Origin of the sequence: Sphingobium sp. LSP13-1-1.1 (assembly GCF_040676415.1) — a bacterium.
GTDB lineage: Bacteria > Pseudomonadota > Alphaproteobacteria > Sphingomonadales > Sphingomonadaceae > Sphingobium.
The window spans coordinates 1-54,354 of sequence record NZ_JBEGHU010000009.1; the positions used below are offsets into that span (position 1 = coordinate 1).

Consider the following 54,354-nt stretch of genomic DNA (forward strand, 5'->3'; position numbering starts at 1 on the left):
CGGCGGGTCCACGACCAACTATGTGCCAGAAGGCCAGTTCAAGGGTTTTGTCTCTGCACTGATCGAAGCCGCAGAGGCCGGTGAGTTCGATGGGGCACTCAAAGCAATCCAGACAGCCCCTCAGGCTCCTCGGAAAGCATCATCGTCCAAAGGCGCTAACTCGGATCAAGGATCGCTCAACATCGGCGTAGCGGGCAAGCGCAGGGGCAAGAATCCGATGTCGTTCCCTGACATCAAGAAGCACTATCTCGCAGAGGGTAAGGATGCTGACATGATCGACATTGCGATCAAGAAGCGTCAGGAAGCCGAAAAGGCTGCGAAGTAAGCTGACATAAGAAAAGCCGCTGTTTACCGGCAGCGGCTTTTCCCTGTAGTAAGAGAGCAACCAAGAAGCCCAATTACGCAAAGGCTTCTCGATTGCCGTCTATTTAGCCTCAAAGGCTTTTCAGCAGTTCCTCCTGCTGCTTTTCAATTTCGGCCAGCATACGGTCGCCTTCTTCCCTTACGCGGCGCACTTCCTCGGCAGCAGCTTTGATCTGCTCGTCATTGTGCTTACGAACTAGCTTCTGCTCCTCGATGGCTTCGCGCACATTCGTTGCGCTGTTCCACTCCTTAGGACCGGCTTCGATCAGGCCAAGCCTGACATTGTTCTTCCTGATGAAGTAGCCACGCAGCAGGGTTTTATCCTGAGCATCAACGTCGCTGATAATGTCATTGATTGAGGCTTCATCCTCGATGTCTGGCAGCGCCTTGTCATAGACATTGCCACAGGCCGAAAGCAGCGCACAGGCTGCAACTAAGGGGAAGAGTAAACGTCGCATTGTAGAAACTCCCTGTTAAGTTCTTGCTTTGTTGTAATGTCAAGAACGATCTGCGTCATTAAAAGAAAAAGAAAGCTAGGACCGTTGCCGATCCTAGCTTCTTTCCAATGCCTAACTCTACTTAGTTAGATGGCTCGTCCTGCCTTCGCGTCTTCCATGTATTTGGATATTGGCTTTGTTGGCGTCCAATGCAGGTCTTCTTCTATCTGTAGTCCTGCTGGTAAGCGCAGTTCGGCAAGTTCCCAGAGTGCGACGTAGCCGAGTTCAGGATAGCCCACATCGCAGATGCCGAACGCCAGCCCGTCATTGCTGCATTCGCTGAGTATCCAAGTTCCGATACCGATGGGGTTGAACAAGCGAACAACCGGCATGAGGTCTTTTTCGCCCTTTGTGCCTCGCAGGGGCACTTGCTCCTCATGATTGATAATCAGCTGCTGTAGCTGCTTTGGACGCATCAACTTCATCCACGGGTCCATGTAGGCACTCCCTTTCTTCAATGTGCCTCAGGACAACAAGCGCCAGTTGACTTGAAAATCAACCTAAGAAGTGGTTCGCGGAGAAGAGTTTTATCTAAGTCATAAAGTGGATGACGCAGAAGTCACCTGAACACATACGATGTGGGAAGGAGACAAACGATGCAGTTGAACACTCAGGAACTTGCTGCGCTGGCCGATTACCTGCTTTGTGAGATTGATTGTTCTTCGGATTACGAAGAAGACGAGTTCAGCGTCGAGTGGCGCGGTCATCGGCTCTATGTAGAGCGTTACATGAGCCATTTCCGGGTCGAAGTTGACCATGAAGATGATGTCATCGAGCTACCGCGTCACTGATCCCCGCAGACGACCTTACAAAAGGAAAAGCGCCCGCAAGCAATGCGAGGCGCTTTCACTCTGAGTGGTGTTTCTAGGGGCTTACAGGGCAGCGATTAAGCTGCCCGTTCCATATAGCGGTTGAGAGCAATCGGGCTATCATTGTGGGCACCGGGCAGCATTGCGCTTGTGGCTATTGCTTGCTGTAGCAGATTACCGAGGCCGTCGAACCTGAAAGCATGGACGCCAGCAACAAGGACATGAGCCTCGCGAGTGCCAGGATACAGGAAGACGCTGGTTATGATCTCCGATAGTGCAGCGTGGACCTGGCGACGAGCATCTTCATCATCGTGCAGGCTGTCCCTAAGTCGGGCAATTTCCTGAGCCAGTTCGACGCTTGGCTTTTTGTTGGCCTGTTGCTCAGCAGCTAGCGCCAGCGTTCGAATGCCCTCTTTGCGCTCTTCAATGTCCTGTTCGGCGCGCTGGATGCCTCTCAACATAGCCGGGCTAGGGTTAGCCGCATAAGCATCAACTAGATTGTCTAGGCGTTGCTCGGCGGTCTTGAGTTCCAATTGCGCGACAGCAAGGCCGTTGTCCTGTGCTTGTTCCTCAGGTGCCGGGATGGCCATATGAAGGACGTTATCGAGGATACCGTTGAGGAGGTGATAGTAGTGGAATGACGCGCTGGATGAGCAACCAGCAGCCCTGTGGTTTCTCGCGCAACGCAATCTAGCTTTGCGGGGGACGTTCACATCGGTTTGCGAAATTATCATCCGGCTACCACAAACCTCACCGTTGTTCCGATGAGCGCAGTATGTGAAACCCTGAAGCAAATTAACCATACCTCGGCGCTTACCGCCTGAACTGCGGCGACGGTCGAGTGCTTCTTGTGCACGGTGCCATGTCTCTGCTGAGATTACCGCATCGCAGACTTTGAACCATTCTCCTGCTTTGTGCTTGTAAGCGCCGGGCTCCTTGACGCGGCAATACTCGCCTAATGCGCCCCGACCTCGCAGAATTTCCCTGACGTTGGCTTGTGTCCAATCGCCTTTTTGCCAGCGCGTATTCTCAAGATCGGCGTTGAGTTCGGCACAAATCTGACGAAGCCCTTTGCCTTCAAGGCAGCGGTCAAAGATCATCCTGACCACAGCAGCGCGCTTCTCATTAACCATATATTTGTCGCCATCGCGGTCGATCCAGCTAGGCACGAAACGCAAGTCGGCCAGACCATCTTTCGTTTTGAAGCCGCGTTCGATGGTGCCTTCGAACGCTTTGGCAATTCGGCCACCTTTCTTTTTGCTTTCCTCGTGTCCTAGACCAGCGCGCAGGAACGGCGTCAGCAGCGTTTGCCAGTTGTGCTTGATTTCCTCTGCTGTGTAGGTCTGACCAGTATCGCTTTCGACCAGCGTTATACCGGCGTTTACGAGGCCGTGGATGAGGTTCAGACCGACAAGAGGCTCCTGACGGCTTAGTCGATCGATGTTCTCAATGATGAGTGCTTTGCCGCGCAGCAAACCCTTTGCGGCGCGTTCCTCAATCTCAGCTAGCTTGCCACCCTTCGCGCGGTTCCTGCCCTTGTAAGCAGACTTACCGCGCTCGATGATCGTCTCAGTTAGCGTCCATCCCCTTGTGCGGCAGATGTTCTGCGCTAAGTCGGTCTGACGGCGCTCACTATCGCCCTCTGTTTGATCGTCGGTTGACCAGCGAATGTATGCGATTGCTTCCAATGTCATTGCCCCTAGCTGCTTTGTCCGCGTTAAGATCGCGTAACCTCACAACTGTATGGGTGAATTAACATGGTCCATATCAGCCCCTGGGAAGCGACGCTGGGGTTGATGAAGGGGGCGGGGGCCGTACTGCCGCCGGGTGGCTTGCTCTACGTCTATGGGCCCTATCTGCGGGAAAATGTCGAAACAGCGCCGAGCAATCTTGCCTTCGATGCATCCCTCAAGGCTCGTGATCCGCAATGGGGGCTGCGCCGGGTGGAGGATGTGATTGCCGCGGCGGAGGGCGAGGGGCTGGTGCTTCGCCGATTGCTCGAAATGCCCGCGAACAATCTGTCGTTGATATTCCGGCGGCGGGATTGAAAGACTGCGGCGCTCCTGCGAAGGGAGGAGCCTGATCTTGGCCGTTTGACCCGCGCTCCTGCTGACCGCTCGTTCGAGTGTTTTTGCGGGAGCATGCTGTACCCGTAGCAGGACCGATGCCTCATTCTCTCCTCTCCCTCGTCACCGCCGAACTGGCCGCGCCCGCCGATCCGCGCGCGGCGGCGATGGCGGGCGCGCTGGCTGCGCAATATCCCGATGCCTCGCGGGCGGTGCTCTTCTACGGTTCCTGCCTGCGGGAGAAGAATCTCGACGGCTTGATGCTGGATTTCTACCTGATCGTCTCCGACTATCGCGCCGCTTATGGAAAGCGCTGGCTTGCGGCCGCAAACCGGCTGATCCCGCCCAATGTCTTTCCCTTCGAACATAATGGCCTGATCGCCAAATATGCCGTGCTGTCGGAAGGTGACTTTGCCCGCCTCAACAGCCCTGCCGCCGACAATGTGTCGGTCTGGGCCCGCTTCGCCCAGCCTGCGCGGCTGCTCTGGGCGGCGGATGACCTTGCCCGCCAGCGCGCCATCACAGCCGTTGCCGGTGCTGCCCCGACGCTGCTCTCGCTTGCTCGCCCAATGGCGCAGGCCCAGGATGCGCTGTCGCTGTGGAGGACCGGCTTCACCCTGACCTATGGCGCGGAATTGCGGGCCGAACGGAAGGGGCGATCGCTTTCCATCGTCGATGCCGATCCGGAGCGCTACGCGCGCTTTGGCGAGGCCGCGCTGGACCAGGGCCTGCCGCCATCGCCGGAGCAGGCGGCTGCCCGCTGGCGGCGGTTGCAAAGGCGCGGCAAATGGCTGTCCGTCATCCGCCTGGCCAAGGCAAGCTTCACCTATGCTGGCGGCATCGATTATCTGGCGTGGAAGATCAATCGCCATGCGGGCACCACGATCCAGATCAGGCCCTGGCAGCGCCGCTGGCCGCTGATCGGCGCGCTTACTCTGCTGCCGCGGCTGTTCCGGGGTGGTGCGATCCGCTGAGCGCATTGGACAGCGCCTGTGCCAGCCCGGTGAGAGTGTAGGGCTTGCGCAACACTTCATGGCCCCCGAAATCGGTGCTTTCCGCTATATCGCCGGCATAGCCGGTGACGAACAGCACTGGCAGATGCGCATAGAGGGGCGGCAGGGTGCGTATCATCTCTGGCCCGGTCATGTCCGGCATCAGCACGTCGCTGACGATCAGGCCGATGTCGCGATGGCTGGTGAGCAGCTTCGCCGCCCTGGACGGATGATCGCAGGCGACCGGCAGGTGGCCCAGTTCCGCCAGCGCCGCCATCGTCTGGTTGAGGACGCGGGGATCATCCTCCACCACCAGGATACGCATCGGGGGATGGAGCACAGGCTCCCGGTCCGGCATAGGCGCGTCCATCGCACCTTCGCCTCCCGCCGCGACATGGCGGGGCAGGTAGAGATGGACGCTCGTGCCCTTGCCGGGCTCCGATTCTATGCGGATCTCGCCCTCGCACTGGTGCACGAAGCCGAAGATCTGGCTGAGGCCCAGCCCGGTGCCCTTGCCGACCGGCTTGGTGGTGAAGAAGGGTTCGAACACGCGCGACAGGATTTCGGGCGTCATGCCGCACCCGTCGTCAGTGACGCTGAGCATCACATATTCGCCGGCGGCGCATTCCCCGATCTCGTGCTGCGCCAGTTGGGCCTGTCCTGTCCTGATGACCAGTCGGCCCCGTCCGTCCATGGCGTCGCGGGCGTTGACGCACAGGTTCAATATCGCATTTTCCATCTGATGCTGGTCGACGAAGATCCGCCAGCCCTTCGCCTCATTTTCAAAGGCCATGGTGATCTGGTCGCCGATGGACCGATCGATCAATTCGGACAGTCCGGCGACCAGCGCATCAGGATCGACGGCGTTGGGCAGCAGCGGTTCCGACCGGGCGAAGGCCAACAGGCGGCGGGTCAGCGCGGCGGCGCGATTGGCACCCTCCATCGCATTGTCGAGATGACGGTTCGCCTCCTGCGGTTTCAGCCGCAGCTTGCGCTTGGCCAGTTCCAGGCCGCCGACCACCACGGCCAGCATGTTGTTGAAATCATGGGCGATGCCGCCCGTCAACTGGCCCACGGCATCCATCTTCTGCATCTGGCGCAGATTTTCCTCCGCGACGGCGCGTTCGGCGGTCTCCTTCTTGAGCCGTTCATAGGCATCCGACAATTCGGCGGTGCGGGCGGTGACGGCCTCCTCCAGCCGGTCGGCGCGCTCCGCCTCGTCATCCGCCTGCCTGCGCGCATTGCGGCGCTCGCTATAGGCGGCATTGGCGAACCAGAGCGCGAACAGCACGCAGACCAGTAGCACCAGTCCGAAAAGCTGGGATGTCTTTCCGAACCAGGCGTTGCGATCCCCTGCCAGCGACACGGCCTCGCTGCGCTCCTGCAGCCGGGCGTTTTCCGCCTGGATGACCCGATCCAGCAATGCCGTGATGCGCATCAGGTCGCGGGACTTGCCCGCCTGATGGAACTGGGCAAGCGCTGCCATCTTCTGGTCGTAGGTGGTGCGCAGGCCGATCTCGCTCAGCGTCTTGCCGCGCTGGTCGAAGGCGGCCTGCAACGCCATCACATTGCCGCGCTGCCAGTCGGAATGGCGGGTGGTGTAATTGAGCACCTTGAGCTGGCTCCCGGCGGTGCGCCACTGGTCCTGGAACAGGCGGCCGGTATCGGGATCAAGGCTGATGACATAGCGGGCCAGCGTCACTTCCGCGCGGGCGGTCTTCGCCTCGAACGCGCGGGCGAGGGCGATGATCTCGAAACTGCGCCGCTGTTCCTGCAGCGCGCGCTCATGGTCATGCGCGGCATGGCTGGCGCTGTAGAGCAGCGTGCCGAGCGATCCGAACAGCAGGATGACAAGCACCAGCGGCAGGAAGCGTGCCACGAACGCTCGCCAACCGGTCGCATGTTCATCCATGAAAAACCCGTCCGTCATCGACAGTTACACTAGATGAACAATGTTAAGCGAGAAATGCCGCAGGTGAAAGGTTCCGTTTTTGCGGCGGATTCCGTCTCGTTAATCGGCCGTCCGGTCGTAAAGCCGATGACAGGACGCGTTCAGCCGATCGCCCCGGTCGCCTTGCCTGCCGCCTCGAACATGCCGATGATCTGCCCAACCTGTTCATCGCTATGTTCAGCGCAGAGCGAACAGCGCAGCAGAAAAGTTCCAGCAGGTGTCGCCGGAGGGCGCGCCATGTTGACGTAGAGGCCGAGCTCCAGCAGCGTCTGCCACATGGCGACGGCCTGCGTCTGGTCGGTCAGGATGACGGCGATGATCGCGGATTGCGGGGTTTCCGTGCCCAGCTTGAAGCCAAGGTCGGAGAGGCCCTTGTGCAGCCGCTGGCTGTTCTTCCAGAGATGGGCGCGCTTCTCGCTCGCGTGCATCAGCTTGCGGATCGATGTCGCTGCGGTCGCGACGACGCTCGGCGGCAGGGATGCGGTGAAGACATAGGGACGGCAGACGAGGCGCAGCACTTCGAACTTCGGGTGGTTGGACACGCAGAAGCCGCCGACCGTGCCGACCGACTTGGAGAAGGTGCCGACCACGAAATCGACGTCCTTCTCGACACCCTGCTCCTCATAGACGCCCCGGCCATTGGGGCCGAAAAAGCCCATGCCATGGGCTTCGTCCACCAGAATCATGCAATTGGGATGCTTGCGCACCGCGGCGACCATGTCGGGCAGGGGGGCGACGTCGCCCAGCATCGAATAGACGCCCTCCAGCACCACCAGCTTCAGGGCGTCGGCGGGCAGGCGGCCCAGGCGCTTGTCCAGATCCTCCACGCTGTTGTGGCGGAAGCGGACGATCTCCGCATCGCCCAGGAAGCAGCCGTCATAGATGGACGCATGGCTGTCGGCATCCAGCACGACATAGTCGCCCTTGCCCGCCAGCGTCGAGATCATGCCCAGATTGGCCTGATAGCCGGTGGAGAAGACCATCGCGCCGCTGGTGCCGTAGAAGTCCCGGAGGGCGTCCTCGACCTGCCGGTGGCCCTGATAGGTGCCGTTCAGCAAGCGGCTGCCGGTGGTGCCCGCGCCGAAATCGTCCAGCGCCTTCTTGCCCGCGGCGATCACCTCCGGGTCGAAGGTCATGCCCATATAGTTATAGGTGCCGAGCAGGATCGTGTCCTTGCCCTTGATCACGGCCAGGGTGGGCGATTTCACTTCATCCATGACGATGGCGAAGGGATCGCGCACGCCGGTCGCCAGCAGCGCCTCCCGTTCTGCGATCAGGGAATCGAACTTGGAGAAGAGGTCGCGGGTATTGGTCGTCATATGTAGTCCCTTAACCCGTTCGTCCTGAGTTCGGACCGGGCGCAGCCAAAGCCCCTCTCGAAGCCCGTCATGCTGTTCCCCGCTCCCTAGATCCGCCATTTCGACACGCTTGATGGCTACTCGGCACGAACGGCAAATAATCACTGGAGCGACTTTTGATCTGATTGGATCAGATCGGCCACTCTATTCCTTTATTTTACCGCGATTTCCTGACCGTCGGATGACGCCATCCGACCGGAAATCGCTCCAGGGCGGCCTTTAGCCCTTCAGCTTCGCCACGGCATCCACAAGCTGGCCCACCGTCTCGATCTCGGCCTGCATGTTCATGGTGATGATGATGTCGAATTCATCCTCGATCGCGGCGACGAAATCCATCACCGTCAGGCTGTCCCACTCCAGATCCCCTGCGAAGGTGGTCGCCTCGGTCAGTGCGACGCCCTTTTTGTTGAAAGGTGCGATCTGGCCCAGAACGCTGTCGAAAATTTGCTGGCGATCCGTCATTATCCCTGGTGCTTTCCGTGAAAGAGCGGCTTTTGCCCTCAAGCGTCGCTCTTTGGCAAGGGAATAAGGCGGCAATCGGGCATGAGTGTCGCGAAAAAAGGGGAGGGGATGATGACCCAGGCGACAGATGCGCCGGTGCCCAATGCGATCCACCTGCTGCGCACCGCGGTCCAGACCAACATGCAACTCAGCCAGATGGCCGATCAGAAGGCGAACATGCTGATCGGCGCGTCGATGGTGGTCTTCACCCTCTGCGTTGGTCAATTGCGGTCGGGTGCGCTGGTCTGGCCGGTGGCGGTGCTGGCGCTCGGCGTGTTTCTGGCCGCGACCTGTGCGATCCTGGCGGTGTTGCCGAATGTCGGCCGGTCGCGCAGCGGTGTGACGGAGGATGACAATCTGCTGTTTTTCGGCGTCTTCACCAGCCTCAGCGAAACCGAGTTCAGTGCGCGGATGATGCGGCTGGTGGCGGATGACGACGCGCTGTGCCGGGCGATGCTGCGCGACATGTATCAGAATGGTCAGGTGCTCCAGCGGCGCAAATATCGCTGGCTGGGCTATGCCTATCGGCTGTTCCTGGCCGGGGTGGTGATCAGTTTCGCCACGCTGGTGGCCGACCTGGCCTGGGGATGGCGATAAGGAAGCCAGCGATCGGTCCCGGCCGCCTGGAAATCGCTCCCGGCGCCTTACCGGAAATTATCGGCGTAGGCCTGGATCTTCAACGTCTTGGGCGCGGTCGGAATGACCGTATAGGCGATCCCCTCCCGCTCCGCATAGGCGCGGGCGGCTTCCTCGGAAGAGAAGGTCAGCCTGATCTGCTGCCTGGTGTCGCCGGAACCCGCCCAGCCGGTCAGGGGGTCGGGCTTCTTCGCTTCCGCCGCCACATATTCCAGCACCCATTTGCGGGTCAGCGCCTTGCCGGACTGCAGGGCGTTCTTCTGGATCTGATAGATGCGCGCGCTCATCGCGATGGAGACTCCTGAGGGAAGATCGGGTTGCGTTGCACCAGCGAATGGACCCAAGTCAAGGCTTCCCCTTGGCATCGGCCCGTTTCGTGCGCAGCGTGGCGCTGGCTGCCGCCGGATCGTCCGGCCAGGGATGCTTGGGGTAGCGGCCGCGCATTTCCTTGGCGATGGCGCGCCAACTGCCCGCCCAGAAGCCGGGCAGGTCCTGCGTCGTCTGGATCGGCCGGCCGGCCGGGGAGGTGAGGGAAAGGACCAGTGGAATGCGCCCGCTGCCGACGACCGGATGTTGGTCGAGGCCGAACAGGGCCTGGACGCGCAACTCGACGCGGGGGCCGCCCTCAGCGGCATAGTCGATTTCATGGCCGCTGCCGGCGGGGGAACGGAATTCAGGCGGGGCGAGCCGGTCGACCTGCTGCTTGCCGTCCCAGCCGATCAGCCCTTCCAGCACGCCGGAAAGTTGCGATCGGTCGATGTCGGAGAGCCGCCGCCTGCCCTGCAACAGCGGCGGGAGCCAGTCGTCCAGCATCTCCATCAGCGCGGCGTCCGAGAGCGCCTCCACCCCGGCAAAGGCGGCCCGCATCCTGAGCGACCGCGCGGCGTCGGACCAGGGAAGCAGCTCCAGCCCGCCCTGCCGCACGCCCTCGACCAGGGCGGCGACGACCGCGTCGGGATCGGGCCGGTCGTCGGAGCCGGAGGAAAGCCGCACCGCGCCCAGCCGCCTTTCACGCAGCGCCTCTATGCCGCCATTGGCGGGCCGGAACCGCACGGTGCGATGCTCCGCGATCCGGCCGGCGAACAGGGCGATCACTTCCGCCTCGCTGATCGGCGCGGCGGAAAGGATGCGGGCGCCGGCCGCACTGCCCTGCACTTCGCCCACCGCCAGCCATTCCCCCCTTGCCAGCGGGCTGAGCGGGTCGAGCCGGAAGCCGCGTCCGCCGATGCTTGCCCAATCGGCCCCGTCCGCGGAGCGGCGTTTGGCAACCCTGTCCGGGAAAGCAAGGGCGAGGCAGAGGCCGGCTTCATGGCCCCCTTCCGCAACCAGAGGCGAAGTCCTGGCTGCGTCCGCCGGGGCCAGCTTCGCCCACCGCTTCGCCATCGCCCGCGCTGCGTCGGCCCGCTTCCCGCTCTCGCGTCGCCAGCGGATTCGCCGCTGCGAAAGGTCTGTATCCTGCCCGCCGATGCCCCGTTCGCCAAGCAGGACGGCGATTTCTGCGGCGACCGTTGCCAGTCCCATCTCGCCAGCCCGCACCAGCATATGGCCGATGCGCGGCTCCAGCGGCAGGGTGGCGAGCATCTTGCCATGCGCGGTGATGCGGCCGTCGGCATCCAGCGCCTCCAGCGCCATGAGCCGCTTGCGCGCCTCCGCCACGGCGGCAGCCGGCGGCACGTCCAGCCAGCGCAGGCGAGCCGGATCGTCCACGCCCCAGAGCGCGCAATCCAGGATCAGGCCCGACAGATCGCTTTCCAATATCGCCGGCGGGTCGAAGGGCGGCATGCCCGCCGTCGCTGCTGCTTCCCAGAGGCGATAGGCCACGCCCGGCCGCTGTCGCGCCGCACGGCCGGCCCGCTGGGTTGCGGCCGCCTGGCTCGCCCGCTCCGTCACCAGCCGCGTCACCCCCGCCGCTCGGTCGTAGCGGGGCCGTCGCGCCAGCCCGCTGTCGACCACGATGCGCACGCCCTCGATGGTCAGGCTGGTTTCCGCGATGGAGGTGGCCAGGATCACTTTCCGCCGTCCCTCCCGCGAGGGGCGGATCGCAGCCCGTTGCGCCGCGGGTTCCAGCGAGCCGTGCAGCTTGTGGACCTCTGCCCCAGCACCTTCCAGCCGCTCCGCCGTCCGTTCGATTTCCGCCACGCCCGGCAGGAAGGCGAGCAGGTCGCCTTCCGCTTCATCGCTGAGCGCCTGGCGAATGGTGGCTGCCATCGCATCTTCTATCCGCCTTTCCGCGGCGCGCCCGACATGGCGCAGTTCCAGCGGCTGGATGCGGCCCTCGCTTTCCACCACCGGCGCGTCATTCCCTTCATGGGCCAGCAGCGTGGCGAAGCGCGCGCCGTCCAGGGTAGCGGACATGGGCACGATCCGCAGGTCGGGTCGCAAGGCGCCCTGGGCGTCGAGAGCCAGTGCCAGTCCGAAATCGCTGTCCAGGCTGCGCTCATGCACTTCGTCGAAGAGGACGGCGGAGATGCCCGAAAGCTCCGGATCGTCCTGGATCCGCCGCACGAAAATCCCTTCGGTCAGGACAAGCAGGCGGGTTCGGGCGGAAAGCCGCGAGTCCATGCGTGTCGCATAGCCGACCGTGCCGCCAGGCTCCTCGCCGATCAGTTCGGCAATCCGCTCCGCCGCTGCGCGTGCCGCAAGCCGGCGGGGGGAGAGCAGCAGCACCTGCCCTGTGCACCAGGGCTCGTTCAGCAGGGCCGGGGCGACCGCGGTCGTCTTGCCCGCTCCCGGCGGCGCCACCAGCACGGCATTGCTGCCTTCGCGCAGGACGGCGAGCAGGTCGGGCAGCACGGCATGGATGGGCAGGGCGGTCATGCCTGTCCCTCTCGCGTCATTCCGGGCCGAGCGCAAGGATCAGCCGAACAGCAGCGCGTGGATGGGGTTTTTTGGATCGATCAGCATCTTTGCCGTCAGCGCCAGCGACATGATGATCAGCAGCGGGCGGATCAGCCGGCTGCCGAAGCGCATGGCGAGCCGGGATCCGATCTGCCCGCCGGTAATGCTGCCCACAGCCATGGCAAGGCCGACGATCCAGAGGACATGGCCGCCCGCCATCATGGTGAGCAGGCCGGCAAGGTTGCTGGCGAGATTGGCCGCCTTGGCCTGCGCAGTAGCCCTGACAAGGCCGAGGCCGCCCAGCACAATGAAAATCGTGGTGTAGAAAGTGCCCGCACCCGGCCCGAAGAAGCCGTCGTAAAAGCCGATGACGCCGATCAGCAGGCTGAGCAGCCCCAGCCCGACGCGCTGACGCCGGTCCATCTCGCCCACCTTCGGCGAGAAGGTGAAATAGGCGGCGAGCGCGATCAGCAGCGCGGGCATCAGCCCCGCCAGGATCGAGGAATCGACCCGCTGCAACAGCCACGCTCCGCCAGCCGATCCCGCAAAGGCGGCGCATATGGGCCAGCGATAGGCCTTCAGGTCCATATGCCCCGCGCGGGCATAAGCGAGGCAGGCGCCGAAAGTGCCGAGCGCCGATTGCAGCTTGTTGGTCGCCACCGCCGGAACAGGCGGGATTCCGGCAGCGAGCAAGGCGGGCAGCGCGATCAGCCCGCCGCCTCCCGCCATCGCGTCGATGCACCCCGCCATCAGGGCAGCCGCCATGAGGAAAGCGATGGTTTCCGGGGAAAGGATCATGGGCGACAGGTCCTGGCGGAACGAAGCGCTATGTGCTCCTGCCACCACAGGAACAGCATGGTCGAAACGAACCGGCCTGCCAAACCCTCAATAAGCCCGCGCGATGGCGAATTCGACCGCTTCGGTCAGCGCGGCCTTTGCCTTGCCATTGTCGAACATGCCGAGCGCGTCGATGGCCCGTTGTCCATAATGCCGCGCCCGCGCCAGCGTGTCCGCGATCGCGCCTGTCCCGCGCAGCAGAGCCGTGGCATGCGCCAGATCCTCGTCGCTCACCCGGTTGCCGGCGATGGCCTGCTTCCAGAAGGCGCGATCCTCTTCCGACCCGCGCGCATAGGCGAGGATGACCGGTAGCGTCACCTTGCCGTCGCGGAAATCGTCGCCCGCATCCTTGCCCATGGTCGCGCCGTCGGATTCATAGTCGATCGCGTCGTCGATAAGCTGGAAGGCGATGCCAAGATTCCGGCCATAGACGTCCAGGGCCTGCTCTTCCGCCTCCGTCCGGTCGGCGACCACGGCGGAGATGCGGCAGGCGGCGGCGAACAGGGCGGCGGTCTTCGCGCCGATAATGTCGAGATATTGCTCTTCGCTGGTGTCGATCTTGCGCTGGGCGGTCAGCTGGTTGACTTCCCCCTCCGCGATCACGGCGGACGCGTTGGAGAGAATCTTCAGTACCTTCAGCGATTCCGCCTCGACCATCAGTTCGAAGGAGCGGGAGAAGAGAAAGTCGCCCACCAGCACGCTCGCGCTGTTGCCCCAGATGATGTTGGCGGTCTTGCGTCCCCGGCGCAGCCCCGATCCATCGACCACGTCGTCATGCAGCAGCGTCGCGGTATGGATGAACTCCACGGCCGCGGCCAGCTTGTAGTGGCGCGATCCGGCATAGCCCACCAGATCGGCGCAGGCGAGCGTCAGCATCGGCCGCATCCGCTTGCCCCCGCCGGCGATCAGATGGCCGGCGAGTTCCGGGATCAGTGGGATGCGCGACTGCATCCGGTCCAGTATGACGGCGTTCACCTGGTTCATGCCCTCGGCGACAAGCGCCATCATGGAGGCGAGCGAAGGCGCGCTGCTGGCGCGGCCGATGGGGTGGACGTTGCCGGTGGCGGATGCTGTCATGACAAGGGCCATGTGGCGGCGCAAAATGCTAAAGGCAAGCGGGAATAGCTTGCGCGGGCGTCTGGAAACGGCAAAAAGCGCCGATATTTTGATCGATGCATCGTTCGGGCGCAAAGCCGCCGCCATGGCGATGCCTTGCGGAGGATGAAAGTGGACGAAACGCTGAAGCGCTATCGCGAGAGCATCGATAATATCGACGCGGCGCTCGTCTTCATGCTGGCGGAGCGGTTCAAGATCACGCAGGCCGTCGGCGAGCACAAGGCGACCCACGACTTGCCCCCCGCCGATCCGGGGCGGGAGGAGCGCCAGATTGCCCGCCTGCGCCAGTTGGCCACCGATGCCAATCTGGATCCCGATTTCACCGAGAAATTCCTGCGCTTCATCATCGATGAGGTGATCCGGCATCATGAAAGGCTGCGGGAAGCCCAGGGCTGAATGCCCTCCCTACGGGCAGCGTCGTGACGGCGGCTGTCAATCCCGCTTCAATATGGTCATCGCCAGCACGGTCATGGCCTCGCTGGCTGTGGCGATGACCTTGTCAGCCTGGGGCGCCCAATAGGGGCTGTGCAGCGAGGGCAGGCTGATCGCGCCGGTCCTGGCCTTCTCCATCTGCTCCGCCGGCACGCCGCCGACCCAGAAGATGAAGCTCTCGATGCTCTTGTCCGCGCGGTAATAGCGGCCAAAGTCCTCCCCAGCCATGGAGGCCTTGGTCTCGCCGACCGTTCCCGCGGGAAAATGGGCCTTCAGCACATCTGCCATGCGGTTGGCGAAAGCGGGGGGATTGTAGGTGGAAGGGGTGAATTCGTCCTTCACGGAGATCACCGGCATCCTGTCGTCCGGCACGCCGGCCGCGATCGCCTCCCCCCTCGCGATGCGTTCTATGCCCCGGATCAGCTTTTCCCGCGTTTCGTCCGAATAGCTGCGCACGGTGAGCAGCATCTTCGCCTCGTCGGGGATGATGTTATGCTTGGTGCCGCCCATGAAGCTGCCGACGGTGACGACGGCCGGGTCGAACGGGTCCTGTTCCCGGCTGACCAGCGTTTGCAGGGAGGTAACGATCCGTGCGCCCAGCACGATCGGATCGCGCGTCGTCTGCGGATAGGCGCCATGGCCCCCCGAACCCCGTACCAGCAGGTCGATGCTGTCCACATTGGCGAGCGCAAAGCCCGGCGTATAGCCGATCTTCCCTGCCTCCAGATTGGCCGCGTCGTGAAAGGCGATGGCATGGGTCGGGCGCGGGAAACGGGTGTAGAGGCCATCCTCCAGCATCAACCTGGCGCCGCGTCCCACTTCTTCGGCGGGCTGGAGGATCATCACCAACGTGCCCTTCCACTCCTCCTTCATGGAGGAGAGCAGCCGGGCGGTTTCGATGAAGGCGGTCATGTGCGTGTCATGGCCGCAGGCGTGCATCACGCCGGTCTCGGTCCCGTCGCCGGTCTTGGCCCTGACCTTGGAGGCGAACTCCAGACCCGTCTGTTCAGTAACGGGCAGGGCGTCCATGTCGGCGCGGATCAGCAGCACGGGGCCGGATCCGTTCTTCAACACCGCGACTACGCCTGTACCGCCCACCTTTTCGGTGATGGCGAACTTCATCGCTTTCAGCCGCCGGGCGAGCTTGGCGGCGGTGGCGCTTTCCTGTTCCGACAGTTCGGGATTGGCGTGCAGGTCACGATAGAGCGTCATGAGGCCGTCCATGTCCTTCGCGATGGTCGCGGCGATGACATTGGGCGGCGTTGCCACCTCGGCGGGTGCGCCGGGAGGCTGGGCATGGGCAATGGAAATAAGGCTGGCGGCGGCCATGATGGCCGTCAACGCATGACGCATTGATGGGTCTCCCTGATGGTGGGGGGACCATAGGGGCAATTTGTCGGTGTTTTAAGAGCGATTATCTCGTCGGTCGACTCTGCAGCCAGAAAAGACTGGAGCCGCCCTCAGCGCTCATCGCCGTGAGTGAATAGAAGTGGCCCGCCGCCTTTGCCTTCTGGAATTCCGCCGTTGGGAGATGCGCGCCGTCCCGCCATTACGCGCCATCCCATAGCAGGAAATAGGTCACGGTTGTTTTCAGATCGACCGCAGGAGGGAAGCCCAGCCAGTCTTTGACGTTCCCGGCAAGCGCTGCCAGATCGCCAGAATTGCCATCGCTCTTGATGCCACAACTGCGCCAATTTTCCCCAGCCCTTTCATCGTCGCTGGAGTGCAGCGTCATGGGGGCTGGTCCTTCGAGCTGCCGCTCGTCTTCCCTGACCGATGCGATCCTGTGCCAGCCTTGCGCATCCGCTCTGGAAAGTGTGGCCTGAGGGGGAATATCGGCAGGGCAGAATTCGCGGAAGGCGCCCAGCATGGCCGATGCGGGCGTCACGATGGTGGATGCCGTCAACGCGATGGACAGCAACAGCATGACGCCCCTTCCTTTCGCGTAGAGCACGCTGCGTTAAATCGGATGCAGGACGCATGCTCCAGTTTTTTGTTTTCGCATCGTTTCAAGCGCAAAACCGGTTCCCACTTTTGCGCACGATGCTCTAGGCCCTACTGCGCGGTCCAGCCGCCGTCGATGCTCATATTGGCGCCAGTGATGTTCGCGGCGGCATCGCTGCACAGATAGAGCGCCATGGACGCCACCTGATCGACCGTGACGAACTGCTTCGTCGGCTGCCCCGCCAGCAGCACGTCGTTCATCACCTGCTCCCGCGTCATGTTGCGCGCCTTCATCGTGTCGGGAATCTGGTTCTCCACCAGCGGCGTCCATACATAGCCGGGTGAAATGCAGTTCGCCGTGATGCCGAAGGTCGCCAGTTCCAGGGCCAGCGTCTTGGTGAAGCCCGCCAATCCGTGCTTCGCCGTCACATAGGCGCTCTTGAAGGGGGAGGCGGTGAGTGAATGCGCCGAGGCCGTCTGGATGATCCGCCCCCACTTCTTTTCCTTCATATAGGGAATGGCGAGGCGGGAGGTGTGGAATGCGCTGTTGAGATTGAGCGCGATGATGAGGTTCCATTTGTCGACCGGGAAATCCTCGACCGGCGCGACATGCTGCATCCCGGCATTGTTGATGAGGATATCGACGCCGCCGAAAGTGTCGGCGGCTTCCTTCATCATCGCCTCGATCTGCCCGGTGTCGGTGAGGTCATGGCCGCTGTAGAGCGCCTTTGCTCCGCTCAACGCCTCCAGCCCGACGCGTTCCTTCTCGATGGCGTCCGCGTCTCCGAAACCGTTGATGACGACATTCGCGCCTTGGCCGGCAAGCAGCTTGGCATAAGCGAGACCGATGCCGGAGGTCGACCCGGTGATGAGGGCAGTCTTGCCCGACAGGAACTGGCCGGATTGGGAATTGCTCATGCCTGCTTCTCCTTGAGATGGTCGGGTGCGTCGAGGTCGAAGCTGGAGCTCTTCCCATTGACGATGTTGCGAGCGATGAGGTCACCCTTGTGCATCACTTCCTCCACCGCGTCGCGGCCCTGGGACCAGTGATCGAGCATGGTGGCGCGGGAAAATTCGAAGTCGCGCGCGCCGCTTTCCCAGGCGCGGCTGCGATAGATGAGATGGACGATGTTGACCGATCCGGTGTCCAGCAACTGCCGCAACCGTTGGGCATCGGCATCGTCCTGCAATTCGGGCGGCAGCTTTTCGAGCAGCGCGCGGATCGCCTTATGCTCCTTGCGCAACCGCAGATACTGGTCGGTCACCTGACGGGTACGGCTGGAATATTGAATGTCCTTGGTGCGGGAATAGACGTCGGTCATCTGGCGCGGCATCGGCCCTTCGGCAGGGAAGAGATCGACCTGGAACACCAGCATGTCCTCGCTCTGGTGGTCCAGCACATGGGCAAGCGGGGTGTTGGACACGATGCCGCCGTCCCAATACCAGCGGCCGTCGATCTCGATCGGCGGCAGGCCGGGGGGCAGTGCGCCCGACGCCATGATGTGGCGCGCGTCGATGCGGGTGTTGCCGCCCCGGCCGCGCGTGTCCCAATAGGCGAAATTGCCGCTTTCCACGTCCACCGCGCCCACCGACAGCCTGACCGGCCCGTCGTTCAGCAGGTCCCAGTCGACGCACGCGTCCAGCGTGTCCTTCAGCGGCGCGCTGTCGTAGAAGCTGATCGCGCCGGGCGTACCCTCCGGCATCAGCGGCGCGGGCCACAGGCGCGGGCGGAACATGCCCGGCACGCCGAAGGTCGCGACCGACCCGGCCGCCATCAGATGGGCGGCCTCCCGGATATGGTCGATCTCCGGCAGGACGACATTGGGCATCCCGCCCGAGACGGTCAGCCAGAATTTCTTGAGTCGACCAAGGCGTTTATGCGGCGGATTGCCGGCGATGATGGCGGCGTTGACGGCGCCGATCGAAATGCCCGCAACCCAGCTGATGTCGATGCCCAGCTCGTCCAGCCGCTGATAAACCCCGGCCTGGAAGGATCCGAGCGCTCCGCCGCCCTGCAGCAGAAGGGCGACTTCGCGGGGAAGGGGCAGGGGCGTGTTGGCGCGCCGGCGCGGCTGGGATTCGGTATCGGCCATGTCGCAGCGCAATATAGAATAGTCGCTCGGCATTCCAACTGAATGTCTCGTTACAATCTCTTCATGGGGCGCCATGGCCCGCGCAACCCGCGCCGCATCGGGGGCGTTCCCACGCGTGACGGAATGGAATAGGCAGGCGAGGGAAAGAGAGGGACGAGATGCGGCTCGACGACGAACGGGAAAGCACCAATTTCGAGATCCAGGACGGGCGTGGCGGCCTGGGCGGCGGCTTGGGCGGTGGCCTGGGGCTGCTGCTGCCGCTGATCGGCAGCCGGTTCGGCTGCGGCGGAATCGTCGTGGTGCTGATCATAATGGCGGTCATGGGCGTCAATCCCCTGAGCCTGATGGGGGGCGGCGGCCAGATGCCGCAGGGTGGCGAGGTCTCTCGTGATTCCTCCAGGCTCAGCGACGTGCAGCACTGGTCCCTCAAGGTGCTGGGATCGACGGAGCGCGTTTGGGGATCGCTGTTCCAGCAGGCGGGTCAGCAATATCAGCCCACCGTCCTTTCCTTCTATTCCCAGAACGGTTCGTCGGGATGCGGCGCGGCGCAGAGCGCCATGGGCCCCTTCTACTGCCCCAATGACCGGAAAGTGTATCTCGACACCGACTTCTTCACCGAATTGCGGCAGCGCTTCGGCGCGCCCGGCGATTTCGCCCAGGCCTATGTGATCGCGCATGAGGTGGGTCATCATGTGCAGGATCTGGAAGGAACGCTGGGCGAGGTGAACCAGAAGCAGCGCGCCGTCAGCGAGGCACAGGGCAACGCGCTGCAGGTGCGGGTCGAATTGCAGGCCGACTGCTATGCGGGCGTGTGGGCCAAGCGCACTGGCCTCATGGAACCGGGCGACCTGGAGGAGGGGATGAAGGCGGCCCAGGCGATCGGCGACGATACGCTGCAAAAGGCGGCTGGCCGCCGTCCCGTTCCGGAGAGCTTCACCCATGGGACCAGCGAGCAGCGGATGACCTGGCTCCGCAAGGGATTGGATAGCGGTGACCCCGCGCAGTGCGACACATTCAAGGGCGCCTGAGGTCCGGAGATCTGAGTCCCGTCCTTATTTCGGCTATTTCGGCGCCTCACCCGAAGACTGTACGCTTTGGATCGGCGCGGAGTTTGATGCGGGTGCGGCCGGCAGTCCGGCTCCGGGGGCGAGAAGGGGCCTGCCCGCTTCTGGCATGGGCTGGCCGAAGGAGAGATTTCCCGCGTCCGGCGCGGGCGGTGGCGGCGGAGACGGCATGGCTGCGGCCGGCGTCACGACTGGAGCCGGCGTCGGCATCATCACCGGAGCCGGGGTTGGCGCCATGGGTGACGGAACTGCTGTCTGCGGGGCTGACGGCACGATGCTCTGCACCGTCAGCACGACGATCGGGGCGGCGATCAGCGTCACCGCGGCAAAGGCCTTGTAGATCATGAGCGCGCGTCCTGCATTGTGCGCGCTACCGTAAACCGCCGAAGTAAATAAAATGCTAGAGCGATTTCCAGGCGACCGGAACCGATCGCTGGTCAAGAAATCGCGGGACACAAGGAATCCAGAGCGGCGATCTGATTCAATCAGATCGAGACCCTAATGCTGGTCCAGCTTCGCCAGCAGGTCGAGCATGTCGTCCGGCACCGTCCCACTGCTGGCGCGGAAGGTCGATCGCAACGCATTGCCCACCCCCTCATAGGGCTGCGGCACGCCGACGTTCAGGACGCGGCGGATCGCGCCTTCCTGAATCCGGGCTGACCGGCCGAAGGGTTTGCGTTGCATTTCCATGATCAAATAACTGCCAAGTCGTGCAAAAGTTTCTGGCGTTCGTCGCAGCGGCAAGCAATATCGGCTCCATTATGGGAGATTTATGGTGACGGACCGTTTGGCGGTCGCGACGAGGATCAGGGCGCATTCGCCCTTCCTCGCTCGGCAATGGGATCGTTTTCCGGATATTGCCGATCTGGTGGAGCGCGGGAATTTCGACGGCGCCTGGGCGGCCGCGCAGCAGGTGGCGGCGCCGGAGGATGGTATCGCCCGGTCGTTGAGGCGCAGGCGCGGGGCGGTGGCCCTGGTGACCGCCGCTGCGGATCTGGCGGGCGCCTGGGGACTGGACCGGGTGACGCGTACCCTGTCGGATTTTGCCGACCAGGCACTGGAGGAGGCCCTGGCCGCCGCCATGGCTGAGCGCTATCCGGATGCGGAAAAGCGGGGTTTCGTGGTGCTGGCGCTCGGCAAGCATGGCAGCCGGGAACTCAACTATTCCTCCGATATCGACCCGATCCTGCTCTACGATCCCAGGACGTTGCCCCATGGCGAGCGGGAAGACCCGGCGGACGCGGCCGTGCGCATCGGCCGGCGGGTCAGCGAACTGCTGAATGCCCGCGACGGCGACGGCTATGTGTTTCGTGTTGACCTGCGCCTGCGACCTTCCCCGGAGGCAACGCCGATCGCCCTGCCGGTGGAGGCGGCGATCGGCTATTATGAATCGACCGCGCTCGGCTGGGAGCAGGCGGCGTTCATCCGGGCGCGGCCGGCGGCGGGCGACATCGCGCTCGGCGATTATTTCATGCAGGCGATCCGTCCCTTCGTCTGGCGCCGCAGTCTGGATTTCGGCGCTATCGACGCGATCACGGACATTTCGCGCCGGATTCGCGACCATTATTCGCAGGGGCAGGCCTTCGGGCCGGGCTATGACCTGAAGCGTGGGCGTGGCGGCATAAGGGAGGTCGAATTCTTCGCCCAGGTGCACCAGCTCATTCATGGGGGCCGCGATCCGTCCCTGCGATCGGGCAATACGCGGGAGGCGCTGCGCGCTCTGGCGGGTGCCGGCGTGTTCGAGGGCGATGTGGCCGCCAAGCTGGACGAAGCCTATGTGCTTTTCCGCACCGTCGAGCACCGATTGCAGATGGTGGAGGACCGCCAGACCCATGAATTGCCCAAATCGGCCGAGGCGATGGACAATGTCGCGCGGCTGCACGGGCTGGAGGATGGCGGCGCGCTGCTCGATCTGCTGCGTCCGCATGTGCAGTGGGTGGGCAGCAATTACGACCGGCTGACCCCTGCGGCGCCCAGCGAATCGCTGTCGGTGGACGAGGACCGGCTGAAGGCGCAGCTTGTCGACCTGGGCTTTGACGATCCGGAAACACCGCTGGCACGGATCGCGCGCTGGCGTTCGGGCACGGTCCGCGCGCTGCGCAGCGGTGCGTCGCGGGACGCGCTGGAGGAGTTGCTGCCGGGATTGATGCGGACGCTGGCGGCGGCCCCCGATCCGGCGAGGGCGCTCAACCGGCTGGACGACCTGATCGGCCGTTTGCCGAGCGCGATCAACTTCTTCAAGCTGCTGGCGGCCCGGCCCGGCCTTGTCGAACTGCTGGCCGAACTGCTGAGTCATGCGCCGACGCTGGCCGATGCGCTGGGGCGGCGGGCGGAACTGCTGGACGGGCTGATCGACACATCCGCCTTCGACCCGCCGCCCGCCGTGGGGATATTGGCTGACCAGTTTGCCCGGCTGGAGGAGGGGGAGGATTATCAGGCGCTGCTTGACCGGGTGCGCCAGCGGGTGAACGACCGGCGCTTCGCGTTGGGCGCGCAGATCATCCGTGGCGGCGATCCGCTGGAAGCAGGACGGGGCTATTCCCGCGTTGCCGAAGCTGCCATCGAGGCGCTGAGCGCGGCCACGGTCGCTGAGTTCGAGCGCGCCCATGGGAAAGTGCCCGGCGGCGAGATGGTGATATTGGCGCTCGGGCGGCTGGGCGGCGGAGTGCTGACCCATGCCTCCGACCTCGACCTCGTCTATCTTTTCACGGGCAGCTTTGAAACCGAATCCGATGGCGCGAAACCGCTGGGCGCAACGCAATATTTCAATCGCCTGGGCCAGCGCATCACCAATGCCCTGTCGGTGCAAACGGCGGCGGGGCCGCTCTATGAGGTCGACACCCGGCTTCGCCCCTCCGGCGCGCAGGGCCTGCTGGCGGTGAGCCTCGACAGCTTCGCCCGCTACCAGCGCGAGGAGGCCTGGACCTGGGAGCATCTGGCGCTCACCCGTGCCCGCCCGGTCTTCGGTTCCGGCGCGGCGCGGGCGGCGCTGGGAGCGATCCTCACCGAAACGCTGGAGCGGCCGCGCGACTTCGAGGAGCTGGCGCGTCAGGCGGTGAAGATGCGCGGCGACATTGCCAGGCATAAGCCGCCTGCGGGCGACCTGGACGTGAAGCTGGTGCCGGGCGGGCTGGTCGACCTGGAATTCCTGATCCATATCACCCAGTTCCGTCACAATATGGCGTTCGACCCCGATTTGCGCGCCGCGCTGGAGCAGCTTGTCGCGGCCGGCCACCTGCCGGCCGAACTGGTCGGGGCGCATGACCTCATCACCCGTTTCCTGATCGTTTCCCGCCTGGTTTCGCCCCGATCGACCGAACCTCCGCAAGCCACCCGTCCTCTGGTGGCGCGGGACTGCGGCGTCGAAAGCTGGGACGCACTGCTTGAAAGCTACGCACAGGCCCGGCAAAGGGTGGCTGACGCGTGGGCGGCGCTGGCCGCGCCCTTCAAGGAGGAATGACGATGCTGGACGTGGGCGATGCCGTGCCGGAAGTGACGCTGAAGGATGCCGACGGCGCGGATTTCACGCTGGCGCGCTACAGGGGCAAGCCGCTGGTCGTCTATTTCTATCCCAAGGCGGACACGCCCGGCTGTACCAGCGAAGCGAAGGATTTCACGGCGCTGGCCGCTGATTTCGCTGCATTGGGCATGCCGGTGGTCGGGATATCCAGGGACAAGCCGGCCAGGCTCAAGAAATTTGCGGAGAAATATGGGCTGACCGTCACGCTTGCCTCCGACGAGCCGGGCGAGATGTGCGAGGCTTTCGGCACCTGGGTGGAAAAATCGCTCTATGGCCGCAAATATATGGGGATCGAGCGGGCAAGCTTTCTGGTTGGCGCTGACGGGAAGATCCAGCGCATCTGGCCGAAGGTGAAGGTCAAGGGCCACGCCGCCGAAGTGCTGGAGGCAGCGAAGGGCCTTTGACGCTCCCTATCGCCATCGACAGCGTGGGCGCGGCCTGCGCGCATGTGCTGCTGACCCCTGATCCGCTGGCCAAGCTGATGGCGGCGCGAGCGGTTGCGCGCGGCTGGCGGATGGGGCTGCTGGAGCATCGCTTCGACGCGGACATGCCCGATCGTCCGGCGCGCCCGGACCAGCCCGAACTGCTGCCGCCCAACCAGATGCCCAAGCGCGGCAAGATCGGTTCGGATCGGGCGCGGGTCGCGATGCTTCATGCGCTCGCCCATATCGAATTCGTGGCCATCGATCTTGCCTTTGACCTGATCGGACGGTTCGGGGCGGAATTCCCGCGCGACTTCACCGATGACTGGATGCGCGTGGGCGCCGACGAAGCCATGCATTTCGCGCTGCTAGACCGGCGGTTGCGGCAACTTGGCAGCCATTATGGCGCTCTGGCGGCGCATGACGGGCTGTGGCAGGCGGCCAGCGAGACGGCGCATGATGCGCTCGCCCGCCTTGCCATTGTTCCGATGGTGCTGGAGGCGCGGGCGCTCGACATCACCCCCGCCACCATCCTTCGCTTCCAGGGAGCGGGGGACGAAATGTCGGCGCGCATTTTGCAGAGGATCATGACGGATGAGATTCGCCATGTCTTTGCCGGGACGAAATGGTTCGACCATGCGACGAAGCGGCTGGGCGTGAACCCCGCAAATCATTACCAAATCCTTGTGAAACGCCACTTTCGGGGCGCGTTGAAGCCGCCGTTCAACGACTCGGCGCGTCGACAAGCCGGTTTAACGCGGGAATTTTACACTCCGCTTGCACAATGAGCCGGGACATGTCCTCTTCGCTCCAGCGGGTGGGCATCAGTCGCATTTTGGTTAACGTGGGGATAGCCGAGAGGCACAAGCCTCCGGTTGATAGTCGGGGTCGGCATGTTGGTTCTTCAGATTGAAAATGCGCGCGCTGCGCGATGGTTCCGTTCTGCGCTCAAGATGGTTGGAGCGATGGGTATGGCGGGAGCGCTATGCGCCGCCGTCCCGGCCCAGGCCAAGGCCGACGAAGACGATCCCTATGGCGATGCTTCGGAAATCAACACCAGTGCGCTTGGCCCTGCCGATGTCGGTTTTTCCAATCTCTTCTCCAGCCTCCAGCGGCTGGACGGTCAGACCAAGTCGGCCAACTACATCCCCTCGGGACGTCCGGTCGAGAAACTCTCCCTGACCTCCAATTTCGGTGTCCGCTCCGACCCCTTCAACGGCGGCGCCCGCATGCACAAGGGCATCGACATCCCCGGCCCGTTGGGCACCAAGATCTACGCGACAGCCGACGGCATCGTCAGCCGCGCCGGCTGGGCCAGCGGTTATGGCAATCTGGTGCAGATTTCGCATGGCGGCGGCATGGAAACGCGCTACGGCCATATGTCGAAGCTGCTGGTTGCCGCGAACAGCTATGTCCATCGCGGCCAGTTGATCGGCCTCATGGGCTCGACCGGCCGTTCCACCGGCAGCCACCTGCATTATGAGGTGCGCGTCGATGGTCAGGCGATCAACCCCATACCCTTCGTGGCTGGACCCGACTATCTGGTGGCGATGAACACCAAGCCGCCGGTCGCCATGGGCGGCCCGACCAGGGCCCAGGAAAAGGCGGCCGACTGAAGCCCCGCCAATCTTTCTTTCCCAAGGCCCGGCAGGCGAGAGCTTGTCGGGCCTTTTGCTTGATCCTATCTAGGCGCCATGACCGACATTGACCTTACATCCTCGGCCGCTGCCCGTGTCGCCGCCATCGCGGCCAAGCAGGGCAAGCCCGCCATCCTGCGCCTGGCGGTGGAAGGCGGGGGTTGTTCGGGTTTCCAATATCGCTTCGGCCTGGCCGATGCGGTGGAGGCAGACGATATCGCGGTCGAACGGGACGGCGTCACGCTGGTGGTCGACGATGTCAGCATCGACCTCGTTCGCGGATCGGCGGTGGATTTCGTGTCCGACCTTGGCGGAAAGGCGTTCAAGGTGACGAACCCCAACGCCACCGCTGGTTGTGGCTGCGGCACCAGCTTTTCGATTTAATCGCCGCACCGCTCTTGTAGAGGGGCGGATGAAGTCTTTAGGGATGCGCGCAAGGAGATTTGGGCCATGCGCATCGCCACCTTCAACATCAACGGGATCAAGGCGCGCCTGCCGCGCCTGCTGGAGTGGCTCGACGAGACGCGGCCCGACATTGCCTGCCTTCAGGAAATCAAGACGTCCGACGAGACCTTTCCGGTGAAGGATATCGAGGATGTCGGCTATGGCGCGATCTGGCACGGGCAAAAGGGGTTCAACGGGGTCGCGATACTGGCCCGTGGAGAGACGCCGGTCGAGGTGCGGCGCGGGCTGGAGGGCGAGGTCGAAGACGAACATAGCCGCTATCTCGAAGCCGATGTGAAGGGGCTGCGCGTCGCCAGCATCTATCTGCCCAATGGCAATCCCCAACCGGGGCCGAAATTCGACTATAAGCTGCGCTGGATGAAGCGTCTGCGCCTGCGCGCCGCGGAGATCTGGGCAGAGGAAGTGCCGGCGGTCCTGGCGGGCGATTACAATGTCATTCCCCGCGACAGGGACGTTTATTCGGTCAAGGCCATGGCCGACGACGCACTGATGCAGCCTGAAAGCCGCGCAGCCTATCGCCGCCTGCTGGGCGATGGCTGGACCGACGCCATCGCTTCCCGGCATCCGGCGGGCGGGGTATGGACCTATTGGGATTACCAGATGAACGCGTGGCCGCGTGACGCGGGGTTCCGGATCGATCATCTGTTGCTGAGCCCGGCCGCCGCCGACCGGCTGATCGACGCGCAGGTCGACAAGGATTTTCGCGGGCGGGAAAAGGCGAGCGACCATGCCCCGACCTGGGTAGAACTGATGGAATAATTTTACCCGGAATTTATTTGACTTTATTTTATCCGGATAATAAATCGCGTGCCGAAGGAGATTTCGGCATGACACGCACTTTGACGGCCTTTGCAGGCGACCTCTGGATTGCGACGGGCGATGAGGAAGAGGTGCGCGCGACGCTCCATGCCATGGGGACGGAGGCGCAGTCTCTGCTGCTGTTCGATGACAGCACGGGCCGGCAGGTGGATATCGACCTGCGCGGTCCCGTGCCGCAGCTTCCCCGTGGCCGCGGGCGTCCCCGGCTCGGCGTCCAGGCGCGTGAAGTGACGCTGCTCCCCCGGCATTGGGATTGGCTGGCGGCGCAACCCGGCGGCGCTTCCGTAACGCTGCGGCGATTGGTCGAGGCGGCGCGCAAGGACGCCGGGGCAAAGCCTTCGCCCCGCACGGCAATGGACGCGGCCTATCATTTCCTGACCGTGATGGCGGGCGACCGGGCCGGCTATGAGGAGGCGATCCGCGCGCTTTATGCGAAGGACAGGGCCGGGTTCGAAAGCGCCTCCGCCGATTGGCCTCGCGCCATCCGGGATCATGGCGCGGCCCTGGCCGAGGCAGCATTCGGCTAGGCCGGATCGACATTCAGCCCTGACGGCCTGCAAATGTCGGCCTTTCGTGCTTCCGGTGCTCACGTACCGGAAGTACGCTGCGCGCCGGGTCACGAAAAATCACCATTTTCGGCTCGTCATCATCTGAATGTCGATCCGTCCTAGCGCGCGGACATATCCCGTTTGATCCATGCGCCGCCCTGTTTGAAATAGCCGATATGCTGGCCGCGCTGGAAGCTGGCGCCGTCCCATGCCACCACCTGCAACTCGATCTCGTCATGGCGGTGGACGTGCAGCCAGTTGAAGCTTTGCGGTTCGGCATTGCGAAGGCGGGTGGAGGTCGCGGTTCCCGCCTGGATCACCAGCGCGCCGCCGGCATGCGCCACCATCTTCTCCGCCGCCTCCGCATAGGTTTGGTGGAAATGACCGGCCAGCGCGATGTGAATGCCCGCTTCCGTCGCCGCCTGCACGGCATCCTCATGGCGGCCGACGGCTTCGCTCAATTCCCCGCCCTTGCCGATCGGCATGGCGAAGAGGGGATGATGAGTGACGAGAATGCGCGTCTTGTCCGACGCCACGGACGCGAATTTCTCGCGAAGCATGTCCATCTGCTCATGGTTGATCCGCCCATCCTTGATGGTCAACGATCGCGCGGTGTTGAGGCCCAGTATCGCGACCGCCTCATCCTGGTAGAAAGGGCATGGATCATTGCTGATGTAGCGCTTGTATCGGCGCAGCGGCGCGCCGAAGCGGCGGGCAAGATCATAGAGCGGAACGTCGTGATTGCCCGGGACAACCAGTAGCTTCATGCCCGCCGCCCGCAGCCGGTTGAGCCAGGTTGCCGCTTCACGAAACTGTTCGCGCCGCGCGCGCTGGGTAAAATCGCCGCTGATGACCACCAGATCCGGTTGCTGCTGTTGCAGCCAGGCTTCGGCGGCGGTCACGATCCGGGGATCATGCGCGCCGAAATGAATGTCCGACAGATGAGCGATGCGAGCCATTGCTCATCAACGGGCAAGGCCTTTCATGGTTTCGGACCTCCGGGCGCGGTTGCGTGTTGTTGAGGCATGGAAACGATATCCCCACCCGCCAGGAATTTGCCGCGTGAAGCGGTTCTGATCGTCAATGTGCATTCCCGCCGGGGAGAGGCGTTGTTCAAGGACGCCAAGGCCATGCTGGAAGAAGCAGGGCTGCGCCTGATAGCGGCACATGCGGTGAAGGAGCCGGAGCGATTGCAGGAAACGGTACGCGGCGCCGTAGCGGATGGTGCGCCTATGGTGATCGTGGGTGGAGGCGATGGGTCGCTTTCCGGAACGGTGGACGAACTGGTGAGCAAGGATTGCGTCTTTGGCGTGTTGCCGCTGGGCACCGCGAACAGTTTTGCGCGGACCCTGGGCATTCCGCTCGATCTGGAGGGTGCCGTGGCGGTGATATCCGGCGGCCGGCGGCGGCGCATCGACCTGGGCATGATCGACCGCGACTATTTCGTGAATGCAGCCTCGCTCGGCCTGTCGCCTCGCATTGGGGAGACGGTGCCGCACAAGCTGAAGCGCTATCTGGGCCGGGTCGGCTATCTTCTATGGGCGATCAAATGTTCCATAGGCTTTCGCGCCTTCCGGTTGACGCTGGACGACGGCGTGAAGCGGCGCAATATGTGGGCGACGGAGGTGCGCATCCTCAACGGCCCCTATCATGGCGGGGTGGAACTGTCCGACCAGGCGGATGTGGACACCGGGGACATCGTCATACAGGCGGTCGTCGGGCGCAGCCATGCCCGGCTTGCCTGGGACTGGTACGCCAAATTCTTCAAGCTGCGCGATCGCGATGCGCAGACGGAGGAGTTTCGGGGCAAGGCATTCCGGATCGAAACCCGGCCGCCGCAGCGCATCTCCATCGACGGCGAAGTGCTGGCCAGCACGCCGGTCACGGTTCAGGTCGCGGCGGGCGCGGTGGAGGTGGCGGTTCCCTGACCGTCCTCCCTGCACCTGCGGGCAGCTGTTCAGAGCGTCTTTTCGTAGATCTGATAGACCTTGTTCACTCGGCTTTCTATGGCATCGGCGATCGCGTTCATGCCCTGGTTGTCGTCCAGCACCCAGCCGATTTCCCCCCGCGTCGCGCCATAATTGGTAGTGGCGCTGCGGCGGATATATTCGATCATCATGAAGGCAAGCTGGCTGGCCATGCGCGAAGATTGCAACCGCTGGACCACACCCATCAGCGGCACGCGCATGGTGCGGACCTTGGGCTTTCTCAGCCACCAGAGCAGCTTCGCCCAGCCGAAGGGAAAAAGCGAACCGTTGAGGGGTGCTATCGCCTCGTTGAGGTCGGGAAGCGTCATCATGAAAGCAACGGGTTCTCCCTCCAGCTCCGCGATCATGATGAGGTCGTTGAACACGATGGGCTTCAATTGCTTGCCGAAATGCGTGACCTCCTCGTCGGTGATCGGCACGAACCCCCAATTATTGCCCCAGGCGTCGTTCAGGATGTTGAGGATGATTGCCGCCTCGCTGTCGAATCTGGACTTGTCGACCTTGCGGATGCGGATGCGTTCATTCTTCTCGCCTGACTGGACAATGCGCTGGATCAGCGGCGGAAATTGCTGCGTGATGTCCAGTTCATAGGTCTTGAGCTGCTTGACCGCCTGATACCCGGCACCTTCGACCATTGCCCGATATTCCGGCTTGGCATGGCCCATCATTACGGTCGGCCGATGGTCGAAGCCTTCGACCAGCAGCCCCGGTTCCTCCCAGATCGACAGCGAGATCGGCCCCAGCGCACGGGTCATGCCCTTGCCTCGCAGCCACTCCTCCGCCGTTGCGATCAACGCTGCGCCGGTTTCGGCATCCTCTGCCTCGAACAGGCCGAAATTGCCGGTGCCCGGCCCCATGCCTTGCTCGGCCGGCTGGGTCAGAGCCAGATGATCGAGATGTGCGGACACGCGCCCCACCACCCGGCTTCCCCGGCGCGCCAGGAAATATTGCGCCTCGGCATGCCCGAAAAAGGGGTTCTTGCCCGGCGTGATCAGGCTGTACACTTCATCCTTCAGTGGTGGCACCCAGTTCGGATCATCGGCATAGAGCCGCCAGGGCAGATCGACGAAAGCCTTGCGATCGGCCTTGGAAGTTACGGGGGAAATCACCAGTTCTTGATGGGCCACGGCGCAGGACGCTTTCGCTGGAGAGGTTTGGGCAAAGCAGTTCGACGCTTGTTCCGGGAATGTCAATCGGGACATGAGCGGATGGGCCCATGATGATCAAATCGTCATGTTGCTGCCCCAATTGCAGCGCATTTACCCTTTAGGAACCACCGCATGACTGTGCACGATCCCCTTATTGCAGCCGCCTCGCGGACGAAAAGCGCGATCCCGGACGATGCGGCGATGCTGCGCGCGGCGGCCGATCTGACCCGCGAACTGTCGACGGCGCGCCCTGGCATCTATTGGCCCGATTTGCTGGCTTCGGCTTTCATCGGCTATGCCGCCCTGGCAGGAGCGATCATCAGCGGCAATGGCGCGTTCATGCTGGCATTCGGCCTGGTGGCGGTGCTGGCGCTTTATCGCGCGGCAAGCTTCATCCATGAGCTCACCCATATCCGCAAGGGTGCGTTGCCCGGCTTCCGCCTTGGCTGGAACCTCATCGTCGGCATTCCGCTGATGATTCCATCATTCCTGTATGAAGATGTGCATACGCAGCATCACGCCCGCACACGTTACGGCACAGCGAACGATCCGGAATATCTTCCGCTGGCGCTGATGAAGCCCTGGTCGCTGCCGCTGTTCCTCATCGTGGCGGCGCTGGCGCCGGTGGGCCTGATCCTGCGCTTCGCCGTGCTGACGCCGCTCAGCCTGATCATCCCGCCCTTGCGGCGCAAGGTGGTGGCGGAATTTTCCGCGCTTTCCATCAACCCTGCCTATCGGCGCCGCGCGCCGGAGGGGGAGTTCGCTCGTCAATGGGCCTGGCAGGAAGCTGGCGCGAGCCTCTTCGCGCTGGCATTGGTCGGCAGCGTCCTGGCCTTCGGATGGAAGCCGCTGCTGACCTATATGGCGGTGCATTCAGCCATGACGGTCATCAACCAGCTTCGCACGCTGGTCGCGCATCTCTGGGAAAATGAGGGAGAGGCGATGACCGTTACCGCGCAATATCTGGACTCGGTGAATGTGCCGCCGCCATCGCCTCTTGCGGCGATCTGGGCGCCGGTGGGCCTGCGCTACCACGCATTGCACCATCTGCTGCCGAGCGTTCCCTATCATGCGCTGGGCGAGGCGCATAAGCGGCTCGTGGCGACGCTGGAGAGCGATTCGCCCTATCATCGGGGGAATTATCCCGGCATGTGGCCGCTCGTCAGCAAGATCGCGCGGTCGACGATGGCGAAGCGCTAAGGCGTCCCTTGGAGGAGGGGGCGTCGACCGCTATTCCTCCGTCCGGAACAGGACCGTCTCGCCCACCAGCAGGAACAGCAGGAAGGGTGCCCAGGCCGCCAGAAAAGGCGGATAAGCGCCCAGATTTCCCATGGCGAGCGAGAAATTGTCCGCAACGAAATAGGCGAAGCCCAGCGCCATCCCCATCACCGCGCGCACGAACAACTGCCCCGAGCGCGCCAGTCCAAATGCGGCCACGGAGCCCAGGATCGGCATCAGCAGCGCGGAAAGCGGGCCGGACAGCTTGTGCCACAGGCTCCCTTCCAGTTCGGCCGTGGGACGTCCCGCATCGTGGAGGTCGCTGATCGCGGCCTGCAACTGGCTGAAGGTGAGGGCGTCGGGATCGACCTTTGCCAGGGTGAACTGATCGGGCCGTATGTCATGGCCGAAGCGAACGGTCCCGATACGGCGCTCCGTACCCCTTGCCACGTCGAACTGCCGCGCATCTTCCAGCACCCAGCTTTTGGCTGAAGGGTCATAATGACCTCTGGGGGCCTGCACGATGGTCGTCAGCGTGTTGTTGATCCGGTTGAAGATTTCGACCTTACGGAGTTGAACCGCCTTTCCCCGTCCGGCGACGATCGCGGCCGTTACCAGGTTGTTGCCGTCGCGGACCCACGGGCTGGCCTTGATTCCTCTGTCAGGCGGCAGAGGGCCGTAATCCACGGCTTGCCAGGCGGACAGGCGGGCTGTCGACCGTGCCACGATCCGTTCGTTGAAGGCATAGCTGATCAGCGCCACGCCCAGCGCCGCGGCCAGCAGCGGCGCCAATATCTGGTGCGCCGACAGCCCCGCTGCCTTCATCGAGATGATCTCGCTGTTCTGGTTGAGGCTGGCGAGCATGATCAGCGTGCCGAGCAGCACCGAAAAGGGCAGGAACCGGGCCACGATCTGCGGCGCGCGCAGCGCCACATAATGCCACAGCTGCGCGTCGCCATTGCCGGCATAAGCCAGGATGTCCCCCGATTCGCCCAGCAGGTCGAGCGTCTGGAGCACCGCCACCAGCATCGCCAGCACTGCGAAGGTCCGCGTCAGGAACAGCCGCGCCATGTACCAGCCAAGCTGGCGTGACGGGAAGAAGTTGAATTGATGCATGGGTCAGGCGGCTCCTTCCGCCATGGTTGTCGCCCTTGGCCGCCGCCGGAGGACGCCCAGCAGGCGGAAGACCTGCTTGGCGATCTTCGCGAAGGCAAATTCCAGCGCGGCGATCGGCTGGCCGCCGGGTCGATGCGCGATCACATGATACATCCAGAGGATCAGCCCTGCGAACAGCAGGAAGGGGCCCCAGAGCGCGATGATCGGATCGATCCTGCCCAGCGAACCCACGCCCTGTCCATATTCATTGACCTTGTGATAGGTCACGATGAACACGATCGACAGGAATACGCCCAGCGCCGAAGTCGACCGCTTGGGCGGAATGGCGAAGGCAAGTGCGGCCAGCGGCAGCAGCAGCATCATCGCCACCTCCACCATGCGGAAATGGAAATTGGCGCGTATCTCGTTGCGCAGCTTGTCGGGCGTGCCGGGATCGTGGCCGATCATCACCAGTTCGGGAATGGTCTTCTCCCGGTCCACGTCGCGACCGCGGAATTTCTCGATCTGCGGCAGGTCGATCGGCAGGTCGTGGCTGGAAAAGGACAGGATCCGCGGCGATTTATATTTGGGCGCGTCGTTCACCAGCACGCCGTCGCGAAGGCGGAAGATGATGGTGTCGGGATCGTCGGTCGCCAGAAATTCGCCTTGGGCGGCCGTCACCGCCACGGTCTGGCCGTCCTTGCCCGTGGCGCGCACGAAAATGCCCTGAAGGTTACGGCCTTCGTCCAGGCTGCGCTCGATCCTTAGCGTCATCCGCTTGCTCAGATTGGTGAATTCGCCCACCTTGATCGATGCGCCCAGCGCCCCCGACCGCAGCTCGAAGCGCAGCGCCTCATAGGCATGGCGCGACAGCGGCTGGACGAAGCCGACAATGCCGAAATTCAACAGGGCCAGCGCAACGGCGTACATATAGGGCACGCGCAGCAGCCGCCCGTAGGACAGGCCGACCGCCCGCATCACGTCCAGCTCCGACGACAGGGCCAGCTTGCGGAAGGCCAGCAATATGCCCAGCATCAGGCCGATCGGAATGCCCAGCGACAGATATTCGGGCATCATGTTCGCCAGCATGCGCCACACGACGCTGACCGGTCCGCCTTCCGCCGCGACGAAGTCGAACAGGCTCAGCATCTTGTCGAGCACCAGCAGCATGGCCGAGATCACCAGCGTGCTCAACATGGGCAGGGCGATCAGCCGGGCGAGATATCTGTCAGTGGCCGTCAGCATTCTCTATGTGGTCGTCCCATCACCATGATTTGGCCGCAAACCCCGCCCATATGCGATTCAGGTAGGTTGCGGGGCGAACAGGGGCTCGCCATCCAGTGACACTGGCCAGTGTCACTGGGCGGCTATAGCTTCACGGAGTTGGATGGTCATGTTCAAAGTTGCAATGGGTCTGATGTCGGTGGGGGCTTTGTTCGCCGCCGCCCCGGCGATCGCCCATGGTATGGAGATCGGCAACGACCTGGAACGCTGCTCCGCCGATGCAAAGGGGCCGGCGGTTCTGGTCGACGTGCGTGGCTTTGCCGCCTCGACCGGGAAGGTGCGGGTGCAGTCCTATCCGGCGACCAGGGCGGCCTGGTTGGCCAAGGGCGAATGGCTTGGCCGTATCGACGTTCCGGTGAAGGCCGTGAGTGGCCAAATGCGCTTCTGCATGCCCGTACCGCAGGCCGGCCGATACGGCATTGCCGTTCGCCACGACCGCGACGGCAACGGCAAGACGGACTTTTCGCGCGACGGCGGCGGATTTTCCAACAATCCGTCGATCAACATCTTCAACCTGGGCAAGCCGGGCGTCGAAAAGGCCGCTTTCTATGCGGGTCCGGGCGTGACGAAGATCACCATCAACCTCAAATATATGTGATCCCCCGACATGGTTCGCGTCGCCCTTCTGTCCAATCCCAAGTCCACGGGCAACCGGCAGACGCTTCCGCGCGTGCGCAGCTATTGCGCCAGCAACCCCGACATCTTCCATTATGAGGTGGAGCATGTCGACCAGATCGGCCGGGCGCTTCAGACCATTGCCCGCGTGGATCCCGCCGTCATCGTCATCAACGGCGGGGACGGCACGGTGCAGGCGGCGCTGACGGAACTATACCAGGGCGAGCATTTCAAGGGCCGCGTGCCGCCCATCGCGGTTTTGCCCAACGGCAAGACCAACCTGATCGCGCTGGACCTTGGCATCCACGGGGATCCGATCAAGGCGCTGGAACGGATCGTCCAGATCGCGAAAGCGGGCGTCGACGACCATGTCGTGGCGCGCGAGCTGATCGCGTTGTCGGACGGGCAGGCGGAAAGCCGGCCGGTGCTGGGCATGTTCCTGGGCGGAGCGGGGCTGGCCGATTACATGCTCTATTGCCGGAACCAGATCTATCCGCTGGGCCTGTCCAACGGCCTCAGCCATTTCCTGACGGTGATAGCGGTGCTGGTGTCGCTGGTCTTCGGCATTCGTGCCCGATTCCTGCCGCAATCCAGCCGTCCGGTGCGCATTTCGCTGATCCGCGACGGACAATTGGCCGGGCGCTTCGCGGTGCTGATCGTGACGACATTGGAACGATTGCTGCTCGGCGTGCAGCCGGGGGACAGCCGGCGCGGCAATATGAAGCTGATGGCGGTGGACCAGAGCCTGTCGGCCCTGCTGCGCCTCTTCTGGGCGAGCATCACCAGGCGGGTCGGCAAATCGCAGATGCAGGGCATTCATCTGGAGCAGGGCGACGTCATCCGCATCGAGGGCGACCATAGCAGCGTCATATTGGACGGCGAACTGTTCGAGGCGTCGGAGGGCAAGCCCATCGTGCTGCGTTCGACAGAGCCTGTGCCGTTCCTGCGATTGGCGGCCTGAGGGAGCAAGGGGCGCATTCAGCGACACTGAGCCCCCGCTGACCCATGCTCCCGCACAGGACGCGGATGGTCTGATGGGATAGCTCTCGAAGTTTTCCTTTCCGTTGTGAAAGCAGCAATTGCCAAAGGCCTGCCAGCGGCCTATTGAGCGCACAGCATCAAGAGTTGGGACGACGCCCAACGCCAACCTGCCGATCCGGGCAAGGTGGCACTCCGCCAAGGAGGATGTGGCCGATCCGGCAACCAAGCGGACCCAAGCCACATCGTTAAGCGTCGCCCCGGTAGCAGGGAATGACGTGACGTGCCGATCAAGATAGCTGACGAGCTGCCCGCCCGCCGGACATTGGAAGCCGAAGGCGTCGTCGTCATGCGCGAAGCCGATGCCGTGCGGCAGGATATCCGCCCGCTCCGCATCGCGTTGCTCAACCTCATGCCCAACAAGATCAACACGGAGACGCAGCTTGCCCGGCTGCTCGGGGCAACGCCCTTGCAGGTCGAACTGACGCTGGTGCGGATCAGCGACCATATTTCCCGCAACACCTCCGCTGATCATATGGCGTCCTTCTATCGTCCGTGGAGCGATGTCCGGGACCAGCGTTTCGATGGCTTCATCATCACCGGAGCGCCGGTCGAACAGCTTCCCTTCGAAGCGGTGAGCTATTGGGACGAACTGCGCGCGATATTCGATTGGACGCAAACCCATGTGCATCGCTCGCTCAGCATTTGCTGGGCGGCGCAGGCGGCGCTGCATCATTTCCATGGCGTCGGGAAACATGTGCTGGACCGCAAGGCTTTCGGCCTGTTCCGCCATCAGGTCCATGTGCCTTCATCGCCCTGGATGCGGGGCTTTTCAGATTATTTCAGCGTGCCCGTGTCCCGCTGGTCGGAGGTGCGGCGGGAGGATATTCCGGACGGGCGGGGCTTGCAGATATTGGCTGATAGCGCTGAATCGGGCCTATGCCTGATCGGTGATCCAGGGTTCGGTTTCCTGCATATGTTCAACCATCTGGAATATGACACGCTGACCCTGGCCGAGGAATATGCGCGCGATGGGGCGAGGCAGTTGCCGTCGCATTATTTCCCTGACGATGATCCGGCGAAGGCGCCGCAAAATCACTGGCGGAGTCATGCGCACCTGCTGTTCGGCAACTGGATCGATGAAATGTACCAGACCGTGCCGTTCGATCTTGACGCGGTGGGGCGACTGTTGTCGGCGGCATAGAGCGCTGCGTCATGCGTTGGCGAATGAAGGGGCAGGGCATTGGCGCATGAGGCTTCGACGGCACCGATCGTCGTGACGGCGCTGATGGGCGCGGCGGATTTCGGCTGGGCTGAAGGGCTGCGCCGCGCGCATTTCCCGCCCGAACGCAATCGGGTTCCGGCGCACATCACGCTGTTCCATCATCTGCCGCCCTCCACCATGGATGAGGTGGCGCGCCGGTTGAAGGCCCTTTGCGCGGGGCGGGCGCCAGTGGCGAGGCTGGCTGAGGTGATGTTGTTGGGGCGGGGTGTCGCCTATCGGGTGGAAAGCCCGGAATTGATGGCGATGCGCGACGAACTGGCGGACGCCTTTGTCGGACTGCTGGTGCCGCAGGACCAGGGCCGGCCGCGTTTCCACATCACCGTGCAGAACAAGGTCGATCGGGCGGAAGCGCAAGCGCTGGCGGACGAACTGGGACGATCCTTTCGTCCCAGGCCGCTCGCCATCGCCGGGCTTGCGGCCTGGCATTACCGCGGAGGACCGTGGGAATTGGCGGCGAAGGCCAGCTTTCGCGGCTGACCTTCGCTTCCGTCAGGCGAGACCCACTTCTTTGAGCGGGACGCCGGGGTCGGCGAGCTGTGCCTGGTCGAGCAGTGCGCCGGAAATGACATGGGCTCTGCCCTGGACATAATCCTTGACCGCATTGACGCAGTCGAGCGCGATGAGCCTGCCGGATTTGAGATAGAGGACAGAGAAGCTGCGGGTCGCCGGGTCGCCGCGCAGGATCGTCTGGTCATGCCCTGTTGAAAGGCCCACGGTCTGGAGCTTCAGGTCATATTGGTTCGACCAGAACCAGGGCACGGCATGATAGGGTTCTTCCTTGCCCATGATATGGCTGACCGCCGTCTTCGCCTGGTCATTGGCGTTCTGAACCGATTCAAGCCGGATCTGCGCGCCACGGGCGAAGCTGTTGGCATGGGCGGCGCAATCGCCCACCGCATAGATGTCGGGCAGGCTGGTGCGGCAATATTCGTCCACATCCACGCCATTGCCGCCCACGGCGCCCGCCGCGATCAGCGGGCCGGTTTCCGGGATAATGCCGATGCCCACGATGACCATGTCGGTCTCGATCCGCTCGCCATCCTGCATCAGCACGGCGGTCGCCCGAGGACCCGCATCGCCATCGGTCACTTCGATGCAGTCCATGCGCGCGCCGGTGCGCAGGTCGACGCCATGGGCGCGATGCTCCGCTTCGTAGAAGCGCGACAGCTCCTCGCCCGCAACGCGCGCCAGCACGCGGTCCAGAGCCTCTAGCAGCACGACCTTCTTGCCGAACTTGCTCAGCACCGCGGCCGCCTCCAGCCCGATATAGCCGCCGCCGATCACCGTCACATGGTTGATCTGGTCGATCTTCGCCATCATCGCGTCGACATCGTCGCGACGGCGCACGGCGTGGACATTGGATGCTTCGGCGCCGTTGCAGGTCAACATGCGCGGCGAGCCGCCCGTCGCCCAGATCAGCTTGCCATAGCCGATTTCCCGATCGCCCGTTTCCTTGCCGCCCATGGTCACGAACTTGCCCACCGGATCCACCGCCTTGACACGATGGCCCAGCAGTATGTCGATCCCGCGTTCTGCCCAGAAGCTCGCCGGCCGGATCAGGATGCGCTCAAAGCTCTTGTCACCCGCAAAATATTCCTTCGAAAGGGGAGGGCGCTCATAGGGCGGATCCTTCTCATCGCCGATCATCCCGATCGACCCTTCAAAGCCAAGCTGCCGCAGCGATATCCCTGCCTGGGCACCAGCATGACCCGCGCCCACGATCAGAACGTCATAATAACTCATCGACGCACTATCCCCTCACTTCCTGTTGCGGCGTGCTTGGCGCGCTTTCGCAGGGCTGGCAAGCGGATTGTCGCTCCGTGCCGCCGCGACAGGAATGGTGGCCGGGACGGGCCCGGCCACGCATACCTTATTTGATCGCGCCGCCGATCAGCCGGGCGAGGCGCGCGGAAAAGGCCCGCGGATCGGTTGGCAGTTCGCCGTCCACGATCCGCGCTTCGTCCAGCAGCAGCCAGGCAGCGTCCTCGCGCAGCTCGCTGTCCTCGGCCAGGGTACCGAGTTTCGTGATAAGGTCATGGCGCGGATTGATTTCCAGCACCGGCTTCGCCGCATTGTCGAGCCGGCCGGCCCCGGCCAGCAGCTTCTCCAGCTGGCGGTCCATCGCGTTGTCGGGCGCGACCAGGCAGACGGCGCTTTCCGTCAGCCGTTCCGATGCGCGGACATCGGACACTTCCTCCCCCAGCACGCCTTTCAAATAGGCGATGAAGCCGTCGACCTCCACCGATGGCTGCCCGGCGGGCGCATCGCCCTCTGCCGACGGGATCAGGCTCAGCTCGGCCAGCCCCTGGGTCACCGACTTGAACGGCTTGCCCTGATAATCGACGCCGGCCGTGACCCAGAAACTGTCCACCTGGTCGGTGAGCAGCAGCACTTCGATGCCGCGGGCGCGGAATCCCTCCAGTTGCGGCGAGGAGGCGAGCCGGTCGAGGTCGACCCCGGTGGCATAATAGATCGCCGTCTGATTCTCCTTGATCGCCTCCACATAGTCCTTGAGCGAGCGCCATCCTTCGCCTGATGTCGTGCTCTTGAACCGGGCGAGGCCAAGGAGCGCCTCTCGCCGGGAGAAATCCTCGTACAGCCCCTCCTTCAGGACCGCGCCGAAATTGTCCCAGAATTTGAGATAGGCGTCCGCATCCCTGTCGGCCAGCTTGTCCAGTTCGGAAAGGATGCGGTTGGCGACCCCCTTCTGGATGGCGGCAAGGACGGGGCTTTCCTGGATCATCTCGCGCGAGACGTTGAGCGGCAGGTCGTTGCTGTCGACCAGCCCGCGCATGAAGCGCAGGTAGCGCGGCACGATCTGCGCCTCGTCCGTGATGAAGACGCGGCGGACATAGAGCTTCATCCGCCCAGCGCGGTCCGGATCGAACAGGTCGAACGGACGAACGGAGGGGAGGAAGGCAAGGACCGAATATTCGTGCAGCCCCTCGGCGCGATAATGGAGGGTCAGCGCAGGTTCGTCGAACTGGCCCGCCGTGCTGCGGTAGAAGTCGGCATATTCCTCCGCCGTGATGTCGGACCGGGGACGGGTCCAGAGGGCGGCGCCATCCGCGATCTGCTTCTCCTCCGCTTCCGGTCTTTCCTTGAGGAAGATGGGAACGGGGACATGGCCCGACTGCGCGGTGATGATGCGCTGGGCGGTGAACTGTTCGGCATAGCCGGCCGCCTCTTCCTTGAGGTGCAGGACGATGCGGGTGCCGCGGGCCGGGGCCTCCGCCGGATCGACAAGCTGGATGGCGTAGCTGCCGAGCCCGTCCGACGCCCAGTGCGCGGCGACACCCGCCCCGGCGCGCCGGGAAAAGACGTCCACCTTGTCCGCGACCATGAAGGCGGAATAGAAGCCCACGCCGAACTGGCCGATCAGTTGCGCGCCTTCCCCCTCCTTCGCGCCTTCCCTGGCCGCCGCGACGCGCTCCATGAAGGCGCGGGTGCCCGACCGGGCGATGGTGCCCAGCGCCTCGACCAGCTCGACCTCGTTCATGCCGATGCCGTTATCCTCGACGATGAGCTGGCGCGCGTCGGGATCGAGCGTGACGGTGATGCGCGGCTGGCCGTCCTCCCCGGCGAGTGCGGGATCGCTCAGCAGTTCGTAGCGCAGCTTTTCGCAGGCATCGGCCGCGTTCGAGATCAGCTCGCGCAGGAAGACGTCCTTGTCCGAATAGACCGAGTGCACCATCATGTGCAGCAGGCGGGCGACGTCGGCCTCGAAGGAACGGGTTTCGGGTGCGGTGCCGGTCGTGGTGGTCATGGCAGTATCAAAAGCTCTCCCCAATGGAATCCGAACCGCCAGATGGCGGGCGCAGGGGCGGCTTTCAAGGCCTGTAACCTTTCAAGGCCCGTAAACTCTGCCTGGCCCCACAGGCAGGAAGGCAGGGTGGGGGAGACGGGTCAGCCGCGCTGCCTGGCATCGCACGCCTTGCGGATTTCTTCCCTGGCACGCGCGGCGAAATAGGATGCGTCATCATGGCGGGACACGGGGCTCTGTCCTTTGTCTTTTTCCCGCCCATGATGGTTGGATCGGGCAAGCGCCCATCACCAGCTTAGTGGGAATCTGTCATTCCAAGGCCGGCTGAAGCAGAAACCCCGGCCGGCCAAGCCCGACCTGTCAGGCGGGCACCAACTGGATGACGCGCGGCCGGGCGGGGGGAAGGCCGCCATTTTCCGCTTCCTTCAACAATTTCTCCTTGCGGGCGAGCATTGCGTCGCGAAGCTGGACCAGATTCACGTCGGTCTTCCGGCATTGGGCGAACATGCCCTCGCCTCGCATTTCTTCTTCATGGACATGGTGCTTGATCTCTTCGGAGAGCACCTTGACCTTGGCATCGAAGAAATCGTCCGAAGGATCGCCTTCCTCTATGTCGTTGACGAGCAGCTTGGCGCCGTCATGCTCGACATAGGCCTCATCCAGCGTGTCATCCGCTATCTTGCCGCGAAAGGCGGGGTAGAAGATCTCCTCCTCGATCATCGTATGGATCTTGAGTTCCAGGCAGATCTCCCGCGCCAGCGTCTTCTTGCGCGCCGATGATCCGGCCTTTTCGAACTGTTCGAACAGATCCTCCACCTTGCGGTGGTCCGCTTTCAGAAGGGCGATCGCGTCGGTGAACTGCTGATTGGCCATGGTCTTCCTCCTCCTTGGATACTCATTCCGGTGGAAGTCGCCAGTCATGCGTCGGTTCCCGGGGACAGGTTCAAAAAAAGCGCAATCCTGCTACCCGGCACACGAAGAGGGAGGATCGCAAGGGTTATCGCCCGGCGCTCCGCCGCGACTTACTCATGTCAGCAGCCCGGCGTTTTGCCGCCTTTCGGGCGAGCTTCAGCGGAACGGCGGAGTCGATGAACTGGTTGCTGTCTGATCGTTCGAGGAGGGGCAGCATGATGGATGACGCACCGCTCACCATGGCGAAACAGGATGATGCGGCGGCGCAGGCCGCAGACAGGCTGGTGGAGGCGAAGGGTGACGATCGACCGGCCGCGCGAAGATCCTCTACGATCCCCCCGGCGGCTTCAGCGCCTCGGCCAGCGAGACGGTCGCGCTGCCCCGCCGCGCGGGCTGGGCCTGGCTGGGATCCGCCTTCCATCCGCTGAGATAGAGGACAGCCATCTGTTCCGCCGTCCGCCCATCACCATCCGCGGCCGCGGCGAAATGCCCTGCGGCCGCGATCAGCGCGTCCCTTCGCAGCGCCGGCGGGCGCGAGGCCAGCACATTGCCGGCGCCCATTCCCCGCAGATCGTGCATCAGCCGCAGCATATCGCCATAGCGCACCGTCAGCATGTCGCCGTCCGCCACCGGCATGGTGAAGCCCGCGCGCGCCAGCAGGTCGCCCGCGGATCGCACATCGACCTGCGGGTGGATATGCTGCCCCGCGCGGTCCCCTTCGCCCGCCAGCAATGCAGCGCGCAGCCGGGGCAGCGACCCGCCGCCCGCGAACGCCGCCAGCATCAGGCCGTCGGGACGCAATATCCGCCGGATCAGGATCAGCGCGCCGGGCAGGTCGTTGACGCTGTCCAGCGTCCCGCAGGCGATCACCAGGTCGAAACTGTCGTCGGCAAAGGGCAGGGCGTCCTCGTCGGCCTGCACGCCGCCTTCCGCCCTGGCCGCCGCGAAACCTGGGTCGACGCAAACCACGCTCTTGCCCATCGCCTCCAGCGCTGCCCTTGCGCTGCCGTCGGGACAGCCGATCACCAATACTTCCTTCAGCTCGCGCTGCACGTCGCCCAGCCGGTCGAGCAGCTCGCCCAGCATCATGCGATAGAGAAAATCATGCTCGGCAAAGCGCGCCATCATCCGGTCGCGCCGTTTTGCGCGCAAGGCTCTGTCGAAGATGTCGCTGTTGGTCATGGGGCCTTGTGCATGGGCGAAGGAGCGAGGACAAGGGAGATGATGTCCCGCCTCCCGCTGCACAAGTGCGTTCCGCTTCTGAAGACCGCGCTCCGCCCGATTGTCGATTATGCCTTGCCGCCGCGCTGTCCCGGCTGCGGCGAGATCGTGGATGCCGACGATGCTTTCTGCCTGGCCTGTTGGAGCGGTATGCGGTTTCTGGGCGCGCCCTGCTGCGCCAGTTGTGGATTGCCTTTCGAATATGATCAGGGGGAAGGGGCGGAATGCGGTGCCTGTCTGGCTGATCTGCCGTCCTATGACAGTGCGCGGGCGGTGCTCGCCTATGGCGACGTCGCCCGCGCCGTAGCGCTGCGCCTGAAATATGGGCGGCGCATCGGCCTCTCCCGGCTCATTGCGAAGCAGATGGTTCGGCACGTCCCTGCCGTCCAGGACCCGGTCATCGTGCCGGTTCCCCTGCACCGTTGGCGCCTGTGGTGGCGCGGCTTCAACCAGTCGGCGCTGATCGCCCGTCATCTCGCGCGGTTGACTGGCTTGCCTGTCGACAGCCACGCTCTCCTCCGCACCCGGCGGACCAGGCCGCTGCGCGGGATGACCCCGAAGGCGAGGGCACGGGCGGTCCGCGGAGCGTTCGCCCTGGCGCCGGCCCATCAGTTCAAGGGCCGTGCGATTCTGCTGATCGACGATGTGCATACCAGCGGCGCCACGGCGGCGGCCTGCGCCAAAACGCTGAAACGCGGCGGCGCCGCAAGCGTTCATCTGCTGTGCTGGGCGCGGGTGGTGCCGGATGCCGCCAATTGACAAACAGCCGCCAAACCACAATTTCGACGATCAAGGAGCAAAATATGGCGAAGGTCGAAATCTATACCAAGGCCTGGTGCGGCTATTGCGCCCGGGCGAAGGCCCTGTTGAGCGACAAGGGCGTCGCGTTCGAGGAATATGACATCACCATGGGTGGTCCGAAGCGGCAGGAAATGCTGGAACGCGCCAATGGCGGGGCGACGGTGCCGCAAATCTTCATCGATGGCCTGCATATCGGCGGCAGCGACGACATCGCGACGCTCGACCGGCAGGGCAAGCTCGACGCATTGCTGGAGGCATAGGCGAAATGCGCGCGGCCATCTTTCAGATGACCAGCGGGATCGATCCTGCCGCCAATGCCGCCGCCATTGCCGATATGGCAGCGCGCGCCAAGGCGGAGGGCGCGGATATGCTCTTCACTCCGGAAATGGCGGGCTATCTGGACCGGGACCGGAAAAGGGCAGCGGCGACCCTGCATTCGGAGGGGGATGACCCGGTCCTTGCGGCCGTGCGCGAGGCCGCGGCCAAGCAGGGGCTGTGGGTGCATCTCGGCTCCACACCGTTGAAAGACGAGCGCAGCGACGGTCGTTGGGCCAATCGCAGCTTCATGATCGACGACAGTGGCGAGATCCGCGCCCGTTACGACAAGATCCATCTGTTCGATGTCGACCTGGCGACGGGCGAAAGCTGGCGGGAATCGTCGGTCTATGGACCGGGCGAGCGGATCGTGGCGGTCGATACGCCATGGGCGCGCATGGGAATGTCGGTCTGCTATGACATGCGCTTTCCTGATCTTTATCGTGCGCTTACCAATGCGGGTGCGACGGTGTTGCTGATGCCAGCCGCTTTCACCGTGCCGACGGGAAAGGCGCACTGGCACATCCTGCTGCGGGCGCGGGCCATAGAGGCGGGCTGCTTCGTCGTTGCCGCCGCGCAGACGGGCCGCCATGCCGACGGCCGCGAGACATATGGACACAGCCTGGTCGTCGATCCATGGGGGGACATCGTGCTCGACATGGGTGAACCAGCCGGCCTTGCTCTTGCAGAGATCGACCTGTCGCGCGTAGAGGACGTCCGCGGGCGGGTGCCTGCGCTCGCCAACAGGCGATCCTTGCCCATGGATGTTACGCTATCGTGATCGTTTTCGACCTTAAATGCGAATCCCAAGGACATGTGTTCGAGGCATGGTTCGGTTCCAGCGCCGATTATGAGGATCAGAAGGCGCGAGGGCTGCTAACCTGCCCGCTTTGCGGCGATGAACATGTGGGCAAGGCGGTGATGGCCCCCGCCGTCGCGCCCAAGGGCAACAGTCGCCCGGAAATCGTGCCGCAGGCGCCTTCCTCCGATGATGCATCCATCGCCATGGGCGCCGGGGAAGAGGCGAAGATGCGTGAATTGGTGCTCGCGCTCGCCAAGGCGCAGCAAAAGGCGCTGGAGGATTCAACCTGGGTCGGGCGCGATTTCGCGGAACAGGCCCGTGCCATGCATTATGGCGAGCAGGACCGCGCCAGCATCCATGGCGAAGTGGCGCTCAACGAGGCACGCGCCCTGATGGCGGAAGGGGTGGAGGTCGCGCCACTGCCTTTTCCGGTGCTGCCCCCCGAAGCGAAGAATTGACCGCGCCCCATTCGCAGAATAGAGCCGTCGACGGGCACCCGTAGCTCAGCAGGATAGAGCATCAGATTCCTAATCTGAGGGCCATGGGTTCGAATCCCGTCGGGTGCACCACTTCTTTCCAGGAATCGCTAGTGTCCGGGAGATCGGCCGACGGTTCGAATTGCTCACGCGTTATCCGTGGGTTGTGAGGCTGTGTTTGGCTCTGGCGCAACTGGAGACCAGATTGCCCTAATGACGCCGGCGGCCAATGCCCGACATTCGCCGGTCGGTTGGCCGCCCTAAGCGCCGCATCCCGATCACAATGCCGCTCACCGAGATGATTGCCCCGACAATCAACCAAACCCACATCCATATATCCCAAAGGGGCCGTTGACGGATGAGCACATCGAAATCCCAGCGATGCAGCCCATCGAACAGCCAGCGATAGAGGCGGCGGCGAGCGTCCATGTCGCGCAGCACCTCGCCTGTGCGGGGGCTGATATAGACCCAACTGTCATTCATGTCGGCGAAGCGAATGCGCAACACCGGCAATTCCACGCTTCCCTTGGCTTCATACCAATAGGCATCGGACTTGGTGAGCCAGTCGGCCGCTTCCATCCGAGCGTCGGGAACCAGCCGATGGGCGGCACGGATCAGGCGGCGTGGCTCGAGCTTCACCGGCTTCAAGCTCCGCGCATCGAGGATCGCATCCTGTCCACTCGGTCGGGAGAAGATCAGCAAAGGCGTGCTGTCGGTCCATATCAGCCGCATCTGACGCGCGCCCGCAGCCTCTGGTGTGCTGCCGACATGCTGCCAGTCCAGCGCAGGGGGCATCCCTGCTCCGGCATAAGCGGCACGAGCCGCATCGCTCAGACCTTTGCTGGCGAACCAGCGGTTGGGATCGACGGAGAGCCAGCCGCTGACGATCCATGCGACCAACAGGGTGCCGCCGAGCAACCCCGCGACATGATGCCACCGCTGCCAGCCGCGATAGGGCGAAATCCGCCCGCCCTTGTAGCGGCGGCGCAGCCGCATACGCAGCACCCCGATCCACATGCCGCTGACCGCCCCTATGATGCTTGCCCCGGAGGTCCAGAGGATCACCTGCCTCCACAGTGGCTGGTCCTGACGCAGCACGGTCGGATAAATCCAGTGGGGAACCGATCCGAGCCAGTTCCAGAAACGCTCTGCCCGGATCGTGTCCAGCACCACCGTTCCGGTGGTCGATGCGATGTAGAGGACCAACCCATCTGGCCGGTCGAGCGTCACCTTCCACAATGGCCGATAGCGGTTAAACCCGCTGCCAACCGTCCATTGATCCCGCTCGATCAGATCCACGGCGGAGGCAGGCGCTTTGCCGAACGCGGCAGCGATGCCGCCAGCTTGGCGAGCCGTGACAGGAGCGATGGCGCGCCCGCTCATTGCCGCCGCCGCCCCGTCGTGCAGCCAGACGGGACCGTCCAACCCTTGTTGCAACACGGCGTCGGCCTGAACACTCCCATGGACCTGCTTCCAGTCGATGGGTGCCAATCCCGCCAGCCGCTCCTGCTGGGTCAGCGACGGGAAAGGCACATACATCATGACGATGCCCGACAGGAACCACATCGCCAGCAACAGGCATGTCACTATGCCCAGCCAGCGATGGGTCAGATACAGCCATCGCTTGCCGCGATGACGCCACCGGGCGCGTGCGTCAGAAATGAGCCGTCACCGAAATGTCGATGGAACGGGGGCGGCCCAATATCCACTGCTCGTCATTATAGGTGGTGGTCGCATAATCCTTGTCAAAGAGATTATAGACCCGCAGGTTCGCCGCGAGATTGGGGGTGAACGCATAGGTCAACCCCGCATCCACCACGGCATAGCCCGGCACCCGGTGGCTGTTGGCGTTGTCCGAGAAGCTCCGGCCGACATAGCGCAAACTGGCATTGGCCCGCAGCGCGTCAATGGGCGCCCAATAGACGGACAGGTTCGCCGCTACTTCAGGCACATTGGGTGGCGTGTTGCCGGTATAGCTGGTGCCGCCGCTGATGAAGTCATCGAAATTAGCGTCCAGCACTGTGCCATTCGCGTCGATGCCGAAGCGGTCGGTCAGTTGCAGCGTCACCGAAGCCTCCACACCCTTGGCGGACCGCTGGCCGATCTGTTCTATGGGACTAGTCGGCGTCTGTTGCGCTACCAGCTTCTTCTTGACGATACGATAGGCCGCCAGAGTGGCGCTGCCCTTGCCATCGAGGAACATGGCCTTGATGCCGCCCTCGACCTGATCGCCGGTCGCGTTGGTGAAGGCGAACTGGGTCGCATTGGTGGTGAAGGTGGTCAGCGTGCCGAGCGGATCGACGCCGGTCGAATATTGCCCATAGAGCGAGATGTTGGAGGTCGGCCTATAGACGCTGCCGATCCGCCAAGTGGTGTTGCGGAATTTCCGATTGGTCGCGCCATTGGGAAAGGCATTGACCTCGCTGGTGCTGCCGTCCGGGTTATTGACGATGTTCCAGCGTTGCACCTTGTCACGCTCGTGCCGGATGCCTGCGACCACCGAAAGCTGATCGGTCAGCGCCAGGCGGTCTTCGGCAAAGACGCTATATTCGTTGGTCCGCGTGCGATAGCGGGGCGCGATGCCCTGCGTGTCGTAGAACAGGCCCGGATCGAAGTCGAAGGGATCGACAGCATCCTCCTGTGGGTCCGATCCGAAATCATTGGAATAAGTGAGCTTGATGAGATTGGCGTCGAAGCCGACGACCAGATCGTTTTTCAGGCCCGCAATCGGCTTGCTGATGCGGATGGTTGCCTGATCGCCATATTGGGTCTGGTCATGGAAGATGCCCAGATTGTCCATTCGGTTGATCAGGCCGGCGTCGTCATTGTAGAAATAGCTCTCCAGATTTTTGAACAGACGCTTGCTGGTAAGGCGATAGGCGGCGTTGGAGAGGGTGATGCCTTCGGCCACCGTCCAGTCGGCGGTCAGCGTGGTCCGATTGTCGCGATAGTGCAGGCTGGCGTCCGCGACATTATAGTTGCGCCGCTGGTTGCCCTTCACCAACGCCCCGTCGATCAGTGGCGTGCCGAAATATTCCATCGGCCGCTGATTGCCATAGTCGTTGCGCAGGGTGAGCGTGAAGCTGTCGCTTGGCCGGAAGCGCAGCGCACCCGAGAGCGCGAGGCTCTTGGAATGGCCACGGTCGACATACCCGTCCGACGCCCGGTAGCTGGCGTCGATCCGGTAGGAGAGCATCTCGCCCAGCGGTCCACCGACACCTGCCGCCGCGCGCCAGCTATCCTGCGAGCCATATCCTGCTTCCGCGTCAAATTCGGTGCGTTCGGCATTGGGGGATCTGGTGATGATGTTCACCGCGCCGCCCAGCGCGCCCTGTCCGTAGAGCACGGAGGCGGGGCCGTTCAGCAATTCGATCCGCTCGACATTCCACGGGTCGGTGGGGAAGGTGATCGTGCCCGCAACCGGGAACAGCCGGACGCCATCAACCAGTTGCAGCACCGAACCCTGACCGGAAAAGCCGCGCAGCGACAGGGCCGTGCCGCCATTGCCCGGATTGGCGGAGGTGGTGACACCCGGTGCACGGGTTACGGCCGACATTATGTCCAGATCGCCGCGAGCGCGGATCGCGTCGCCATCAATCTGCGCGACGCTGGCTGGCGTTTCGAGCGCGGTCAGCCCCAGGCGCGATCCGGTTTCCGTCTCTTGGAGCAATGCTCCCGGCCGAACGCCCGACACGATGATTTCGGCTGAGCCATCCGCGGCGGTTTCCGCGCCGGCCTGCTGCGTCGTGGTGGCGGCCAGCCCGGTGGCCAGCCAAAATCCTACATTTTTCCATTCCATTGCATGTCTTCCCGGCGTCACGCGACATTCGGGTGGAGACGTGCCGCCAGCGACGGTCGGCGCACGTCAGCAGCCGGACGCCATAGAGCGACCGCCACGCGAACCGATGCGGCCTCCACCGCCCGTTCGTCGCTCAAACGGAAAGATACCGTGCCTTGGCCATCCCCTGGACCGGGCAAGAGCGACCAGACGCTGGCAGGTCTCCTGGCTCGCGGGTCATAGCTTGATGCACGGCCTTCCCAGACCTCGCAGGATTTAGCGTCCGGTCCAGTGGCTGCCTCCTCACACTGGAGGAAGCGATATGCATCGCGCTCGCCGCTTACAGTTGCAGGGACAGCCCCGGATTTGGATAGCCGGAGCCATCCTCACCGCGTTCCCTTTTAAGCCTCTTTCGAGGCACCGGCGCGATCATGCCTGGGACGACGAAGCCGTCGTCCCAGGCAGAGGTGCGTTAGCGGGAGGGTCAATGCTCCGCAAGAGCCTAATCTCACGCCGCCGCAAGACCGAGCCAAGGCGAGATGGCCGATATCCGCATGAGAACCAGGCGCTTAACCAGCGACAACAGGACACGGGATATCGCGAGCATGGGCCAGAACCCGGCTGAGTCCGTCGTACAGCCGGATGCCATGGTTGCTGATCCTGATTTTCGCCGTGCCGGGCTGCTAGCCGTCAATCAAGATTGCGGCGCTATCGCGACTGCCGAATGGTCAGACTCGGCATCAACCGAAATTCCGGCTTCCTTGCGCTCGGAATAGCGATCCACAAGTTGCGCCGCATGCGGTCGCATAAGTACCGTAAAGCGGACCAATTCCTCCATCACATCGACGATGCGCTCGTAGTAGCTCGACGCCCGCATCCGGCCGTCTTGGTCGAACTCCTTGTAAGCCATCGCCACCGACGACTGGTTGGGGATCGTGAACATCCGCATCCAGCGACCCAGCAGGCGCAGCGTGTTGACGGCATTGAACGACTGGGAGCCGCCGGACACCTGCATGACTGCAAGCGTCCGCCCTTGCGTCGGCCGCATCCCGCGAATCTGGAGCGGCAGGTGGTCGATCTGCGTCTTCATGATGCCGCTGATCTGGCCGTGCCGCTCCGGGCTGCACCAGACCATGCCTTCCGACCACAGCGCATGCTCGCGCAATTCATGCACCGCAGGGTGATCGTCTCCCGCCACCTGATCTGGCAGCGGCAGGTCGCTGGGATCGAAGATCCGCGTCTCAGCACCGAAATATTGCAGCAGGCGGGCGGCCTCTTCCACGGCGAGGCGAGAGAAGGAGCGCTCTCGCAGCGAGCCGTAGAGCAGGAGAAAGCGCGGAGGCGGTTGGTCCGGTCCGAGGCCAGTGGCGGGACGAGCCAGCGCAAAGGCCTTGTCCAAGGCAGGCAGATGATCGGGGGCGGTGAGTTCACGCAATCTCATGCGGCAATGGCTTTCTCATACCAGGGACGGGTTCGCTTTACCAAGGCGACGATCGACAGCATCACCGGCACTTCGACTAGCACGCCTACGACCGTTGCCAGCGCGGCGCCGGAGGTGAGCCCAAAGAGGCTGATGGCGGCGGCCACAGCCAGTTCGAAGAAGTTGGAGGCGCCGATCAGCGCCGAAGGGCCGGCGACGCACCACGCCACGCCGAAACGGCGGCTGAGCCAGTAGGCGATGCCGGCGTTGAGATAGACCTGAAACAGGATCGGCACAGCAATCAGCGCGATCACCAGCGGTTGCCGGATGATCTGCTCACCCTGGAAGCCGAACAGCAGCACCAGCGTCAGCAGCAGGCTGGCAAGGCTGATCGGGCTGATGGCGGACAGGAAATGCTGAAGTCCCTTCTCGCCGCCGCGAAGAAGCGCTCGGCGGAGCAGTTGGGAGATGATAACCGGGACGACGATGTAGAGCCCCACCGACAGCGCCAGTGTGTTCCACGGCACGGTGATTGATGCCACGCCCAACAGCAGGCCGACGAGCGGTGCGAAGGCAAAGATCATGATCAAGTCGTTCAGTGCCACCTGGCTCAATGTGTAGTTCGGCTCACCGTCGACAAGGTTCGACCAGACGAAGACCATTGCCGTGCATGGCGCTGCGGCCAGCAGGATCAGGCCCGCAATATAGGACGAGGATGCGCCTGCCGGCAGCATCGGGACGAACAAATAGCGGAGGAAGAACGTCCCGAGCAGCGCCATCGAGAATGGCTTGATCGCCCAGTTCACCACAAGGGTGACGCCGATGCCGCGCCAGTGTTGCCGAAGGCTATGCAGCGCGCCGAAATCGACCCGCAGCAGCATCGGGATGATCATCAACCAGATCAGCCCCGCAACGACGAGGTTGACGTTGGCGATCTCCAGCGCTGCGATGGTCTCGAAGGCGCTCGGGAGCAAATGGCCAAGACCGATCCCGATCGCGATGCACAGGGCCACCCACAGCGAGAGATAGCGTTCGAACAGCGACATGGTCGTCAGTCCTTCCCGGAAGCAGCCGGCGCGGTCGCGATGCCGCCGCCCAAGGGAAGCTGCATGTAAACCGTGTCGAGCCAGCGGCCTGCCTTCCAGCCCATGCCGGTGAGGCGACCGACATGCTCAAAACCGCAGGACGCGTGGAGCGCTACGGAGGCAGGTTCACCCCCGCCGATGACGGCGACCATCTGCCGGAAGCCATGGGCTTCAGCGGCCTTCAGCAAGGCCATGAGGAGCAGCTTGCCGATGCCGCTACCGCGCCTGTCGTGCGCCACGTAGATGCTGTTCTCGCAGGCATAAGCGTAGGCCGGCCGATCGCGGAACTGCGTGGCGTAGGCATAGCCCACGACCTCAGATCCATCGCAGGCAACAAGGAATGGCCAGTCTCGTCCGGTCAGCGTTCGTATCTTGGCTTCGGTCTCCTCTTCGGTCGGTGGCACGATTTCGTAGGTTGCCGTGCCGTGCAGGACGTGATGCGCGTAGATGGCGGCAATGGCACCGGCATCGCCGATCGTTGCGTCGCGAACCGAAAGGGTCATCGCCTCGTCGCTTCCACGACTTCGCCGTCTTCCTTGACAAATGGGCAGCGCTGCCCGGCCGGCAGCAGATCCAGGACTTCTTCGGAAGGCCGGCAGAGCTTCACACCCAGCGGAGACACCACCAGCGGACGGTTGATGAGGACGGGATGCTCCATCATCGCGTCGATCAGCGCGTCATCGGCCAGGCTTTCGTCGCCCAGGCCCAGTTCGGCAAAAGGCGTGCCTTTCTCGCGCAGCAGGGCGCGCGGGGTGATGCCGGCCCGATCCATGAGTTGCACCAGGAGCGCGCGGCTTGGCGGCGTCTTCAGATACTCGACCACATGGGGTTCGATGCCCGCATTGCGGATCATGGCCAGGGCATTGCGAGAGGTTCCGCAAAGCGGGTTATGGTAGATCACGATATCGGTCATCATTGCCTCTTCAGCAGCAGATAAGTTCGGCCAGCAGCGGCTCGCACAGTTCGGCGCGTCCCTGGCAGCAATCCTTGGCCAGATAGACCATCAGTCCGCGCAACGCGTCGAGATTGGCGCGCTGGATTTGTTGGCGGCCACGCTTCTCCGACAGTACCAGTCCAGCTTTCACCATGACGGCGAGGTGCGTTGAGAAGGTGCTCTGGGTCAGGCCGGAGGCCTCGACCAGCTCGCCGGTCGACAGGCCGTCAGGCTCATGTCGGATCAGCAGCCGAAACGCATCAAGACGCGTGGGATGGCCAAGAGCCGAGAGGACCGAAAGTGCTTCGCTGGTGTCCATGCATCGTAATTATCCGATGCATTTGGCCTCGTCAAGGATGCATCGAATATTTCCGATCAGTTCCCCAATTATCCGGTCAGTGACAGTATGGATCAGCCTCAAAATTGAAGGCGCATTCTGGAATCGGCTAATTCTGGGCAACCGAATTGCAAAAGCGGACCGACCGGACCTGGGAACGGAAAATCAGGAACTGGAGCAACTTGCGGAATTTGCCCTCGTCGGACGCGGGCGATTGCTGCGGGTGGGAAGTGTTCTCATGCGGTGCCGACAGGGCGCCGTCGTCCAAGATTGCAAATTTGCATCGGTACGCCAAATAATGGCGGTGCGGTCGTTACGGCTGGCGGCCTGATCTTCATCGCGGCGGCGACGGACGATTTGTTCAAGGCCATCGACATGAGGACCGGTAAAATCCTCTGGCAGCAGGCGCTCCCCGCCGGCGGTCAGGCGGCGCCGATGGTCTATGAGCAGAATGGGCGTGAATATGTCGTCCTGATGACCGGGGCCATCACTTCATGAAAACGCCGATCGGCGATCAGGTAATCGCCTGGGCGCTCCCTGTCGCGAAGGACGGGGTTCTATGACGCCTTGCCCAGCTGAAGGCTGTCGAATGTCTCCCGGGCCTTCCGAAACCGCTCCGCATTCTCGACGATCCATGTCCATAGAGGGACCATCCGGACAAGCAGCTCAAGGCCGGAATCGGACAGCTGATATTCGACGCGAGGGGGCACCTCCTCGAAATCGTGGCGGATCACCAATCCGTCGCGCTCCAACTGGCGAAGGGTGCGCGTCAGCATCCGTTGCGTAACGCCATGCATGCGCCGGCCGATTTCCGCATGGCGCAGTTGGCCGTACACGCCGAGCGTGTGAATGACGCCTAGCGACCAGCGATTGCCGGCATGGGCCAGAACCTCTCGCCGCAATCCGTCGTCGTCGTCTCTCAGGCCGTCGCAAACGGTCTGGGAATATTCGAGAATGTCCTCCGGATTCAATAATCCGGCCCCAGTATCACGCATGTGCCTTCTTTCGCGCTTGTCCATGGATCGCCATATCAAGGCGGCAACCAATGCTGAATAGGTCAGAATTATGAATGATGCAGTTTCCATCGTGAAGTCACGGAACATTCTCGTGCTGGGGGCCGGCGAACTGGGCCTGCCAGTCTTGCGCAACCTGGCGCGTCGCGCAAAGGACGTCGATGGGGCCAGGATCAGCGTGTTGCTGCGCGCCAGTGCCGTCGAGTCCGACGTGCCCGAAAAGCAGCGGGATGTCGCCGAAATCCGTGATCTGGGTATCGAGATCGTCGTGGGCGATCTGGTGACAAGCTCGATCGATGAACTGGCGTCCGTATTTTCGCGCTATGACACGGTGATCGGATGCGCGGGCTATGCCGCCGGGATCAACACGCCCATGAAATTGGCCAAGGCTGCTTTGCAATCGGGAATACCGCGTTACTTCCCGTGGCAGTTTGGCGTCGATTTCGAAGCGATCGGTCGTGGCAGCCCGCAGGATATCTTCGACGCCCAGCTCGACGTGCGGGAATTGCTGCGCTCGCAGAGCAAGACCGAGTGGGTCATCATTTCCACCGGCATGTTCATGAGCTATCTGTTCGAACCGGAATTCGGCGTCGTCGATCTGAAGAACAGCGCAGTCCATGCCCTTGGCAGCCTCGACACCGCAGTGACGCTGACCACGCCCGATGACATCGGGGTGCTGACCGCGGAAATCGTGTTTTTCGAACCGACCATCCACAACGAGATCGTATTCCTTGCGGGCGATACCGTCACCTATGGCGAAGTCGCGGACAAGCTGGAAGCTGCCCTTGGCCGTCCCTTCAGCCGGTCGGAATGGACCGTACCCTTCCTGATGGAAGAACTGGCCCGCGACCCGCAGAACATGATGCGGAAATATCGCGCCGCCTTTGCCCAGGGACGCGGCGTCGCCTGGGACAAGGCCGGGACGTTCAACCAGCGCAATGCCATTCCGGTTACCGACGTGGCGGCGTGGATCGGTTC

57 protein-coding genes, 1 tRNA gene, 1 pseudogene and 2 riboswitches (1 of these 61 only partly in view) are annotated in these 54,354 nt (G+C 63.4%); of the genes and pseudogenes, 28 read left to right on the forward strand and 31 right to left on the reverse strand.

Annotated features, from left to right (window positions below; all coding sequences use genetic code 11):
• Positions 1-325: hypothetical protein (locus tag MRBLSP13_RS06645; RefSeq protein ID WP_363753511.1), on the forward strand; the 325-nt coding region annotated here is incomplete at its 5' end.
• Positions 326-434: 109 nt separating this feature from the next.
• On the opposite strand, the gene MRBLSP13_RS06650 is transcribed toward MRBLSP13_RS06645, so the two are convergent.
• Positions 435-821, reverse strand: coding sequence for a hypothetical protein (locus tag MRBLSP13_RS06650; protein ID WP_363753514.1), 387 nt, complete (start codon positions 819-821; stop codon positions 435-437).
• Positions 822-946: 125 nt separating this feature from the next.
• Positions 947-1,297: a DUF2958 domain-containing protein gene (locus MRBLSP13_RS06655; RefSeq protein ID WP_363753517.1), complete on the reverse strand. Its 351-nt coding sequence runs from the start codon at positions 1,295-1,297 to the stop codon at positions 947-949.
• A gap of 159 nt (positions 1,298-1,456) precedes the next feature.
• Between MRBLSP13_RS06655 and MRBLSP13_RS06660 the strand changes: the two genes are divergently transcribed.
• Positions 1,457-1,651 carry a hypothetical protein gene (locus MRBLSP13_RS06660; RefSeq protein ID WP_363753520.1) on the forward strand — a complete coding sequence of 65 codons (195 nt, stop codon included), beginning with the start codon at positions 1,457-1,459 and terminating at the stop codon, positions 1,649-1,651.
• Between the two features lie 95 nt (positions 1,652-1,746).
• On the opposite strand, the gene MRBLSP13_RS06665 is transcribed toward MRBLSP13_RS06660, so the two are convergent.
• Complete coding sequence (locus MRBLSP13_RS06665) at positions 1,747-3,363, reverse strand: recombinase family protein (protein ID WP_363753523.1); 1,617 nt, start codon at positions 3,361-3,363, stop codon at positions 1,747-1,749.
• A 57-nt stretch (positions 3,364-3,420) separates the two neighbouring features.
• Here MRBLSP13_RS06665 and MRBLSP13_RS06670 point away from each other — a divergent pair.
• A pseudogene (locus MRBLSP13_RS06670) lies at positions 3,421-3,717 on the forward strand (DUF938 domain-containing protein); the annotation flags it as partial.
• A gap of 116 nt (positions 3,718-3,833) precedes the next feature.
• The gene (locus tag MRBLSP13_RS06675; RefSeq protein WP_363753526.1) at positions 3,834-4,709 is read left to right on the forward strand and encodes a hypothetical protein; all 876 of its coding nucleotides are present in this window, start codon (positions 3,834-3,836) and stop codon (positions 4,707-4,709) included.
• On the opposite strand, the gene MRBLSP13_RS06680 is transcribed toward MRBLSP13_RS06675, so the two are convergent.
• The 3 genes from MRBLSP13_RS06680 to MRBLSP13_RS06690 form a co-directional block, all read right to left on the reverse strand.
• Positions 4,666-6,639: an ATP-binding protein gene (locus MRBLSP13_RS06680; protein WP_363739220.1), complete on the reverse strand. Its 1,974-nt coding sequence runs from the start codon at positions 6,637-6,639 to the stop codon at positions 4,666-4,668. The two genes, MRBLSP13_RS06675 and MRBLSP13_RS06680, sit on opposite strands and share 44 nt — an antisense overlap.
• 140 nt (positions 6,640-6,779) lie before the next feature.
• A complete protein-coding gene (spt, locus tag MRBLSP13_RS06685; protein WP_133653723.1) occupies positions 6,780-7,997 on the reverse strand; it encodes a serine palmitoyltransferase in 1,218 nt (405 codons plus the stop codon).
• A gap of 258 nt (positions 7,998-8,255) precedes the next feature.
• On the reverse strand, positions 8,256-8,498 hold the full coding sequence (locus tag MRBLSP13_RS06690) for an acyl carrier protein (protein WP_363753528.1): 243 nt from the start codon (positions 8,496-8,498) through the stop codon (positions 8,256-8,258).
• An 81-nt stretch (positions 8,499-8,579) separates the two neighbouring features.
• Between MRBLSP13_RS06690 and MRBLSP13_RS06695 the strand changes: the two genes are divergently transcribed.
• A complete protein-coding gene (locus tag MRBLSP13_RS06695; RefSeq protein WP_363753531.1) occupies positions 8,580-9,134 on the forward strand; it encodes a Pycsar system effector family protein in 555 nt (184 codons plus the stop codon).
• Positions 9,135-9,181: 47 nt separating this feature from the next.
• Here MRBLSP13_RS06695 and MRBLSP13_RS06700 read toward each other — a convergent pair whose 3' ends face one another.
• The 4 genes from MRBLSP13_RS06700 to MRBLSP13_RS06715 form a co-directional block, all read right to left on the reverse strand.
• Positions 9,182-9,460, reverse strand: coding sequence for an ETC complex I subunit (locus MRBLSP13_RS06700; protein WP_133653726.1), 279 nt, complete (start codon positions 9,458-9,460; stop codon positions 9,182-9,184).
• 58 nt (positions 9,461-9,518) lie between these two features.
• Complete coding sequence (gene hrpB / locus MRBLSP13_RS06705) at positions 9,519-11,990, reverse strand: ATP-dependent helicase HrpB (RefSeq protein WP_363753533.1); 2,472 nt, start codon at positions 11,988-11,990, stop codon at positions 9,519-9,521.
• Between the two features lie 39 nt (positions 11,991-12,029).
• Complete coding sequence (locus tag MRBLSP13_RS06710) at positions 12,030-12,809, reverse strand: TSUP family transporter (protein WP_363739225.1); 780 nt, start codon at positions 12,807-12,809, stop codon at positions 12,030-12,032.
• An 87-nt stretch (positions 12,810-12,896) separates the two neighbouring features.
• A complete protein-coding gene (locus MRBLSP13_RS06715) occupies positions 12,897-13,925 on the reverse strand; it encodes a polyprenyl synthetase family protein (RefSeq protein WP_363739226.1) in 1,029 nt (342 codons plus the stop codon).
• A gap of 144 nt (positions 13,926-14,069) precedes the next feature.
• Here MRBLSP13_RS06715 and MRBLSP13_RS06720 point away from each other — a divergent pair, with 144 nt between their 5' ends.
• Positions 14,070-14,360 (forward strand): chorismate mutase, encoded by a 291-nt coding sequence (locus MRBLSP13_RS06720; RefSeq protein ID WP_363739227.1) that lies wholly within the window; start codon positions 14,070-14,072, stop codon positions 14,358-14,360.
• A gap of 36 nt (positions 14,361-14,396) precedes the next feature.
• Here MRBLSP13_RS06720 and MRBLSP13_RS06725 read toward each other — a convergent pair whose 3' ends face one another.
• The 4 genes from MRBLSP13_RS06725 to MRBLSP13_RS06740 form a co-directional block, all read right to left on the reverse strand.
• On the reverse strand, positions 14,397-15,749 hold the full coding sequence (locus MRBLSP13_RS06725) for an amidohydrolase (protein ID WP_363753535.1): 1,353 nt from the start codon (positions 15,747-15,749) through the stop codon (positions 14,397-14,399).
• A gap of 196 nt (positions 15,750-15,945) precedes the next feature.
• Entirely contained in the window at positions 15,946-16,323 is a 378-nt protein-coding gene (locus tag MRBLSP13_RS06730; protein ID WP_363739231.1) for a hypothetical protein, read from the reverse strand.
• A 128-nt stretch (positions 16,324-16,451) separates the two neighbouring features.
• Entirely contained in the window at positions 16,452-17,258 is an 807-nt protein-coding gene (locus MRBLSP13_RS06735) for a 3-hydroxybutyrate dehydrogenase (protein ID WP_133653733.1), read from the reverse strand.
• Positions 17,255-18,433 (reverse strand): patatin-like phospholipase family protein, encoded by a 1,179-nt coding sequence (locus tag MRBLSP13_RS06740; RefSeq protein WP_363739233.1) that lies wholly within the window; start codon positions 18,431-18,433, stop codon positions 17,255-17,257. Before MRBLSP13_RS06740 ends, MRBLSP13_RS06735 begins: the two co-directional genes overlap by 4 nt.
• 158 nt (positions 18,434-18,591) lie before the next feature.
• On the opposite strand from MRBLSP13_RS06740, the gene ypfJ reads away from it, so the two are divergent.
• Together ypfJ and MRBLSP13_RS06750 are read left to right on the forward strand one after the other, a co-directional pair.
• The gene (gene ypfJ, locus MRBLSP13_RS06745; protein WP_363739235.1) at positions 18,592-19,461 is read left to right on the forward strand and encodes a KPN_02809 family neutral zinc metallopeptidase; all 870 of its coding nucleotides are present in this window, start codon (positions 18,592-18,594) and stop codon (positions 19,459-19,461) included.
• A 205-nt stretch (positions 19,462-19,666) separates the two neighbouring features.
• Positions 19,667-19,837 (forward strand): hypothetical protein, encoded by a 171-nt coding sequence (locus tag MRBLSP13_RS06750; protein WP_363739237.1) that lies wholly within the window; start codon positions 19,667-19,669, stop codon positions 19,835-19,837.
• 158 nt (positions 19,838-19,995) lie between these two features.
• On the opposite strand, the gene MRBLSP13_RS06755 is transcribed toward MRBLSP13_RS06750, so the two are convergent.
• Positions 19,996-20,187: a hypothetical protein gene (locus tag MRBLSP13_RS06755; RefSeq protein WP_363739239.1), complete on the reverse strand. Its 192-nt coding sequence runs from the start codon at positions 20,185-20,187 to the stop codon at positions 19,996-19,998.
• An 82-nt stretch (positions 20,188-20,269) separates the two neighbouring features.
• On the opposite strand from MRBLSP13_RS06755, the gene MRBLSP13_RS06760 reads away from it, so the two are divergent.
• From MRBLSP13_RS06760 to MRBLSP13_RS06790, 7 genes are all read left to right on the forward strand, one after another.
• Entirely contained in the window at positions 20,270-22,957 is a 2,688-nt protein-coding gene (locus MRBLSP13_RS06760; RefSeq protein WP_363753538.1) for a bifunctional [glutamine synthetase] adenylyltransferase/[glutamine synthetase]-adenylyl-L-tyrosine phosphorylase, read from the forward strand.
• Positions 22,958-22,959: 2 nt separating this feature from the next.
• Positions 22,960-23,421, forward strand: coding sequence for a thioredoxin-dependent thiol peroxidase (gene bcp, locus MRBLSP13_RS06765; protein ID WP_363739283.1), 462 nt, complete (start codon positions 22,960-22,962; stop codon positions 23,419-23,421).
• A complete protein-coding gene (locus MRBLSP13_RS06770; protein WP_363753541.1) occupies positions 23,418-24,227 on the forward strand; it encodes a ferritin-like domain-containing protein in 810 nt (269 codons plus the stop codon). The genes bcp and MRBLSP13_RS06770 overlap by 4 nt, the downstream gene beginning before the upstream one ends.
• Before the next feature lie 105 nt (positions 24,228-24,332).
• The gene (locus MRBLSP13_RS06775; RefSeq protein ID WP_363739244.1) at positions 24,333-25,055 is read left to right on the forward strand and encodes a M23 family metallopeptidase; all 723 of its coding nucleotides are present in this window, start codon (positions 24,333-24,335) and stop codon (positions 25,053-25,055) included.
• A gap of 78 nt (positions 25,056-25,133) precedes the next feature.
• On the forward strand, positions 25,134-25,460 hold the full coding sequence (erpA, locus tag MRBLSP13_RS06780; RefSeq protein ID WP_363753544.1) for an iron-sulfur cluster insertion protein ErpA: 327 nt from the start codon (positions 25,134-25,136) through the stop codon (positions 25,458-25,460).
• 66 nt (positions 25,461-25,526) lie between these two features.
• Positions 25,527-26,300: an exodeoxyribonuclease III gene (gene xth, locus MRBLSP13_RS06785; protein WP_363753547.1), complete on the forward strand. Its 774-nt coding sequence runs from the start codon at positions 25,527-25,529 to the stop codon at positions 26,298-26,300.
• A 68-nt stretch (positions 26,301-26,368) separates the two neighbouring features.
• Positions 26,369-26,887, forward strand: a complete 519-nt coding sequence (locus MRBLSP13_RS06790; RefSeq protein WP_363753550.1) for a DUF2239 family protein — start codon at positions 26,369-26,371, stop codon at positions 26,885-26,887.
• 140 nt (positions 26,888-27,027) lie between these two features.
• Here the strand turns inward: MRBLSP13_RS06790 and MRBLSP13_RS06795 are convergent, their stop codons facing one another.
• On the reverse strand, positions 27,028-27,867 hold the full coding sequence (locus MRBLSP13_RS06795; protein ID WP_363753553.1) for a metallophosphoesterase family protein: 840 nt from the start codon (positions 27,865-27,867) through the stop codon (positions 27,028-27,030).
• 66 nt (positions 27,868-27,933) lie between these two features.
• Between MRBLSP13_RS06795 and MRBLSP13_RS06800 the strand changes: the two genes are divergently transcribed.
• Positions 27,934-28,836, forward strand: a complete 903-nt coding sequence (locus tag MRBLSP13_RS06800; RefSeq protein WP_363739249.1) for a diacylglycerol/lipid kinase family protein — start codon at positions 27,934-27,936, stop codon at positions 28,834-28,836.
• 29 nt (positions 28,837-28,865) lie between these two features.
• Here MRBLSP13_RS06800 and MRBLSP13_RS06805 read toward each other — a convergent pair whose 3' ends face one another.
• Positions 28,866-30,023 (reverse strand): N-acetyltransferase, encoded by a 1,158-nt coding sequence (locus tag MRBLSP13_RS06805; protein ID WP_363739251.1) that lies wholly within the window; start codon positions 30,021-30,023, stop codon positions 28,866-28,868.
• Between the two features lie 153 nt (positions 30,024-30,176).
• On the opposite strand from MRBLSP13_RS06805, the gene MRBLSP13_RS06810 reads away from it, so the two are divergent.
• Positions 30,177-31,244 (forward strand): fatty acid desaturase family protein, encoded by a 1,068-nt coding sequence (locus MRBLSP13_RS06810; RefSeq protein ID WP_363753556.1) that lies wholly within the window; start codon positions 30,177-30,179, stop codon positions 31,242-31,244.
• Between the two features lie 30 nt (positions 31,245-31,274).
• On the opposite strand, the gene lptG is transcribed toward MRBLSP13_RS06810, so the two are convergent.
• Together lptG and lptF are read right to left on the reverse strand one after the other, a co-directional pair.
• Entirely contained in the window at positions 31,275-32,378 is a 1,104-nt protein-coding gene (gene lptG / locus MRBLSP13_RS06815; protein WP_363753559.1) for an LPS export ABC transporter permease LptG, read from the reverse strand.
• A 3-nt stretch (positions 32,379-32,381) separates the two neighbouring features.
• A complete protein-coding gene (gene lptF / locus MRBLSP13_RS06820; protein WP_363739256.1) occupies positions 32,382-33,602 on the reverse strand; it encodes an LPS export ABC transporter permease LptF in 1,221 nt (406 codons plus the stop codon).
• A gap of 142 nt (positions 33,603-33,744) precedes the next feature.
• Between lptF and MRBLSP13_RS06825 the strand changes: the two genes are divergently transcribed.
• The 4 genes from MRBLSP13_RS06825 to MRBLSP13_RS06840 all read left to right on the forward strand — a co-directional run bounded on the left by MRBLSP13_RS06825 (position 33,745) and on the right by MRBLSP13_RS06840 (position 36,996).
• Positions 33,745-34,239 (forward strand): DUF2141 domain-containing protein, encoded by a 495-nt coding sequence (locus MRBLSP13_RS06825; RefSeq protein ID WP_363739257.1) that lies wholly within the window; start codon positions 33,745-33,747, stop codon positions 34,237-34,239.
• A gap of 9 nt (positions 34,240-34,248) precedes the next feature.
• Positions 34,249-35,217 (forward strand): diacylglycerol/lipid kinase family protein, encoded by a 969-nt coding sequence (locus MRBLSP13_RS06830; protein ID WP_363753561.1) that lies wholly within the window; start codon positions 34,249-34,251, stop codon positions 35,215-35,217.
• Between the two features lie 149 nt (positions 35,218-35,366).
• Positions 35,367-35,473: riboswitch (SAM-I-IV-variant riboswitch) on the forward strand.
• A gap of 44 nt (positions 35,474-35,517) precedes the next feature.
• Entirely contained in the window at positions 35,518-36,438 is a 921-nt protein-coding gene (locus MRBLSP13_RS06835) for a homoserine O-succinyltransferase (protein WP_363753563.1), read from the forward strand.
• Between the two features lie 84 nt (positions 36,439-36,522).
• Positions 36,523-36,996, forward strand: coding sequence for a 2'-5' RNA ligase family protein (locus tag MRBLSP13_RS06840; protein ID WP_363753606.1), 474 nt, complete (start codon positions 36,523-36,525; stop codon positions 36,994-36,996).
• A gap of 12 nt (positions 36,997-37,008) precedes the next feature.
• Here MRBLSP13_RS06840 and MRBLSP13_RS06845 read toward each other — a convergent pair whose 3' ends face one another.
• The 4 genes from MRBLSP13_RS06845 to MRBLSP13_RS06860 all read right to left on the reverse strand — a co-directional run bounded on the left by MRBLSP13_RS06845 (position 37,009) and on the right by MRBLSP13_RS06860 (position 42,376).
• Positions 37,009-38,262, reverse strand: coding sequence for an NAD(P)/FAD-dependent oxidoreductase (locus tag MRBLSP13_RS06845; RefSeq protein ID WP_363753565.1), 1,254 nt, complete (start codon positions 38,260-38,262; stop codon positions 37,009-37,011).
• Between the two features lie 127 nt (positions 38,263-38,389).
• Positions 38,390-40,285 (reverse strand): molecular chaperone HtpG, encoded by a 1,896-nt coding sequence (htpG, locus tag MRBLSP13_RS06850; protein ID WP_363753567.1) that lies wholly within the window; start codon positions 40,283-40,285, stop codon positions 38,390-38,392.
• 357 nt (positions 40,286-40,642) lie between these two features.
• Complete coding sequence (locus MRBLSP13_RS06855; protein WP_363753569.1) at positions 40,643-41,155, reverse strand: hemerythrin domain-containing protein; 513 nt, start codon at positions 41,153-41,155, stop codon at positions 40,643-40,645.
• Positions 41,156-41,521: 366 nt separating this feature from the next.
• On the reverse strand, positions 41,522-42,376 hold the full coding sequence (locus tag MRBLSP13_RS06860) for a class I SAM-dependent methyltransferase (protein ID WP_363753572.1): 855 nt from the start codon (positions 42,374-42,376) through the stop codon (positions 41,522-41,524).
• Positions 42,377-42,415: 39 nt separating this feature from the next.
• Between MRBLSP13_RS06860 and MRBLSP13_RS06865 the strand changes: the two genes are divergently transcribed.
• The 5 genes from MRBLSP13_RS06865 to MRBLSP13_RS06885 all read left to right on the forward strand — a co-directional run bounded on the left by MRBLSP13_RS06865 (position 42,416) and on the right by MRBLSP13_RS06885 (position 44,902).
• The gene (locus MRBLSP13_RS06865) at positions 42,416-43,174 is read left to right on the forward strand and encodes a ComF family protein (protein ID WP_363753574.1); all 759 of its coding nucleotides are present in this window, start codon (positions 42,416-42,418) and stop codon (positions 43,172-43,174) included.
• Between the two features lie 44 nt (positions 43,175-43,218).
• Positions 43,219-43,476 carry a glutaredoxin 3 gene (grxC, locus tag MRBLSP13_RS06870; RefSeq protein ID WP_133653758.1) on the forward strand — a complete coding sequence of 86 codons (258 nt, stop codon included), beginning with the start codon at positions 43,219-43,221 and terminating at the stop codon, positions 43,474-43,476.
• Between the two features lie 5 nt (positions 43,477-43,481).
• Entirely contained in the window at positions 43,482-44,312 is an 831-nt protein-coding gene (locus MRBLSP13_RS06875) for a carbon-nitrogen hydrolase family protein (RefSeq protein ID WP_363753576.1), read from the forward strand.
• Positions 44,309-44,791, forward strand: a complete 483-nt coding sequence (locus MRBLSP13_RS06880) for a DUF1178 family protein (RefSeq protein ID WP_363753578.1) — start codon at positions 44,309-44,311, stop codon at positions 44,789-44,791. The genes MRBLSP13_RS06875 and MRBLSP13_RS06880 overlap by 4 nt, the downstream gene beginning before the upstream one ends.
• 34 nt (positions 44,792-44,825) lie before the next feature.
• Positions 44,826-44,902: transfer RNA gene (locus MRBLSP13_RS06885), tRNA-Arg, on the forward strand.
• A gap of 117 nt (positions 44,903-45,019) precedes the next feature.
• Here the strand turns inward: MRBLSP13_RS06885 and MRBLSP13_RS06890 are convergent.
• From MRBLSP13_RS06890 to MRBLSP13_RS06920, 7 genes are all read right to left on the reverse strand, one after another.
• Complete coding sequence (locus MRBLSP13_RS06890; RefSeq protein ID WP_363753580.1) at positions 45,020-46,396, reverse strand: hypothetical protein; 1,377 nt, start codon at positions 46,394-46,396, stop codon at positions 45,020-45,022.
• Between the two features lie 67 nt (positions 46,397-46,463).
• The gene (locus tag MRBLSP13_RS06895) at positions 46,464-48,608 is read right to left on the reverse strand and encodes a TonB-dependent receptor (protein ID WP_363753582.1); all 2,145 of its coding nucleotides are present in this window, start codon (positions 48,606-48,608) and stop codon (positions 46,464-46,466) included.
• 177 nt (positions 48,609-48,785) lie between these two features.
• A riboswitch (cobalamin riboswitch) is annotated at positions 48,786-49,027 on the reverse strand.
• Between the two features lie 254 nt (positions 49,028-49,281).
• Positions 49,282-50,028, reverse strand: a complete 747-nt coding sequence (gene arsH / locus MRBLSP13_RS06900; protein ID WP_363753585.1) for an arsenical resistance protein ArsH — start codon at positions 50,026-50,028, stop codon at positions 49,282-49,284.
• Positions 50,025-51,053, reverse strand: a complete 1,029-nt coding sequence (gene arsB / locus MRBLSP13_RS06905) for an ACR3 family arsenite efflux transporter (protein ID WP_363753588.1) — start codon at positions 51,051-51,053, stop codon at positions 50,025-50,027. The genes arsH and arsB overlap by 4 nt, the downstream gene beginning before the upstream one ends.
• A gap of 5 nt (positions 51,054-51,058) precedes the next feature.
• Complete coding sequence (locus MRBLSP13_RS06910) at positions 51,059-51,595, reverse strand: GNAT family N-acetyltransferase (protein WP_363735851.1); 537 nt, start codon at positions 51,593-51,595, stop codon at positions 51,059-51,061.
• Positions 51,592-52,005 (reverse strand): arsenate reductase (glutaredoxin), encoded by a 414-nt coding sequence (arsC, locus tag MRBLSP13_RS06915; protein WP_363735861.1) that lies wholly within the window; start codon positions 52,003-52,005, stop codon positions 51,592-51,594. The genes MRBLSP13_RS06910 and arsC overlap by 4 nt, the downstream gene beginning before the upstream one ends.
• Before the next feature lie 10 nt (positions 52,006-52,015).
• A complete protein-coding gene (locus tag MRBLSP13_RS06920) occupies positions 52,016-52,345 on the reverse strand; it encodes an ArsR/SmtB family transcription factor (protein WP_363735852.1) in 330 nt (109 codons plus the stop codon).
• A gap of 288 nt (positions 52,346-52,633) precedes the next feature.
• Between MRBLSP13_RS06920 and MRBLSP13_RS06925 the strand changes: the two genes are divergently transcribed.
• Positions 52,634-52,861, forward strand: a complete 228-nt coding sequence (locus MRBLSP13_RS06925; protein WP_363735853.1) for a hypothetical protein — start codon at positions 52,634-52,636, stop codon at positions 52,859-52,861.
• Between the two features lie 59 nt (positions 52,862-52,920).
• Here MRBLSP13_RS06925 and MRBLSP13_RS06930 read toward each other — a convergent pair whose 3' ends face one another.
• Positions 52,921-53,382: a winged helix-turn-helix transcriptional regulator gene (locus MRBLSP13_RS06930; RefSeq protein ID WP_363735854.1), complete on the reverse strand. Its 462-nt coding sequence runs from the start codon at positions 53,380-53,382 to the stop codon at positions 52,921-52,923.
• Positions 53,383-53,428: 46 nt separating this feature from the next.
• Between MRBLSP13_RS06930 and MRBLSP13_RS06935 the strand changes: the two genes are divergently transcribed.
• Positions 53,429-54,354: the 5' portion of an aromatic alcohol reductase gene (locus MRBLSP13_RS06935; protein WP_363753591.1), read on the forward strand. The gene runs 13 nt beyond the window's last position; the window shows 926 of its 939 coding nt (coding positions 1-926); the start codon lies at positions 53,429-53,431; the stop codon falls past the right edge of the window.

Bases quoted from the DNA above. Each gene is read 5' to 3' on its own strand.
- MRBLSP13_RS06730 (WP_363739231.1), bottom strand. From the start codon at position 16,323: ATGCTGTTGCTGTCCATCGCGTTGACGGCATCCACCATCGTGACGCCC.
- MRBLSP13_RS06690 (WP_363753528.1), bottom strand. From the start codon at position 8,498: ATGACGGATCGCCAGCAAATTTTCGACAGCGTTCTGGGCCAGATCGCA.
- spt (WP_133653723.1), bottom strand. From the start codon at position 7,997: ATGACGACCAATACCCGCGACCTCTTCTCCAAGTTCGATTCCCTGATC.
- MRBLSP13_RS06930 (WP_363735854.1), bottom strand. From the start codon at position 53,382: ATGGACAAGCGCGAAAGAAGGCACATGCGTGATACTGGGGCCGGATTA.
- MRBLSP13_RS06680 (WP_363739220.1), bottom strand. From the start codon at position 6,639: ATGGATGAACATGCGACCGGTTGGCGAGCGTTCGTGGCACGCTTCCTG.
- MRBLSP13_RS06755 (WP_363739239.1), bottom strand. From the start codon at position 20,187: ATGGAAATGCAACGCAAACCCTTCGGCCGGTCAGCCCGGATTCAGGAA.
- arsC (WP_363735861.1), bottom strand. From the start codon at position 52,005: ATGACCGATATCGTGATCTACCATAACCCGCTTTGCGGAACCTCTCGC.
- MRBLSP13_RS06735 (WP_133653733.1), bottom strand. From the start codon at position 17,258: ATGAGCAATTCCCAATCCGGCCAGTTCCTGTCGGGCAAGACTGCCCTC.
- MRBLSP13_RS06910 (WP_363735851.1), bottom strand. From the start codon at position 51,595: ATGACCCTTTCGGTTCGCGACGCAACGATCGGCGATGCCGGTGCCATT.
- grxC (WP_133653758.1), top strand. From the start codon at position 43,219: ATGGCGAAGGTCGAAATCTATACCAAGGCCTGGTGCGGCTATTGCGCC.
- MRBLSP13_RS06875 (WP_363753576.1), top strand. From the start codon at position 43,482: ATGCGCGCGGCCATCTTTCAGATGACCAGCGGGATCGATCCTGCCGCC.
- lptG (WP_363753559.1), bottom strand. From the start codon at position 32,378: ATGCATCAATTCAACTTCTTCCCGTCACGCCAGCTTGGCTGGTACATG.
- MRBLSP13_RS06660 (WP_363753520.1), top strand. From the start codon at position 1,457: ATGCAGTTGAACACTCAGGAACTTGCTGCGCTGGCCGATTACCTGCTT.
- erpA (WP_363753544.1), top strand. From the start codon at position 25,134: ATGACCGACATTGACCTTACATCCTCGGCCGCTGCCCGTGTCGCCGCC.
- htpG (WP_363753567.1), bottom strand. From the start codon at position 40,285: ATGACCACCACGACCGGCACCGCACCCGAAACCCGTTCCTTCGAGGCC.
- MRBLSP13_RS06795 (WP_363753553.1), bottom strand. From the start codon at position 27,867: ATGGCTCGCATCGCTCATCTGTCGGACATTCATTTCGGCGCGCATGAT.
- MRBLSP13_RS06725 (WP_363753535.1), bottom strand. From the start codon at position 15,749: ATGCGTCATGCGTTGACGGCCATCATGGCCGCCGCCAGCCTTATTTCC.
- MRBLSP13_RS06720 (WP_363739227.1), top strand. From the start codon at position 14,070: ATGAAAGTGGACGAAACGCTGAAGCGCTATCGCGAGAGCATCGATAAT.
- MRBLSP13_RS06800 (WP_363739249.1), top strand. From the start codon at position 27,934: ATGGAAACGATATCCCCACCCGCCAGGAATTTGCCGCGTGAAGCGGTT.
- MRBLSP13_RS06920 (WP_363735852.1), bottom strand. From the start codon at position 52,345: ATGGACACCAGCGAAGCACTTTCGGTCCTCTCGGCTCTTGGCCATCCC.
- MRBLSP13_RS06700 (WP_133653726.1), bottom strand. From the start codon at position 9,460: ATGAGCGCGCGCATCTATCAGATCCAGAAGAACGCCCTGCAGTCCGGC.
- MRBLSP13_RS06840 (WP_363753606.1), top strand. From the start codon at position 36,523: ATGGGCGCGGCGGATTTCGGCTGGGCTGAAGGGCTGCGCCGCGCGCAT.
- lptF (WP_363739256.1), bottom strand. From the start codon at position 33,602: ATGCTGACGGCCACTGACAGATATCTCGCCCGGCTGATCGCCCTGCCC.
- MRBLSP13_RS06760 (WP_363753538.1), top strand. From the start codon at position 20,270: ATGGTGACGGACCGTTTGGCGGTCGCGACGAGGATCAGGGCGCATTCG.
- MRBLSP13_RS06790 (WP_363753550.1), top strand. From the start codon at position 26,369: ATGACACGCACTTTGACGGCCTTTGCAGGCGACCTCTGGATTGCGACG.
- MRBLSP13_RS06695 (WP_363753531.1), top strand. From the start codon at position 8,580: ATGAGTGTCGCGAAAAAAGGGGAGGGGATGATGACCCAGGCGACAGAT.
- MRBLSP13_RS06740 (WP_363739233.1), bottom strand. From the start codon at position 18,433: ATGGCCGATACCGAATCCCAGCCGCGCCGGCGCGCCAACACGCCCCTG.
- MRBLSP13_RS06855 (WP_363753569.1), bottom strand. From the start codon at position 41,155: ATGGCCAATCAGCAGTTCACCGACGCGATCGCCCTTCTGAAAGCGGAC.
- MRBLSP13_RS06750 (WP_363739237.1), top strand. From the start codon at position 19,667: ATGGCTGCGGCCGGCGTCACGACTGGAGCCGGCGTCGGCATCATCACC.
- xth (WP_363753547.1), top strand. From the start codon at position 25,527: ATGCGCATCGCCACCTTCAACATCAACGGGATCAAGGCGCGCCTGCCG.
- ypfJ (WP_363739235.1), top strand. From the start codon at position 18,592: ATGCGGCTCGACGACGAACGGGAAAGCACCAATTTCGAGATCCAGGAC.
- MRBLSP13_RS06865 (WP_363753574.1), top strand. From the start codon at position 42,416: ATGATGTCCCGCCTCCCGCTGCACAAGTGCGTTCCGCTTCTGAAGACC.
- MRBLSP13_RS06895 (WP_363753582.1), bottom strand. From the start codon at position 48,608: ATGGAATGGAAAAATGTAGGATTTTGGCTGGCCACCGGGCTGGCCGCC.
- MRBLSP13_RS06715 (WP_363739226.1), bottom strand. From the start codon at position 13,925: ATGACAGCATCCGCCACCGGCAACGTCCACCCCATCGGCCGCGCCAGC.
- MRBLSP13_RS06650 (WP_363753514.1), bottom strand. From the start codon at position 821: ATGCGACGTTTACTCTTCCCCTTAGTTGCAGCCTGTGCGCTGCTTTCG.
- arsB (WP_363753588.1), bottom strand. From the start codon at position 51,053: ATGTCGCTGTTCGAACGCTATCTCTCGCTGTGGGTGGCCCTGTGCATC.
- MRBLSP13_RS06775 (WP_363739244.1), top strand. From the start codon at position 24,333: ATGTTGGTTCTTCAGATTGAAAATGCGCGCGCTGCGCGATGGTTCCGT.
- bcp (WP_363739283.1), top strand. From the start codon at position 22,960: ATGCTGGACGTGGGCGATGCCGTGCCGGAAGTGACGCTGAAGGATGCC.
- MRBLSP13_RS06810 (WP_363753556.1), top strand. From the start codon at position 30,177: ATGACTGTGCACGATCCCCTTATTGCAGCCGCCTCGCGGACGAAAAGC.
- MRBLSP13_RS06860 (WP_363753572.1), bottom strand. From the start codon at position 42,376: ATGACCAACAGCGACATCTTCGACAGAGCCTTGCGCGCAAAACGGCGC.
- MRBLSP13_RS06675 (WP_363753526.1), top strand. From the start codon at position 3,834: ATGCCTCATTCTCTCCTCTCCCTCGTCACCGCCGAACTGGCCGCGCCC.
- MRBLSP13_RS06830 (WP_363753561.1), top strand. From the start codon at position 34,249: ATGGTTCGCGTCGCCCTTCTGTCCAATCCCAAGTCCACGGGCAACCGG.
- MRBLSP13_RS06845 (WP_363753565.1), bottom strand. From the start codon at position 38,262: ATGAGTTATTATGACGTTCTGATCGTGGGCGCGGGTCATGCTGGTGCC.
- hrpB (WP_363753533.1), bottom strand. From the start codon at position 11,990: ATGACCGCCCTGCCCATCCATGCCGTGCTGCCCGACCTGCTCGCCGTC.
- MRBLSP13_RS06710 (WP_363739225.1), bottom strand. From the start codon at position 12,809: ATGATCCTTTCCCCGGAAACCATCGCTTTCCTCATGGCGGCTGCCCTG.
- arsH (WP_363753585.1), bottom strand. From the start codon at position 50,028: ATGAGATTGCGTGAACTCACCGCCCCCGATCATCTGCCTGCCTTGGAC.
- MRBLSP13_RS06655 (WP_363753517.1), bottom strand. From the start codon at position 1,297: ATGGACCCGTGGATGAAGTTGATGCGTCCAAAGCAGCTACAGCAGCTG.
- MRBLSP13_RS06665 (WP_363753523.1), bottom strand. From the start codon at position 3,363: ATGACATTGGAAGCAATCGCATACATTCGCTGGTCAACCGACGATCAA.
- MRBLSP13_RS06825 (WP_363739257.1), top strand. From the start codon at position 33,745: ATGGTCATGTTCAAAGTTGCAATGGGTCTGATGTCGGTGGGGGCTTTG.